This window comes from Paraburkholderia sp. WC7.3g (genome assembly GCF_050436345.1).
GTDB classification, from domain to species: Bacteria; Pseudomonadota; Gammaproteobacteria; order Burkholderiales; family Burkholderiaceae; genus Paraburkholderia; species Paraburkholderia podalyriae.
The window spans coordinates 4120639-4177597 of the sequence record NZ_JBNDMA010000002.1; the positions used below are offsets into that span (position 1 = coordinate 4120639).

At 64.7% G+C, this 56959-nt stretch carries 52 protein-coding genes and 3 pseudogenes (2 of these 55 running past the window's edge); 20 read left to right on the top strand and 35 right to left on the bottom strand.

Translation table 11 applies throughout. The features are described 5' to 3' along the window. Positions 1–83, bottom strand: the 5' end (the start) of a protein-coding gene (gene bamE / locus OKW43_RS30600; RefSeq protein ID WP_429451825.1) for an outer membrane protein assembly factor BamE domain-containing protein. Its footprint begins 769 nt before the window's first position; only the first 83 of its 852 coding nucleotides appear in the window; the start codon lies at positions 81–83; the stop codon falls past the left edge of the window. A 152-nt stretch (positions 84–235) separates the two neighbouring features. Here bamE and fur point away from each other — a divergent pair, with 152 nt between their 5' ends. Next, entirely contained in the window at positions 236–664 is a 429-nt protein-coding gene (gene fur / locus OKW43_RS30605; protein ID WP_027198845.1) for a ferric iron uptake transcriptional regulator, read from the top strand. A gap of 102 nt (positions 665–766) precedes the next feature. On the opposite strand, the gene OKW43_RS30610 is transcribed toward fur, so the two are convergent. The 3 genes from OKW43_RS30610 to OKW43_RS30620 all read right to left on the bottom strand — a co-directional run bounded on the left by OKW43_RS30610 (position 767) and on the right by OKW43_RS30620 (position 3778). Further along, entirely contained in the window at positions 767–1279 is a 513-nt protein-coding gene (locus OKW43_RS30610) for an ureidoglycolate lyase (RefSeq protein WP_429451537.1), read from the bottom strand. A 27-nt stretch (positions 1280–1306) separates the two neighbouring features. Beyond that, the gene (alc, locus tag OKW43_RS30615) at positions 1307–2317 is read right to left on the bottom strand and encodes an allantoicase (protein WP_429451540.1); all 1011 of its coding nucleotides are present in this window, start codon (positions 2315–2317) and stop codon (positions 1307–1309) included. A 132-nt stretch (positions 2318–2449) separates the two neighbouring features. Further along, a complete protein-coding gene (locus tag OKW43_RS30620) occupies positions 2450–3778 on the bottom strand; it encodes a C4-dicarboxylate transporter DctA (RefSeq protein ID WP_187635851.1) in 1329 nt (442 codons plus the stop codon). A 234-nt stretch (positions 3779–4012) separates the two neighbouring features. On the opposite strand from OKW43_RS30620, the gene OKW43_RS30625 reads away from it, so the two are divergent. After that, a complete protein-coding gene (locus tag OKW43_RS30625) occupies positions 4013–4699 on the top strand; it encodes a FadR/GntR family transcriptional regulator (protein ID WP_429451542.1) in 687 nt (228 codons plus the stop codon). A gap of 69 nt (positions 4700–4768) precedes the next feature. On the opposite strand, the gene gap is transcribed toward OKW43_RS30625, so the two are convergent. Together gap and tkt are read right to left on the bottom strand one after the other, a co-directional pair. Continuing rightward, complete coding sequence (gap, locus tag OKW43_RS30630) at positions 4769–5779, bottom strand: type I glyceraldehyde-3-phosphate dehydrogenase (protein WP_187635849.1); 1011 nt, start codon at positions 5777–5779, stop codon at positions 4769–4771. Positions 5780–5889: 110 nt separating this feature from the next. Then, a complete protein-coding gene (tkt, locus tag OKW43_RS30635; protein ID WP_187635848.1) occupies positions 5890–7911 on the bottom strand; it encodes a transketolase in 2022 nt (673 codons plus the stop codon). Positions 7912–8181: 270 nt separating this feature from the next. Here tkt and OKW43_RS30640 point away from each other — a divergent pair, with 270 nt between their 5' ends. After that, positions 8182–8994 carry a polyamine aminopropyltransferase gene (locus tag OKW43_RS30640; protein ID WP_429451546.1) on the top strand — a complete coding sequence of 271 codons (813 nt, stop codon included), beginning with the start codon at positions 8182–8184 and terminating at the stop codon, positions 8992–8994. Between the two features lie 378 nt (positions 8995–9372). Here the strand turns inward: OKW43_RS30640 and OKW43_RS30645 are convergent. The 3 genes and pseudogenes from OKW43_RS30645 to OKW43_RS30655 all read right to left on the bottom strand — a co-directional run. Beyond that, positions 9373–9795: pseudogene (locus OKW43_RS30645) on the bottom strand (transposase); the annotation flags it as partial. Positions 9796–9838: 43 nt separating this feature from the next. Next, complete coding sequence (locus OKW43_RS30650; protein ID WP_429444807.1) at positions 9839–11104, bottom strand: IS256 family transposase; 1266 nt, start codon at positions 11102–11104, stop codon at positions 9839–9841. Between the two features lie 119 nt (positions 11105–11223). Further along, a pseudogene (locus OKW43_RS30655) lies at positions 11224–11964 on the bottom strand (IS110 family transposase); the annotation flags it as partial. Positions 11965–12046: 82 nt separating this feature from the next. Here OKW43_RS30655 and OKW43_RS30660 point away from each other — a divergent pair. The 3 genes and pseudogenes from OKW43_RS30660 to OKW43_RS30670 form a co-directional block, all read left to right on the top strand. Then, positions 12047–12220, top strand: a pseudogene (locus tag OKW43_RS30660) (polyamine aminopropyltransferase); the annotation flags it as partial. A 103-nt stretch (positions 12221–12323) separates the two neighbouring features. Next, entirely contained in the window at positions 12324–12737 is a 414-nt protein-coding gene (locus tag OKW43_RS30665) for a VOC family protein (RefSeq protein ID WP_187636681.1), read from the top strand. A gap of 19 nt (positions 12738–12756) precedes the next feature. Then, positions 12757–13497 carry a 16S rRNA (uracil(1498)-N(3))-methyltransferase gene (locus tag OKW43_RS30670; RefSeq protein WP_187636682.1) on the top strand — a complete coding sequence of 247 codons (741 nt, stop codon included), beginning with the start codon at positions 12757–12759 and terminating at the stop codon, positions 13495–13497. A gap of 128 nt (positions 13498–13625) precedes the next feature. Here the strand turns inward: OKW43_RS30670 and OKW43_RS30675 are convergent, their stop codons facing one another. The 4 genes from OKW43_RS30675 to OKW43_RS30690 form a co-directional block, all read right to left on the bottom strand. Beyond that, complete coding sequence (locus OKW43_RS30675) at positions 13626–14186, bottom strand: barstar family protein (RefSeq protein ID WP_187636683.1); 561 nt, start codon at positions 14184–14186, stop codon at positions 13626–13628. A 16-nt stretch (positions 14187–14202) separates the two neighbouring features. Beyond that, positions 14203–14616, bottom strand: coding sequence for a ribonuclease (locus OKW43_RS30680; protein ID WP_429451549.1), 414 nt, complete (start codon positions 14614–14616; stop codon positions 14203–14205). A gap of 140 nt (positions 14617–14756) precedes the next feature. Beyond that, the gene (ltrA, locus tag OKW43_RS30685) at positions 14757–16457 is read right to left on the bottom strand and encodes a group II intron reverse transcriptase/maturase (RefSeq protein WP_429451551.1); all 1701 of its coding nucleotides are present in this window, start codon (positions 16455–16457) and stop codon (positions 14757–14759) included. Between the two features lie 1459 nt (positions 16458–17916). Next, positions 17917–20256 carry an NADP-dependent malic enzyme gene (locus tag OKW43_RS30690; RefSeq protein WP_187636685.1) on the bottom strand — a complete coding sequence of 780 codons (2340 nt, stop codon included), beginning with the start codon at positions 20254–20256 and terminating at the stop codon, positions 17917–17919. A gap of 140 nt (positions 20257–20396) precedes the next feature. Between OKW43_RS30690 and thiL the strand changes: the two genes are divergently transcribed. The 4 genes from thiL to OKW43_RS30710 all read left to right on the top strand — a co-directional run bounded on the left by thiL (position 20397) and on the right by OKW43_RS30710 (position 23132). Continuing rightward, positions 20397–21398: a thiamine-phosphate kinase gene (gene thiL, locus OKW43_RS30695; protein ID WP_429451554.1), complete on the top strand. Its 1002-nt coding sequence runs from the start codon at positions 20397–20399 to the stop codon at positions 21396–21398. Then, entirely contained in the window at positions 21388–21963 is a 576-nt protein-coding gene (locus OKW43_RS30700) for a phosphatidylglycerophosphatase A family protein (RefSeq protein ID WP_429451557.1), read from the top strand. The genes thiL and OKW43_RS30700 overlap by 11 nt, the downstream gene beginning before the upstream one ends. Positions 21964–22070: 107 nt before the next feature. Then, the gene (locus OKW43_RS30705; protein WP_429451560.1) at positions 22071–22571 is read left to right on the top strand and encodes a CinA family protein; all 501 of its coding nucleotides are present in this window, start codon (positions 22071–22073) and stop codon (positions 22569–22571) included. Between the two features lie 30 nt (positions 22572–22601). Then, on the top strand, positions 22602–23132 hold the full coding sequence (locus OKW43_RS30710) for a cupin domain-containing protein (protein ID WP_429451562.1): 531 nt from the start codon (positions 22602–22604) through the stop codon (positions 23130–23132). Positions 23133–23183: 51 nt separating this feature from the next. Here the strand turns inward: OKW43_RS30710 and pyrF are convergent, their stop codons facing one another. The 16 genes from pyrF to mpl form a co-directional block, all read right to left on the bottom strand. Next, positions 23184–23999 carry an orotidine-5'-phosphate decarboxylase gene (gene pyrF / locus OKW43_RS30715; RefSeq protein ID WP_187636690.1) on the bottom strand — a complete coding sequence of 272 codons (816 nt, stop codon included), beginning with the start codon at positions 23997–23999 and terminating at the stop codon, positions 23184–23186. A 146-nt stretch (positions 24000–24145) separates the two neighbouring features. Then, positions 24146–25207: an aldose 1-epimerase gene (locus tag OKW43_RS30720; protein WP_429451565.1), complete on the bottom strand. Its 1062-nt coding sequence runs from the start codon at positions 25205–25207 to the stop codon at positions 24146–24148. Between the two features lie 220 nt (positions 25208–25427). After that, on the bottom strand, positions 25428–26369 hold the full coding sequence (locus OKW43_RS30725) for an SMP-30/gluconolactonase/LRE family protein (protein WP_429451567.1): 942 nt from the start codon (positions 26367–26369) through the stop codon (positions 25428–25430). After that, positions 26366–27166, bottom strand: coding sequence for an SDR family NAD(P)-dependent oxidoreductase (locus tag OKW43_RS30730; protein WP_187636693.1), 801 nt, complete (start codon positions 27164–27166; stop codon positions 26366–26368). The genes OKW43_RS30725 and OKW43_RS30730 overlap by 4 nt, the downstream gene beginning before the upstream one ends. 42 nt (positions 27167–27208) lie before the next feature. Then, positions 27209–28225, bottom strand: coding sequence for an L-arabinose ABC transporter permease AraH (araH, locus tag OKW43_RS30735; RefSeq protein ID WP_187636694.1), 1017 nt, complete (start codon positions 28223–28225; stop codon positions 27209–27211). Between the two features lie 54 nt (positions 28226–28279). Continuing rightward, positions 28280–29854 carry an L-arabinose ABC transporter ATP-binding protein AraG gene (gene araG / locus OKW43_RS30740; protein WP_429451571.1) on the bottom strand — a complete coding sequence of 525 codons (1575 nt, stop codon included), beginning with the start codon at positions 29852–29854 and terminating at the stop codon, positions 28280–28282. Positions 29855–30006: 152 nt separating this feature from the next. Beyond that, on the bottom strand, positions 30007–31005 hold the full coding sequence (locus tag OKW43_RS30745) for an arabinose ABC transporter substrate-binding protein (RefSeq protein ID WP_027198868.1): 999 nt from the start codon (positions 31003–31005) through the stop codon (positions 30007–30009). 120 nt (positions 31006–31125) lie between these two features. Further along, positions 31126–31914, bottom strand: a complete 789-nt coding sequence (locus tag OKW43_RS30750; protein WP_187636697.1) for an SDR family oxidoreductase — start codon at positions 31912–31914, stop codon at positions 31126–31128. Continuing rightward, on the bottom strand, positions 31911–32591 hold the full coding sequence (locus OKW43_RS30755; protein ID WP_429451575.1) for a 2-dehydro-3-deoxy-6-phosphogalactonate aldolase: 681 nt from the start codon (positions 32589–32591) through the stop codon (positions 31911–31913). The genes OKW43_RS30750 and OKW43_RS30755 overlap by 4 nt, the downstream gene beginning before the upstream one ends. Positions 32592–32636: 45 nt before the next feature. Beyond that, positions 32637–33752: a 2-dehydro-3-deoxygalactonokinase gene (locus OKW43_RS30760; protein WP_429451577.1), complete on the bottom strand. Its 1116-nt coding sequence runs from the start codon at positions 33750–33752 to the stop codon at positions 32637–32639. Continuing rightward, positions 33749–34777: an IclR family transcriptional regulator gene (locus OKW43_RS30765; RefSeq protein ID WP_187636700.1), complete on the bottom strand. Its 1029-nt coding sequence runs from the start codon at positions 34775–34777 to the stop codon at positions 33749–33751. The genes OKW43_RS30760 and OKW43_RS30765 overlap by 4 nt, the downstream gene beginning before the upstream one ends. Before the next feature lie 359 nt (positions 34778–35136). Further along, on the bottom strand, positions 35137–35871 hold the full coding sequence (gene mtgA, locus OKW43_RS30770) for a monofunctional biosynthetic peptidoglycan transglycosylase (RefSeq protein WP_187636701.1): 735 nt from the start codon (positions 35869–35871) through the stop codon (positions 35137–35139). Between the two features lie 25 nt (positions 35872–35896). Continuing rightward, positions 35897–36760 (bottom strand): shikimate dehydrogenase, encoded by an 864-nt coding sequence (gene aroE, locus OKW43_RS30775; RefSeq protein ID WP_429451579.1) that lies wholly within the window; start codon positions 36758–36760, stop codon positions 35897–35899. Beyond that, on the bottom strand, positions 36757–38886 hold the full coding sequence (locus OKW43_RS30780) for a ribonuclease catalytic domain-containing protein (RefSeq protein ID WP_429451581.1): 2130 nt from the start codon (positions 38884–38886) through the stop codon (positions 36757–36759). Before OKW43_RS30780 ends, aroE begins: the two co-directional genes overlap by 4 nt. A gap of 215 nt (positions 38887–39101) precedes the next feature. Further along, positions 39102–39716 (bottom strand): YqiA/YcfP family alpha/beta fold hydrolase, encoded by a 615-nt coding sequence (locus tag OKW43_RS30785; protein WP_429451583.1) that lies wholly within the window; start codon positions 39714–39716, stop codon positions 39102–39104. Next, a complete protein-coding gene (gene mpl / locus OKW43_RS30790; RefSeq protein ID WP_429451585.1) occupies positions 39713–41107 on the bottom strand; it encodes a UDP-N-acetylmuramate:L-alanyl-gamma-D-glutamyl-meso-diaminopimelate ligase in 1395 nt (464 codons plus the stop codon). The genes OKW43_RS30785 and mpl overlap by 4 nt, the downstream gene beginning before the upstream one ends. A gap of 188 nt (positions 41108–41295) precedes the next feature. On the opposite strand from mpl, the gene OKW43_RS30795 reads away from it, so the two are divergent. The 10 genes from OKW43_RS30795 to OKW43_RS30840 all read left to right on the top strand — a co-directional run bounded on the left by OKW43_RS30795 (position 41296) and on the right by OKW43_RS30840 (position 49664). After that, a complete protein-coding gene (locus OKW43_RS30795) occupies positions 41296–41946 on the top strand; it encodes a UDP-N-acetylmuramate--alanine ligase (RefSeq protein WP_187636706.1) in 651 nt (216 codons plus the stop codon). A gap of 19 nt (positions 41947–41965) precedes the next feature. Beyond that, positions 41966–42538 (top strand): TlpA family protein disulfide reductase, encoded by a 573-nt coding sequence (locus tag OKW43_RS30800; RefSeq protein WP_429451588.1) that lies wholly within the window; start codon positions 41966–41968, stop codon positions 42536–42538. A 207-nt stretch (positions 42539–42745) separates the two neighbouring features. Next, positions 42746–43201: a type II 3-dehydroquinate dehydratase gene (gene aroQ, locus OKW43_RS30805; protein WP_175149027.1), complete on the top strand. Its 456-nt coding sequence runs from the start codon at positions 42746–42748 to the stop codon at positions 43199–43201. A gap of 79 nt (positions 43202–43280) precedes the next feature. Beyond that, the gene (accB, locus tag OKW43_RS30810) at positions 43281–43742 is read left to right on the top strand and encodes an acetyl-CoA carboxylase biotin carboxyl carrier protein (protein WP_187636708.1); all 462 of its coding nucleotides are present in this window, start codon (positions 43281–43283) and stop codon (positions 43740–43742) included. A gap of 117 nt (positions 43743–43859) precedes the next feature. Further along, positions 43860–45224, top strand: coding sequence for an acetyl-CoA carboxylase biotin carboxylase subunit (accC, locus tag OKW43_RS30815; RefSeq protein WP_184006568.1), 1365 nt, complete (start codon positions 43860–43862; stop codon positions 45222–45224). Between the two features lie 3 nt (positions 45225–45227). Then, a complete protein-coding gene (gene prmA, locus OKW43_RS30820; RefSeq protein ID WP_429451590.1) occupies positions 45228–46130 on the top strand; it encodes a 50S ribosomal protein L11 methyltransferase in 903 nt (300 codons plus the stop codon). Positions 46131–46177: 47 nt separating this feature from the next. After that, positions 46178–47557, top strand: a complete 1380-nt coding sequence (locus OKW43_RS30825) for a zinc-ribbon and DUF3426 domain-containing protein (protein ID WP_429451828.1) — start codon at positions 46178–46180, stop codon at positions 47555–47557. Between the two features lie 72 nt (positions 47558–47629). Then, positions 47630–48130: a thiol peroxidase gene (gene tpx / locus OKW43_RS30830; RefSeq protein ID WP_429451593.1), complete on the top strand. Its 501-nt coding sequence runs from the start codon at positions 47630–47632 to the stop codon at positions 48128–48130. A 93-nt stretch (positions 48131–48223) separates the two neighbouring features. Next, the gene (locus OKW43_RS30835; RefSeq protein ID WP_429451595.1) at positions 48224–49162 is read left to right on the top strand and encodes a carbohydrate kinase family protein; all 939 of its coding nucleotides are present in this window, start codon (positions 48224–48226) and stop codon (positions 49160–49162) included. Between the two features lie 25 nt (positions 49163–49187). Next, positions 49188–49664 (top strand): hypothetical protein, encoded by a 477-nt coding sequence (locus OKW43_RS30840; RefSeq protein ID WP_187636713.1) that lies wholly within the window; start codon positions 49188–49190, stop codon positions 49662–49664. A 249-nt stretch (positions 49665–49913) separates the two neighbouring features. On the opposite strand, the gene OKW43_RS30845 is transcribed toward OKW43_RS30840, so the two are convergent. The 6 genes from OKW43_RS30845 to OKW43_RS30870 all read right to left on the bottom strand — a co-directional run. Continuing rightward, complete coding sequence (locus OKW43_RS30845) at positions 49914–50573, bottom strand: histone H1-like DNA-binding protein (RefSeq protein WP_429451597.1); 660 nt, start codon at positions 50571–50573, stop codon at positions 49914–49916. A 29-nt stretch (positions 50574–50602) separates the two neighbouring features. Beyond that, the gene (locus OKW43_RS30850) at positions 50603–50920 is read right to left on the bottom strand and encodes a hypothetical protein (RefSeq protein WP_187636715.1); all 318 of its coding nucleotides are present in this window, start codon (positions 50918–50920) and stop codon (positions 50603–50605) included. Positions 50921–51007: 87 nt separating this feature from the next. Next, the gene (locus tag OKW43_RS30855) at positions 51008–52243 is read right to left on the bottom strand and encodes a ribonucleotide-diphosphate reductase subunit beta (RefSeq protein ID WP_429451599.1); all 1236 of its coding nucleotides are present in this window, start codon (positions 52241–52243) and stop codon (positions 51008–51010) included. A gap of 560 nt (positions 52244–52803) precedes the next feature. Beyond that, positions 52804–55806: a ribonucleoside-diphosphate reductase subunit alpha gene (locus tag OKW43_RS30860; RefSeq protein ID WP_429451601.1), complete on the bottom strand. Its 3003-nt coding sequence runs from the start codon at positions 55804–55806 to the stop codon at positions 52804–52806. A 533-nt stretch (positions 55807–56339) separates the two neighbouring features. After that, positions 56340–56936, bottom strand: a complete 597-nt coding sequence (ampD, locus tag OKW43_RS30865) for a 1,6-anhydro-N-acetylmuramyl-L-alanine amidase AmpD (protein WP_429451603.1) — start codon at positions 56934–56936, stop codon at positions 56340–56342. Beyond that, positions 56933–56959, bottom strand: the end of a protein-coding gene (locus OKW43_RS30870) for a PP0621 family protein (RefSeq protein WP_429451605.1). It continues 282 nt past the right edge of the window; 27 of the gene's 309 nt are visible here — the last part of the coding sequence; its start codon lies off the right edge, out of view; the stop codon is at positions 56933–56935. Before OKW43_RS30870 ends, ampD begins: the two co-directional genes overlap by 4 nt.

The following is a 56959-nucleotide window of genomic DNA, read 5'->3' on the forward strand; positions in this document are numbered from 1 at the left end:
GCAACGCGCTGCGTCAGGCTGTCGTACGTGGAACATCCGGCAAGAACCGCGACAGTCGCAACAGCGATCAAGGTACCCCGCATGCGGCTCCCCCGGTAGATCAATTGAGATTTAGAAATCATTTCACTCACCGTGCGGGCCCGCTTGCGGGCCACGCTCATTCCATCGAAAATGACCTGAACGGCAAAACACATTACTATGAGAGCCCAGCATTGTACTCTAGGGATCCCTTGTCATGACCAATCCAACCGATCTCAAGAATATCGGGCTCAAGGCGACCCTTCCGCGCCTCAAAATCCTTGAGATTTTCCAGCATAGCCCGGTGCGTCACCTGACCGCCGAAGACGTATACCGCAACCTGCTGCACGAGGAACTCGATATCGGTCTCGCCACCGTGTATCGCGTGCTGACGCAATTCGAGCAGGCCGGCCTGCTGTCGCGCAGCAATTTCGAATCGGGCAAGGCGGTGTTCGAGCTGAACGAAGGGACGCACCACGACCATCTGGTGTGCCTCGATTGCGGGCTGGTCGAAGAATTTTTCGACCCCGAGATCGAAAGCCGACAGCAGTCCATTGCCAAGGCACGCGGCTTCAAGCTGCAGGAACACGCGCTGGCACTGTATGGGGCGTGCACGAAGGAGAATTGCCCGCATCGCAAGCACTGATGCGTGGCGGGTCGCATCGGAGCATGCGGCCTGGCAAGTCGGAAAAGACCCGGCCGATGAGGATCGTCCGGGTCTTTTTAATTCAGGCGGCCGCACGCACCGCTAGCCGATCAACTCCACGCGCGGCTCGAATGCAAGCCGCCACGGCTCGGCCAACTGCAGTTCGTCGCAATTCGGCGTGTCGCCGCCGCGATCGACGACGATGAAATCGCTGACCTGATCCAGCGCGAGCAGCGGATGGTGCCAGACCCCTTTCGCGTAATTGACGCCCTGCCACGCGTCGGTCCAGAACGCGCGCATCCGTGCGGGATCGAACTCGCCGGCCGGCGCGACCACCACCAGGTAGCGGCCCGCGCGTAATGGAATGAAAGCCTGACTGCCGAGCGGATGCCGCTCCATCATCGTGATCTCGACGGGCAGCGCGCGCGGCTGCGCGCGAAACAGGTTGACGAGCGGCCGGCCGCCCTGCTCCATCACGTCGACGTGCGCCAGGTCGTGATAACGCTCGGTCGTACCGCCGTTGATCGGAAAATGACGCGCGCCCTCGAGTTCGAGCACGTCGCCGAACGGCGCGAACGCCGCGCGCGTCAGGCGTTCCATCTGCAGGCTCTTCATGCGTGCCGCTCCATTACGTTGCTTGTGTTAAACGATCTCGCCCCACAGACGCAGGCGCGACACGCCGCCGTCCGGGAAGATGTTGAAGCGCACGTGCGTGACCGGCCCGAGCGAGCCGATATCGTCCGTGAACGTGTGCACGTGGTCCATCTGCAGCTTCTGTTCGCCGAGCAGCACCGGCCAGAACATCGCCTGCGTGACGAGGGAATCGTCGGTGCCGCCGGTCACAGATGCCGCCTGTAGCGAGCAGCGGTCCGGGAAGTTGCCCTTGAAGTGCGCGGTGTCCACTTCGATCTTGCGGATCACGCCGGGCCGCGCCAGCGCGACGATCGCCCAGTCGTTGCCCGGCTCGCGACGCCGCCGCGTTTCCCAGCCGTCGCCCATGTTCACGCCACGCCCCGGCATCAGCATCTGCGAGGCCGGACCGAAATGCTGGTTGTTCGCGGCGACGAGGTACGCGCCGTTTTCGATCGCGGCGAGGTCGAGCAACGCGCCGCGCTCGACGCGGCCCCAATCGCGCTGCGGCTGGCCGTACACGCGCAGTCGCGCGAGCCCGCCGTCCGGATAAAGATTCACGCGCAGATGGGTGACCGGGCGCGCGTCTTTCACCTCGACGTAATGATGCTGGTTGCCCTGAAGCGTCGTGGCCGGCACCAGCGGCTGCCAGTCGGCGTGGTCGGGCGGCACGTCGGCGTCGCTATGGCAGGCGTCGATCGACGCGGCCGGCGGGAAATTGCCGGTGAAGTGGTTCGTATCGAGATCGACGCCATGCACGACGCCCGGCCGCGCGAGGCGGATCACGCAATAGTCGTGGCCGGTCGTGCGCTTGCGACGCGTTTCCCAGCCGTCCATCCACTTGCCGTGGTCGTCGTATTTGCCGGGGATGAACACCGCCGGCTGCGGCTCGAGCATGCGCTCTTTCGGCGCGAAGAATTCGTCGCTGGCGAACAGCGCTTTCGCGCCGAGGCGCGGATCGGCGAGGTTCATGTAGCGGCGTGTGAAGGCGGGAGCGTTCGGGTCGAGGATCGGATTGGCCATGATGTCGGTCAGTGTCGAAGAGGTCGGAAACAGCCGATGGCGCCACGGCATCCGTCGGCTTGGGAAAAGAGCTCGAGAGCTGTCTGAAACGATGCCGGTTGGTCCAGTCAGACCAGAGCCGGCGCACCGCGATCAGACTGCGGGCGCGTGTTCGGCCGCAGCCGGCTCGACGGGCGTGTCGTCGACGGCGGGCACGTAGCGCAGCGCCGCGTCGCGATTCAGCACGCGATGCGCGCGCGCCTTGTCGAGATCGTTTTCCCACACGGCGACCACCACGGTGGCGACGCAGTTGCCGATCAGGTTGGTCAGCGCACGCGCGATGCCGACGAACCAGTCGACCGGCAGGATCAGCACGAGACCGAGCACCGGGATCGCGGGAATCGCGGAGAGCGTCGCCGCGAGAATCACGATCGCCGAGCCCGGAATGCCGTGCGCACCCTTCGACGTCACCAGCGACACCAGCACGACGACGATCAGGTCATGGATCGACAGCGGCGTGTTGGTCGCCTGCGCGATGAAGAGGACCGCGAGCGTCAGGTAGATCGAGAAACCGTCGAGGTTGAACGAGTAGCCGGTCGGAATCACGAGGCCGACCGTCGAATCCTTGACGCCCATCCATTCGAGCTTGCGCATGATCTGCGGCAGCACGGCGTCGGACGACGCGGTGCCGAGCACGATCGACAGTTCCTCGCGCAGATAGCCGATCAGCTTGAAGATGCTGAAGCCGGCGAGCCGCATCACCGCGCCGAGCACGACCACGACGAACACCGCGCAGCTTGCGTAGAACACCAGCACGAGCATGCCGAGCTGCTTCAATGACTCGACGCCGTAGGTCCCGGTCGTGAACGCGATCGCGCCGAGCACGCCGAGCGGCGCGAGCTTGATGATGAAGCCCATCACGCGGAAGAACACCTGCGCCAGTTCATCGATCAGCCCGCTCACGCGCTGCGCGCGCTTGCCGAGCAGCGACAGCGCCGAGCCGAACAGCACCGAGAACACGAGGATCTGCAGGATGTCGCCGGTCGCGAACGCATTGATCGCCGTCTCGGGGATGATCTTCAGCAGGAAGCCCGCAGTGTCTTTCAGGCTTTTCGCGTGCTCGGTGTAGGTCGCGAGCGACGCCGCATCGAGCGAATTCAGATTCACGTTCATGCCGGCGCCCGGACGCGTCGCGTAAGCGAGCAGCGCGCCGATCAGGAGCGCGATCGTCGTCATCGCCTCGAAGTAGACCACCGCCTTCAGGCCGACGCGGCCGACCTTGCGCAGATCGCCCGCGTGCGCCATGCCGCTCACCACCACGCAGAATACGATCGGCCCGATCACCATCTTGATCAGTTTCAGAAAGCCGTCGCCAAGCGGCCGCAGCGACTGCGCGAAATGCGGAAACACGGCACCGAGCACGATGCCCACGACGAGCGCTATCACGACCCGGCCAAATAGCGAATTGAAGAATTTCAACACGGCTTCCTCCTGCGGATGGTTGTCTCGGTGACTCTGTTCAGACTGGTCCGACCAGCACTGTTATGGCGAATAGTAGGAAGCCGATATACTCCCGTCAAGAACTCGTCGAACAGTGTTTACCCGTTGTTTTTCTCCGCGATTTCGGGTCGGATTTGGGAGTCGGGCGCCGTGCGGCACGTCTTCGACGAGCACGTATTAGAATTGCGGTCAGACCACGCTACCGAGTGAGCCGTCATGAAAAACGTCCCGCACACCGTCACCGACGCGGCCATCGCGACCATCCGCGAACGCATCGAAGCGGGCGTCTATCCGATGGGCAGCCTGCTGCCGGCGCAGCGCCAGCTATCAGATGAACTGTCGATCAGCCGCGCGTCGCTGCGTGAGGCGCTGTCCACGCTCGAGGCGCTCGGCCTGCTCGTGATCCGCCCCGGCAAGGGCGTGTACGTGGAAAGCGCGCAGGCGAAAAACGCGCAGGCGTGGCGCTTCGCCGAACAGTCGTCGCTGCCCGACACCTATCAGATGCGCTATGCGCTCGAAGGCTTCGTCGCGCGCATGGCGGCGCTCGCGGTCAGCAACGATGACCTCGCGTGGCTCGAGGAGAACATCACCGCGATGCAAAGCGCGCTCGCCTGCGAGGAACTCGACGAAGCGGCGCGGTTCGATTACGCGTTCCATATGCGCATCGTCAGCATCGCCGGCAATGCGGCGATCGAGTCGATCCTGCGCAGCAGCGCCGAGATCATGCAGGAAAGCCAGCGCATGCCGTTCTACCGGCGCGAGCGGGTGCTGTCCACGTACACCGAGCATCGCGCGATTCTCGACGCGTTGAAGGCCCGCGATTCGCTCGCCGCAGGCAAGGCAATCGAGACGCACATCGCGAACGCCGCACAGCGCGCCGGCGTCTATTTCCCGACGCCGTAGGCGGTAAAAACCGCAGACAAAAAAAGCCGCTCCGAGGAGCGGCTTTTCATGTAGCGTGAAACCCGAAACTTACTTCGCGTTCGCGAGCGCGACAGCCGTGTCCAGCATGCGGTTCGAAAAGCCCCACTCGTTGTCGTACCAGCTCGACACCTTCACGAGACGGCCCGACACCTTCGTCAGCGTCGCGTCGAACGTCGACGAAGCCGGGTTGTGGTTGAAGTCGATCGACACGAGCGGTGCGTCGTTGTAGCCGAGGATACCCTTCAGCGCGCCTTCCGACGCTTCCTTCATGATCGCGTTGACTTCATCGACCGTCGTATCGCGCGCGGCGATGAAGGACAGGTCGACGACCGACACGTTGATCGTCGGGACGCGGATTGCGTAGCCGTCGAGCTTGCCGTTCAGCTCGGGCAGCACGAGGCCGACCGCCGATGCCGCACCGGTCTTGGTCGGGATCTGGCTATGCGTAGCCGAACGCGCGCGGCGCAGGTCTTCGTGGTACACGTCGGTCAGAACCTGGTCGTTCGTGTACGCGTGGATCGTCGTCATCAGGCCGTTCACGAGACCGATCTTGTCGTTCAGCGGCTTGACCAGCGGTGCGAGGCAGTTGGTCGTGCACGATGCGTTCGAGATGACGGTGTCCGAAGCCTTCAGTACGTTGTGGTTCACGCCGTAGACGACGGTCGCGTCGACGTCCTTGCCGCCCGGCGCCGAGATGATGACCTTCTTCGCGCCGCCCTTGATGTGCGCGCTCGCCTTTTCCTTTGTCGTGAAAAAGCCCGTGCACTCCATCACGACGTCGACACCGAGTTCGCCCCACGGCAGTTCGGCCGGGTTGCGGATCGCCAGAACGCGGATCTTGTCGCCGTTCACGACGAGGTAGTCGCCGTCCACCGACACGTCGCCCGGGAACTTGCCGTGCGCGGTGTCGTACTGCGTCAGGTGGGCGTTGGTCTTAGCATCGCCCAGATCGTTGACGGCGACGATTTCAATATCGTGCTTCTTGCCGTTTTCATAGAAGGCGCGCAGGGTGTTGCGGCCGATCCGGCCGTAGCCGTTGATTGCGACGCGAATCGTCATGATTTATCTCCTGATGGCTAAAAAATCCGTTCATGTTCCGCTGGTCCGACATCCGGTTCGGTGCGCTGCCGCGCAGCCACGAGGGGCGCGACGGCAACGCGACGCAACCATCAGCCGAGCGCGGCCTTGACCGTCGCCACGACGTGCTCGACGGTGAAACCGAAATGCTTGAACAGCACACCTGCCGGGGCCGATTCGCCGAACGTATCGATGCCGACCACGCCGCCTTCCAGACCCACGTACTTGCGCCAGAAATCCGACACGCCCGCTTCGATCGCGACGCGGCGCACACCGTGCGGCAGCACACGCTCGCGGTAGTCGGCGTCCTGCCTGTCGAACACGGTCGTCGACGGAATCGACACGACGCGTGCCGCGATGCCTTCGCGCGCGAGCGGCTCGACGGCCTTCATCGCGAGTTCGACTTCGGAGCCCGTCGCGATCAGGATGATCTTACGCGCGACGATCTCTTCATCCCAATCGCGCAGCACGTAACCGCCCTTGTCGATATTAGCGATCTGCGCGTCGGTGCGTTCGTTGAACGCCAGGTTCTGGCGGCTGAAGATCAGGCACGACGGACCTTCATGCTCGATCGCATGGGTCCAGGCCACTGCGGTTTCGACCGTGTCGGCCGGGCGCCACGTTTGCAGATTCGGGATCAGGCGCAGGCTCGCGACGTGTTCGATCGACTGGTGGGTCGGGCCGTCTTCGCCGAGACCGATCGAGTCGTGCGTGAATACGAAGATCGACGGCGACTTCATCAGCGCGGCAACGCGCAGCGCGTTGCGGCTGTAGTCGGAGAACGTCAGGAACGTGCCGCCGAATGCCTTGAAGCCGCCATGCAGCGCGAGGCCGTTGATCGCGGCGCTCATGCCGAATTCACGCACGCCGTAGTTCACGTAGTTACCGGCGGCACGGCCTTCGGCGTTCACGCGCACGGGCTTCGCGGCCTTCCAGTTGGTCAGGTTCGAGCCGGTCAGGTCGGCAGAGCCGCCGAGCAGTTCGGGCAGCACGGCCGACAGGCCTTCGATGGCCTGCTGCGATGCCTTCCGCGTGGCGACCGTTTCCGCGCGTTCGTTCGCGCCAGCGATGATCGCGTGAGCTTTGTCCTTCCAGTCCGCCGGCAGCTGCTTCGCGCTGCGGCGCTTGAATTCGGCCGCTTCCTGCGGATACTTCGCCGCGTAGGCCACGAACGCCTCGTCCCAGTCCGCTTCGAAGCGCGCACCCGCTTCTTTCGCGTCCCATGCCGCGTAGACTTCCTGCGGAATCACGAACGGCTCCCAGTTCCAGCCGATCGCTTCGCGCGTCGCCGCGATTTCCTTGTCGCCGAGCGGCGCGCCGTGCGAATCGTGCGAGCCCGCCTTGGTCGGCGCGCCTTCACCGATCACGGTCTTGCAGCAGATCAGCGTCGGCTTGTCCGACTGCTTCGCCTGTTTGATCGCTGCGTCGACCGCGTCGACGTCGTGGCCGACCACGTTCGGGATCACGTGCCAGCCATACGCTTCGAAGCGCTTCGGCGTGTCGTCGTGGAACCAGTGCACCACTTCGCCGTCGATCGAGATGCCGTTGTCGTCGTAGAACGCGATCAGCTTGTTCAGCTTCAGCACGCCCGCGAGCGAGCACGCTTCGTGCGAGATGCCTTCCATCAGGCAGCCGTCGCCGACGAACACGTACGTGTGGTGATCGACGATCTTCGCGTCGGGCTTGTTGAATTCGGTGGCGAGCAGCGACTCGGCGAGCGCCATGCCGACCGCGTTCGCGAGACCCTGGCCGAGCGGGCCGGTGGTCGTCTCGACGCCCGGCGTGATGCCGTATTCCGGATGACCCGGCGTCTTCGAATGGAGCTGGCGGAAGTTCTTCAACTCTTCCATCGGCAGATCGTAGCCGGTCAGATGCAGCAGCGAGTACAGCAGCATCGAGCCGTGACCGTTCGACAGCACGAAGCGGTCGCGATCGGCCCATTGCGGGTTCTTCGGGTTATGGCGCAGATGGCGCGACCACAGGGCGACGCCGATTTCGGCCATGCCCATCGGCATGCCGGGGTGGCCGGAGTTCGCCTTTTGAACGGCGTCCATGGACAACGCGCGGATCGCGTTAGCCATCAGGGAGGTGGGTGCGGGAGACGGGGTCGTCATGTCGAGTCCGGAGACAGAGTCAGAAAGCGGTGGCGCGCTTGTGGCCCGGAAGCTCGGCGGTCAGTTCGCTACGGCGCACGATGCGGCGCCAGGAGACGCGAAACGGGCAGAGCAAGCGGACAAGGCTGAAAGCGTTACATTCTAGCAGAAGGTCAACCCCTAGCCGGCCCCAAAGCCGACTGGCCGCGTGGTTCAACGCACACCACCACGCGACGGCATTTACAATTCGAGCAGCTGTTTCCGCCACGCTGCCGATCGAGCCCGTCCGCCGTGAATGCCCCCCTGTTGTTCCAGCCTTGTCCCGACGCCGTCTACGGCTTTCCTCACGCGCGCCTCGTCGAGCGTGTCGAGTCGCGTCATCAGACGATCGAGATCTGGGACACGCCGCAACTTGGCGCCCTGTTCACGCTCGACGGCCGGCCGATGACGTCCGCCGGCGACGAGTTCATCTATCACGAATGCATGGTGCATCCGGCCGCGCTCGCGCATCCGGCAGCGCGCGCGGCGCTGGTGCTCGGCGGTGGCGATGGCGGGGCCGCGAGGCAACTGCTCAGGCATCCGGGCATCGAACGGATCGTCGTCGCGGAACTCGATGCCGAGGTCGTGCGGCTCACACGCGAACATTTGCCACACGTGCATGGCGGCGCGTTCGACGATCCACGCGTCGAGCTCGTGATCGGCGATGCGGCGGATTATGTCGCGGCGGCGGCCGGCGCGACGCACGGTGCGATGCGTGTGCCGGCCGTGCAGTTCGACCTCATCGTATTCGACCTGACGCCACCCGACTCGCCCGCGGCCGGCCTGTACACACCGGCCTTCTACGCGCAGTTAAAGCGCGTGCTGCGCGCCGACGCGCTGCTATCGCTGCATCTCGGCTCGCCGTACTACCACGCGCCGCGCATCGCCGCGCTGCTCGACGATCTGTGCGCCGCGTTCGCACAGGTGCGCACACTGAGCACCTTCGTGCCGCTCTACGGCTCGCTGTGGATGATGGCTTCTATGAGCAGAAAGTTGTCAAGGCCATTTGCGAACTGGCTTACAAAGGATGGGTCAAGTCTCTTTCTCCTCGCTGCAAAGTGGTGACATGCTGGCGTATGGCGGCAAGCGCGAGTGATGGCGCTCGCCGCCATACAAGTCGCATTTTCGCGGCATAGTCCGGCGGATTCCCACCGCCCTCAACTTCAACCATGGCTACAGTCCGGTCAACGTCGTTAGCCTGAAGCCGCTTATCGCGCGCGTAAGACAGCAACGTCTCACCAACTTCTATCCGCTGGCGTATGGCCAGCCTCATCCTTTATGCGCGTTACGCCGGAACCTGTTCCGGGAGCATGCCCCATCTGTTTAATCGGTCGCGTTAGCAACCCGCCATCAACACGGGCATGTTCACGCATGTTCACTTCAAACTCTCGATCGACAGGTATCGTTCCACCCTTGATTGCGTTGTCGCGATACCTTTCGGGCTCAGACTGACTTCAGTTGTGCGCCTTCGGGTATCACGCCGTCCTTCAAGTAGCGCCACAGCGCGATCGCGAGGCGTCGTGCTACTGCGACGATCGCAATGCGCCGCACGCGGCGATTCGGTCCCGTGCCTTGCGTGCGCTGGTTGAACCACTGCGCCAGTGCACTGCCAGGCTGGTAACGGATCCAGCACCACGCCATCTCAATCAGCAGTGCGCGCACGCGACGGTTGCCCTGCCTGCTGATCCCCTGGTCCACCTGGCTCTCGCCACTGTCGTAGGGTTGTGGAACCAGCCCTACGCAGGCCCCAACTTCGCGCCGGTTATGGAAGTCCCGCCAGAACAGCTCGAGCGCTAGACGCGAGCCACCCACCGGGCCAATGCCATTTAGCTGCGTCAGAAGATCGATCCTTTCGCGTGCGGGAGCTAACGTCAAGAGTGGTGTATGGGCAACTTGAAGGCAGGCGCTTTCAGGCGGCGAGTTTCTGCTGAACCCGTTGATCGTCTTTCACCTGTTCGCCGTCCTTGAAGGCAATGCCCTCCAGCAGCAGCTTGATCTGTGCAGGGCCGTTGATACGGCGCCAGGTTTTCTCGGCTTCCTCGATCAGCTTGAATGCCAGGCCCAGGAAGGTCGCTCGCGACACGCAGTTGCGCGTACGCGTGGTGCGGTGGCGCACGGTCGCGAACGTCGACTCGATCGCATTTGTCGTGCGCAGATGCTGCCAGTGTTCCGCCGGGTAATCGTAAAAGGCCAACAGGCTTTCCCGGTCCTTCTTCAACGTTTCGGTGGCTTTCGGATACTTCGCCGCGTAGACCGTCACGAAACGATCGAAGGCGGCGTATGCGTCAGCGCGCGTCGCGGCCATCCAGATCGCCTGCAGGTCTGCTTTGGCTTTGCCTTGCTGCGACTTCGGCAGCGCATTGAGCACGTTGCCCATCTTATGGAACCAGCAGCGCTGGCCTCGCGTCGCAGGAAACACTTCTTCCAGCGCGGCCCAGAAGCCCATCGCGCCGTCGCCGATCGCCAGCAGCGGACCAGCCTGCAGGCCTCTCGATTTCAGGTCGAGCAGCAGTTCCTGCCAGGACGCCTTTGACTCCCGGTACCCATCGCCGATCGCCACGCGCTCCTTGCGCCCATCCGGCCTCACGCCGATGATCACCAGCAGGCACTGGCCGTCCGAATTCTCGCTTCGCAGCCCCGTGTGGATCCCGTCGACCCACCAATACACGTAGTGCGATTTCGACAGATCACGTTGGCTCCAGCTGGCATGTTCGTCGGCCCACTGCGCCTTCAGGCGGCTCACCACATTGGCCGACAGACCCTTGGCATCTTCGCCTAGCAGGACGCTCAGAGCCTCGCTCATGTCGCCTGTCGAGATGCCTTTCAGATACAGCCACGGCAGCGCAGCACTCACGCGTGGCGACTTCCTCACATACGGCGGCACAATCGACGAATTGAACTTCACACCAGATCCTGATCGATCGCGAACCTTCGGGACCTTCACGGCAATTGGCCCAGCCGCTGTCAACACTTCGCGCTCAGGCAGATAGCCGTTGCGCACCACGGCGCGCTGGCCGTGCAAGGTCTTGACGTTCTCGAACCGCTCCAGCAGCGCCGCGAGCTCGGCTTCGATCGCCTGCTGGATCACCTGCCGGGCTCCGTGCCGCACCAGTTCGTCCAGACCCAGACCGGCTCCCGATAGACCAACGACTTCTTTTTCCGTAAACTTGTTCATGGTGGATGGTTTGTTGTTTGCTGGTTTCCGACTTCGACAATCAGATTCTCAGCTGAAACCTCCACCGCCTACAATCTCCCGCCTCAACTCCCCCGTACACCACTTCCGACTTTAGCTCCGCGTGCGGGTGCGGGCAGGCCAGCGTGTTGCGTTTTCTCGAGTGCCGCGAGTTGCTGCACGGCCAGCGCCAGCCGTTCGCACTCGCGCAGCAGCCGCTCCCGCAGCTCGCGCGGCAGTGGCGCACCGTCGTGACACCGCACCTGGTCACGGGCGAGGCGGGCGGCGAAGGCCTTGTGGTCAACCTCATCCCAGCAGCCGAGCGTGACAAGCAGTTTGCGCATCCGGTCACGATGCTGTAGCACCTCTTTCTGCAGTTCCCCTCGGTCGCGCATCAGATGGCGGGACGCTTCGTCCTGCGGTGACGGCACGTGCACCACGTGCATGCGGTCGCGCTCGCCGCGCAGCCACGCGCGCAGGCTGATCACCAGCCTGATTGCATCAAGCCGGTCAGTCTTGGCACGCCGCTTGTGGCGCTCGACCGGAATGCTCGCTGGATCGACCACATGACACTCGATACCGCGTGCCCGTAGCGCCCGATAGATCCAGAACGCGTCCTGGCCGGCTTCATAACTCACGACAAGGTGCACGCCCGCGGGCAGCGACCACTTCAGCTTCTGTTGTTCGATCACTTCCAGCACGGCCTGTAGGCGCGCGGGGGCTTGCGGTTGCGCTACGGTGTACACCGCCGGCTGCTCCCGCTGCCCGTCGTGCAACGCTACCTTCCACTTCGCCGCAGCGAGTTCGAGTGACACCGCCAGCGCCGGTTCCGCAGTACGCGTGTATCCCTGATCTGTACGCATGATGCTCTCCCGTGAGCAAACCTCGGTACGCCGATTTTAGGCGTTAGCCAGTCGACGACCTGGATGCTTCATAGGATCTATCGCCAGCGACACGCTCGACCCCGCCGCGCTGAGCGCCGACGCGCTGGCCGGGCGTCTGGCCGCGCGCGGCATCGATTCGCTGCGCCATTACGAACCAGCCCTGCACGCGGGGCTATTCTGGGCAGCGCGATCGGTGCGCGATAAACTGAGCCCATTGATGAAGTCGTCCATTTGAAGCGTGGACACCGTGTGCGAATCGGTTCGAGCGATGTCCGCATGCCGCGCCCGACCGTAAACTGCAACAGTGGCCTCGCGCCCCACGAGCTCCGGAGAACTCCATGACCGCCCCCCGCCCCGCCGGTGTGCCCTGGCTGACCCCCTATCTAACGGTGCGCGACGCGCGCGCGTCGACGGCTTTCTTTTCGGCGGCGTTCGGCTTCGAAGTGCGCGACAGCGTGCAGGACGACGGGGTCGTCATGCACGTCGAGATGACCTATCAAGGCCAGTTGATCGTGATGTTCGCGCCCGAAGGCGCGTTCGGTTCGACCGCGAAGACGCCGAAAAGCGCAGACACGATCGCGCCGCAATCGTTCTATGTGTATGTCGAAGACGTCGACGCCGTGTATGCTCGCGCGCTCGTGGCCGGCGCCAGGTCGCTGAGCGAACCGCAGGACCAATTCTGGGGCGACCGCTTCGCGCAGGTCGAGGATATCGACGGCTATCGCTGGGCACTTGCCCGCCACCTTTCCTGAATTCGAGAGTCTTTCGTCGATGCCCCGTTTTTTGGTCGATACGCCGCTTTACCCCGACGACGTGATCGCGCTACCCGACGACGTGGTGCGCCACGTGGCCGTGCTGCGCCTACAGCCTGGCGATTCGCTCGTGCTGTTCAACGGCCAGGGCGGCGAATACAGCGCCGAACTCGTCGAGGTCGAACGCCGTTCGGCTCGCGTGAAAATCGGCGAGTTTCGCGCGGTCGAGGTCGAGCCGCCGTATCGGCTGATGCTCGCCCAAGGCATTGCCGGCGGCGACAAGATGGACTGGCTGATCGAGAAGGCGGTCGAACTCGGCGCCTCGGGCTTCGCGCCGCTCACGACCGCTCGCTGCGTCGTGCGGCTCACCGGCGAGCGCGCGCAGCGGCGGCAGCAGCACTGGCAGGGGGTGGTGCGGGCATCGTGCGAGCAGTGTGGGCGTAATCGTCTGCCGGAGGTGATGCCGGTGCGGGAACTAGGCGCGTGGCTTGATACGCTGCCGCGCGAGCCCGCGCCCGACGAGTTGCGCCTGCTGCTGTCGCCGCGCGCGAACATCGGCTTTGCAGCGTTGCCCGACGCGCCGCCGCACGGCGGCGTAACACTGCTGATCGGCCCCGAAGGAGGACTTTCCGCCGACGAGGAAGCCGCCGCCGTCGAACAGGGCTTTACCGCCGTGGGCCTGGGTCCGCGTGTGCTGCGCACGGAAACCGCGGGGATCGCGGTGCTGGCAGCGCTGGCGGCGCGTTGGGGCGGTTGGTAAGCGGGAACTGGCTTGAGCAGCGCGCGCAAAAGCAAAGGCCCGCCAGTTAGCGGGCCTTTGCCGTTTTTACCGCGACGTTCGCTGCCAGATTCGAGCAAAGCGCCTGAAGAAGCGAAGTCTGACGAAGCTCAAGCGAACGAGTAAAACACCCGGAACGCGACCTTGCGCTCGGCCCAGAATTCGGCCGCTTCCCGGAACACGTCGAGCAGCGTCTCGCGCCCTTCCTTGTCGAATTTCTGCGCGATCGGCAGGTGTTCGAGCACGATCACGAAGCCGGGCTGCGCGCCGGCCTTGTGCACGAGGTCGGTCAAGCAATCGTAAAGCGCGTCGTAGTTCTTGCCGAAATGCTTGGGAAACAGGAACGACGTCGCGATCGTCTCGAGCACTTCCTGCTTCGAGGCGGCGTTCGCGCAGTATGCATACAGGAAGTGCTGGCCCAGCTGGTTCGCCTCATCGGCGAGATCCTGCACGCGGAACGCGCGGATCGACTGCACGATATTCGGCCGCACCGTCCTGAAAAGGCTCATGGGCTCCTCGTTCGATGAAACCACCGTGCCAGCCTCGCTTTGATTGTCGCGACCCTGCTCGTCGGCGCGCATCTTCATGACGCGCTGGAATAAATTGCCGTCGCCGGCCGCGAAAAGATCCGTCGCGACTCCGGAATCGTGCGCGTAGATGTTGTCGCTCATGCCATTCATCCCGATGTCATTCAACAATACGATTAAAACTGGTGTAATGGTCGTCCGAATAATAACAATTGTCGGTCCGCTGTAGCGGACCTCCGCAGACGATGCGGCGCGCCCCGCGATTACGCGCGTGAGGCGTGGGGACGGTGTATTCGTGGTAATAACCGCGCCGATGGGCGGGCAGCACCCGTTCGTAGTTGCCGAATACGATGCCGTCCTTCTGATACGGATAAGGCCCGCCGGCGGCAACGAGGTTCAACGTATTGACCGCCTCGCGCGGCAATTGCGCCAGCGCGATAGTGCCTACCTGCGCTTGCGCCTCAGCGGGCGCCGAATACTCTCGCGCTAGCGCCTCGGGCGCGGAACTGGACAACGCGCAGAGCGCGGCAGCACCGATCAGCACGCGTTTCATGCGCAACCAGTTGCGTGCCATGTATCAGGTTTCCCCGCTGTCAGACCACGAGTTTGACGACCATGTAGGGTAGCCCCCTCTCCTTCCGGATCAGGGGCCCCCTAAGAACTGTACGTGCGGCTTTCACAGCATACAGCTCAAGCCTACATACAAAGTTCCGCTCAAAGCGAAACCGGCTTAGTCACAGCAAGTTTACCAGCATGCACCTGCCGGTGGCAGTCGGGGTGAAGCAACACTCGATTAGAAAGCGCATCCGACCCGCCTTCCACCCGGTAACGCAGATGGTGGTCGTGCCAGCCAGTCTCTTCCGTCAAGGCTTGTCCACAGTGCGCACATAGTCCGCTCTGCGACATGTACAACGAAACCCATTGTTTGCGGTAGCGCTTTGAGAGCCACATCCGCTGCTGACGCAGGGTCTCACCGTATTGCTCCCATCTAACATCGAAGGGATTGTATTCACCCGCTATCTTCTTTTGACGCCGGATCGGAGTGCTACTAGGCCGAAACAACTCCAGCATCCAAGTACTGCCATCGTCTTCGACTATTGGTGCGCCGAAGACCCACGTCCGATTGCCTACCGTGTGGAAATACTTCTTTCGCACCCAGAGGGCATTCTTTTGAGGATGTCGACGCCTGCACCACCACCAGAGCTTCCCAAACACGAGATGCTCCATGCGGCTGTACGCCTGCTTGGCCACGACGGGACTGTGATACTGCGCCCAGCCCCGCAACATCGGATTCAACAGAAGAATGAGCCCTTCTTGACTTGCCTCCTTGTTGCGGCTAATCGTTTCCGCCACCTTGCGATAGAACGCTTGCACGTTCTTCTTACTTGGCTTGATGAGCAGTTTTCCCGAGTACTTCCGGAAATTCCACCCCAGGAAATCGAAGCCGTCGTCAATGTGAGCGACCCGCGTCTTCTCCTCGGACAGACGCAAACCCCGGACAGCTAGGAATGCTTCAACCCAAGGCCGAACCACGTTTTCTAGCAATTCTTTCGTATTGCCAGTGATAACGAAGTCGTCCGCGTACCGCACGACATTCACTTTCAGCTTCGAGGCTTTCACAACTCCGTACTGGGCACGTAGGTGCTCCAATAGTTCGCGCTCAAGCCCGTTCAACGTCGCATTGGCCAAAGTCGGGGAGATGATCCCTCCCTGTGGCGTACCGGCATCAGTCGCCTGTAGCTGACCCTTGTAAATTAGGCCAGCCTTCAACCACTTCCGGAGAATCTCCCTGTCCATGGGGACATGGTTCTCCAGCCAGTCGTGGTTGATGTGGTCAAAGCAGCCTTTGATATCCGCCTCCAGTATCCATTGGGCCGAGGCCTTTTTGGCTGTGCAGACAAATATCTGGCTCTCCGCGTCGGCTGTCGAGCGAATGCGTCTAAACCCATATGAGTTCGGATCGCTCGTTGACTCGACAACTGGTTCCAATGCCAGCAGATACAAGGCTTGCATCGCCCTGTCCCGCATGGTCGGAATGCCCAGAGGGCGCTCCTTCCCATTGGCCTTGGGGATAAAGACTCTCCGTAATGGCAGAGGCTTGTATCCGCGCCGCTTCAACCTGCCGATGGCTCCCCACCGACTTTCAGGCGAAACCCATAGTTCGCGATCGACTCCAGCCGTTCGCGCACCCTGGTTCCGCGTAACACGTCGTACCGCATACAGCTTCGCAGACAACGTGCGGGTCAGCAACCGTTGCAAAGCTTTCACCCTGCGCCAGTCACTTTCCCGCGTCGCCTTCGCAATTCGAATCTGCATCCCTCGCACGTTCCGCTCAACTCGACGCCAATCTACGGCGTGCCAGTTGGCCGGCGCGTGGGAAAGCGCAGACCCGGTCTTTCGACCAGATACTTTCATGCTGCTCTCCTACCTGGAAAAGTCCCCAGACAGAAGGCGCATCTCCCCCAGCGGGGCAGATACACCCCGCTGGGGAACGACAAAACTCAATACAGGCGCATGCACCTGTATCTGACCAAGTTTTACAGAGGGTAGTCAGCCGTCTTGCGACGGTAGACCAGACGGAAGTCTGCCCGCTTTCGCGTGGGGTGATGTCCCAACCCCTATCCGGTCCATTACAGCCCGGCGTTCGCTTTTTCCATCCTCCCATACCTGCACAATCAACAGCGTTCCTTGCGGTTCGCCTGCCAACCTTACTGCGCTGGCAACCATACAGGCTTACCACGTTCCCGGCATGTCACACGACTGACTTAGGTCCCACCTATCCCCCGGCGATCTATTGACGACGTAACCCGAACTTTCAGCGGGTTATCCGACCGCATACCATTTTGGTTAGTGCCCAGCAGCGTTTGGCACTGTCCTTATCACGAGGTTTATCAGTGATTCACATACGTTGACCATATCAGTCAGCCTAGCTCCGAATCCCCTGCTGCTGAGGATTACCAGACGAATGCCTCGCAGCACTCATCTGCCCGATACTTCCGAGGGCTTCATTGTCAGAGGAGCTTCAGACCCCACCGTTGCCAGTGACGCCTGTCCTCCTAGGCTACTGCTAGTCGCATAGCAGGTTCTCTGTCTCGACGATCCGCTGTCGAGATCGAACAATGACACACCGAGCTTCATTCGTAGTCCGAGATGGCGCGACCCAACCCCCTCACAGGGTTAGGTAATTGCAAACGACACTCCGCCTGATCAGCGGAGATGAGGCCGCTGACAGGGCGGGACCCGAAGGTTATTCGGGCCAATGCAATGTGTTGACGCACGGGAGAACCCCGTGACATCTCCACCTATAGCAAGTGTGTGAACCACACCCGCTGCACAACAAAACAGCAGATACCGTCCCGGGGGTCCCCACAAACGTCAGCGCTGTGGGTCGATGGGCTCCGCTGGGTCGTGTCGCAAAAGACAGCTTCGTCTGTTGCGGCCACTAGTCGATGTCCCTTAACGATGGACTCTCGGACACGAGGGTGCGTGTCGCACGAAAGTCGTAAGGGTATCGCTAATAGCCTTTGGAATCAACGTTCGACGGACCGACGACACCCGCCGCGCGCCGCGGAGAAGCCGGTGGTCGGGACTTTGACGACTTTTGACAGTATGTTTAGCTCGATCGGGCTAAACTGAGCTCAGCCGTGACCGAACACAGCGCGCAGGCGGTGCAAGCGGCCGCTGGCCGAGGCGTTCGATTCCGGTTGTTAGAGCCTGGAACTACTCAGCCGAAAGGCTGTGTCATTGCCATTTTTCGGGGTGGCGATCCCCAGCTTGCCCCGAGGGCGTGCCGATTGCGGGCACGCCCTTTTTTTCAGGGCACGTCGGTTGGAGAACCGGCGCCGGGCCTGTCGCGGCCCGTAGCAATATGCAGTTAGCGGGTTGCGCTGACGTCCGCAACCAGCAGCGCGGCCATGTTGACGATCCGGCGCACCGTCGCCGACGGCGTCAGCACGTGCACCGGCTGGGCCGCGCCGAGCAGGATCGGGCCGATCGCGATGTTGTTGCCGGCCGCCGTCTTCAGCAGGTTGTACGAGATGTTGGCCGCGTCGATGTTCGGCAGCACCAGCAGGTTCGCGTCGCCTTCGAGCGTCGAATCAGGCAGCACCTCGCGGCGCAGGTTGGCGTCGAGCGCGACATCGCCGTGCATTTCGCCGTCAACTTGCAGCTCCGGTGCACGTTCGCGCAGGATCTCCAGCGTATCGCGCATTTTCTGCGCGGTCGGCGCATTGCTCGAACCGAAGTTCGAATGCGACACGAGCGCAACCTTCGGCTCGATACCGAAACGGCGCACTTCCTCGGCCGCCATGATCGTGATCTCGGCCAGCTCGGCCGGCGTCGGATCGACGTTCACGTGCGTATCGACGAGGAAAATCTGCCGATTCGGCAGCACCAGTCCATTCATCGCCGCGTAGACCTTCGCGCCCGGCTTCTTGCCGATCACCTGGTCGATGAAGTGCAGGTGGCGGTGCGTCGTGCTGACCGTACCGCAGATCATGCCGTCCGCCTCCCCCTTTTTGACCATCATGGAGCCGATGAGCGTGGTGCGGCGGCGCATCTCGAGCTTGGCCATCTGCGTGGTGATGCCCTTGCGCGACATCATCTTCGCGTATTCCTGCCAGAACTCGCGATAACGTTCGTCATGATCGGTATTGACGACCGTGTAGTCCTGCCCCGCGACGAGCCGCAGGCCATAACGCGCGATACGCTGCTCGATCACCGCTGGCCGGCCGATCAGGATCGGCTTGGCGAGCTTTTCGTCGACGACGATCTGGATTGCGCGCAGCACACGTTCTTCTTCGCCTTCCGCGAACACGATGCGCTTCTTTTCCGGCTCGACGCTGCGCGCGAGCTGGAAAATCGGCTTCATCGTCGTGCCGCTGTGGTAGACGAACTGCTGCAGATGCTGCGCGTACGCGTCCATGTCCTCGATCGGACGCTCGGCGACGCCGCAGTCCATCGCGGCCTTCGCCACTGCGGGCGCGACCTTGACGATCAGACGCGGATCGAAGGGCTTGGGAATCAGGTATTCCGGTCCGAACGACAGATCCTGGATGCCGTACGCGGTTGCGACGATATCGCTCTGCTCCTGGCGCGCCAGTTCGGCGATCGCGTTGACCGCGGCGATTTCCATCTCGCGCGTGACCGTCGTCGCGCCGGCGTCGAGCGCGCCGCGGAACAGGAACGGGAACACGAGTACGTTGTTCACCTGGTTCGGGTAGTCGGTGCGGCCCGTGCATAACACCGCGTCCGGACGCACTTCGAGCGCGAGTTCCGGCAGGATTTCCGGCGTCGGATTCGCGAGCGCGAGAATCAGCGGCTTGGCGGCCATCTGCCTGACCATGTCCTGCTTGAGCACGCCACCAGCCGACAGGCCGAGGAAAATGTCCGCGCCGTTGATCACCTCGGCGAGCGAGCGCGCGTCGGTTTCCTGCGCAAAACGCTCCTTGACCGGGTCCATCAGTTCGGTGCGGCCCTTGTAGACCACGCCCGCGAGGTCGGTCACCGTGATGTTTTCGAGCGGCAGGCCGATGTCGACGAGCAGGTCCAGACATGCGAGCGCCGCCGCGCCCGCGCCGGAGGAGACCAGCTTGACTTCCTTGATGTCCTTGCCGACGACCTTCAGGCCGTTGGTGACCGCGGCCGCGACGACGATGGCAGTGCCGTGCTGGTCGTCGTGGAAGACCGGAATCTTCATGCGCTTGCGGCATTCGCGTTCGACGATGAAGCAGTCCGGCGCCTTGATGTCTTCGAGGTTGATGCCGCCGAAGGTCGGCTCGAGCGCGGCGATGACCTCAACCAGCTTGTGCGGATCGGTTTCATTTATCTCGATATCGAACACGTCGATGCCGGCGAACTTCTTGAACAGCACGGCCTTGCCTTCCATGACCGGCTTCGACGCGAGCGGCCCGATGTTGCCGAGACCCAGCACCGCGGTGCCGTTCGTGACGACGCCGACCAGGTTGCTGCGCGCGGTGAAGCGCGCGGCGTTCAGCGGGCTCTCGACGATTTCCTCGCACGCGAACGCGACACCCGGCGAATAAGCCAGCGCGAGGTCGCGCTGGTTGAGCATCTGCTTGGTCGGGGCAATCGCGATCTTGCCGGGAGTCGGGAACTCGTGGTAATCGAGAGCGGCTTCGCGGAGTTTGGTATTGACGGGATTCGACATAAGGCGGGCTTCGCAGTGCAGATTAGAATAGACGTTCGACGGCATTGTAGCCCCAATTGCCTACGCAATTCCTTCAATACGGGTACAACAGCCGCGACTGAAACAGCGTGAAAGCGCGTTGCGCCCCGCGCTCGATCAACCCGCTCCGCGCTACTCGTACCCTCGTTCTTCGCTCATCGTCCGCCATGCTTTCTGAGTTTTCGCTGATCGACCGCTTCTTCGCCCGCCGCGCCGCCGCCGCGCGGCCATCCCGTGCTGAAGACGGCACGCTCGGCATCGGCGACGATTGCGCGTTACTGGCACCGCCTGCCGGCGAGATGCTGGCGATATCGACGGACATGCTCGTCGCAGGGCGTCATTTCTTCGCGGATATCGATCCCGAAGCGCTCGGCCACAAGGCGCTCGCCGTCAATCTGTCGGATCTCGCCGCGATGGGCGCGCAGCCGCAAGCGTTCACACTCGCCTTTTCGCTGCCAAAAGCCGACGAAGCCTGGCTTTCGGGCTTCAGCGAAGGCCTGTTCGCGTTGGCCGAGCGTTACGGTTGCGAGTTGATCGGCGGCGATACGACGGGCGGGCCCCTGAATCTGTGCATTACGGTATTCGGCAGCGTGCCGCCGCAAACGGCGTTGCGGCGTGATGCCGCTCAACCCGGCGACGACATCTGGGTCTCCGGCACGCTAGGCGACGCGCGCGCCGGCCTCGGCGTGCGACGCGGCGAATGGTCCGCCAACGCGAGCGACACCGCGACGTTGCGCCAGGCGCTCGAACGCCCCGAGCCGCGCATCGCGCTCGGCCTCGCGCTGCGCGGCATCGCACATGCGGCGCTCGATGTGTCGGACGGGCTTGCCGGCGATCTGCTGCATATCCTCGAGCGCTCGTCGGTGGGCGCGAGCGTCGACGTCGATGCGGTGCCGCGCTCGGCCGCGCTACGCCGCCTCGCGCCCGACGTACAGCAGCGCTGCACGCTCGCGGGCGGCGACGACTACGAGCTGTGCTTCACCGCGCCCGCCGCCGCCCGCGCCGCGGTCGAGGACGCCGCGCAGAAGGCGTCCGTGCCGGTCACACGCATCGGTACAATAAGCGCACTGGAGGCGGCCACCGACCGCCCGGCCATCGCGTGGCACAACGCCACCGGCGCGCCGCTCACTGTGACGTTCCAAGGTTTCGATCACTTTCATGCAGAATGACCCTTCGCTCGGTCCCGCCGACGACTTCCTCGGCGGCGAGCCACCTCAGGCGCCTGGACCGCGCGCGCCGAAGCCTGTTCAGCCGCGCCGCGCGACCGCGCGCTTCATGCTGTCGCACCCGGTCCATATCCTGTCGCTAGGCTTTGGCAGCGGCCTGTCGCCCGTCGCGCCGGGCACGCTCGGCACGCTGTTCGCGTGGGCCTCGTTCGCGGTGCTGAGCCGCTATCTAACGGTCATCGAGTGGGGCGCGCTGATCGCCGTCGGCTTTCTCGGTGGCATCGCGCTGTGCGGCTTTACCGCGAAGCGGCTCGGCGTCGAGGATCCGTCGACGGTCGTGTGGGACGAAATCGTCGCGTTCTGGCTCGTGCTGCTGATGGTCACGCCTGCCACGCTCACCGGCCAGGTGTGGGCGTTCGTGATCTTCCGCTTCTTCGACATGGTGAAGCCACCACCGATCGGCTACTTCGACCGCCGGCTGAAAGGTGGTTTCGGCATCATGTTCGATGACCTGGTCGCCGCATTCTTTACGTTGCTCGTGATTGCGCTGTGGCGGATGTCGGTTTGAGCACTGCCTGATCACCTTCGAGTGCGTTCGACTCTTTTCGGTCGCCGCCCACCCTTGCCGCTCGCCGCGCCTTACGGCCGGCTTCGTTTTCCGGATTCACTGACGCCATGCCCACCGATTCCGTCGTTCATCAGCTCGCCGTCCGTGTGAGCAACCGTCTGCGCGAGGAGCGCCTGATGCTCGTGACCGCCGAGTCCTGCACGGGCGGCATGGTCGCGACCGCAATCACCGACATCTCCGGCAGCAGCGGCTGGTTCGAGCGCGGCTTCGTCACGTATTCGAATCAGGCGAAGAGCGAAATGATCGGTGTGCCGGCCGACCTGATCGAAAAGCACGGCGCGGTCAGCGAACCGGTCGCACGCGCGATGGCCGAAGGCGCGCTGCGCAACAGCCGCGCGCAGGTGTCGCTGTCGGTCACCGGCGTCGCCGGACCCGGCGGCGGCACGGAAACCAAGCCGGTCGGCATGGTGTCGTTCGGCTGGAGCAACCGGCTGCATACGTCGACGGAAACGAAGAATTTCAGGGGCGACCGCGAGCAGATCCGCGTGCAGGCCGCGGCGCACGCGCTGCGCGGCCTGCTGGCACTGCTCGACGAGCGCGAGCATTGAGCGGCGCTGACCATCACTGAAGAGGCGGCTATGCCGGAACCGCGCGCGATTGCAGATGAACTGATCCGCCGCTTCGATCTGAAGCCACACCCTGAAGGCGGCTTTTTCGCGGAGACCTACCGGTCGGCCGCTCGCGTGCTGCGCGTCGGCGAACCGCGCGAGGCTGACGACACGCGCGCCGCATCGACCGCGATCTACTACCTGCTGTGCGACGGCGCGCATTCGGCTTGGCATCGGATCCGTTCCGACGAAGTGTGGCATTTCTACGCTGGCGAGCCGCTGCTGGTCCACGTGCTGGATGAAAGCGCTGTCGGCGGTGCGCTCGTCACGCACCGGCTCGGCAATCCGCTCACGCATCCCGATACGGTGTGTCAGGCAGTCGTGCCGGCCGGCTTGTGGTTCGCGGCAGAGTGCGCCGATCCGGCGTCGTTTGCGCTGGTCGGCTGCACGGTCGCGCCTGGCTTCGAATTCAGCGAGTTCGAGCTCGCGGATGTGGACGCGCTGAAGGCGCGGCATCCGCGCCATGCGAGGTTGATCGGGCGGCTGCGAGCGGCGGATTGACGCGCCGGGCCGCCCGTCCCGGGATCGCCCGCCGCGGGATCGCCCGGCGGTTCAACGAAACGCGTTGATCCGGTCGCGCGTATCCTTTGCGGCCTGCGCGGCCGCTTGCGCGAAATCGTCGCCCTTGCCTGCGTAGATGATCGCACGCGACGAATTGATCAGCATGCCGGTGCCGTTCGCGATCCGGCCGGCGCTCACGGTGGCCTGCACGTCGCCGCCTTGCGCGCCGATGCCCGGAATCAGCAGCGGCATGTCGCCGACGATCCCGCGCACCACTTCGATTTCCTTCGGAAACGTCGCGCCGACCACGAGCCCGAGCTGGCCGCTCGCATTCCACTTCTGCGCGGCCAATTGCGCGACGACCTGGTACAACGGCCGGCCCCCCGTCTCGAGGAATTGCAGGTCGGAACCGCCCGCGTTCGACGTGCGGCACAACACGATCACGCCCTTGCCTGCGTATTCGAGATACGGCTCGATCGAATCGAAACCCATGTACGGATTGACCGTTACCGCGTCGGCCTGGTAGCGCTCGAACGCCTCGCGTGCGTACTGCTCTGCCGTGCTGCCGATATCGCCGCGCTTCGCGTCGAGAATCACTGGCAGGCCCGGATGGTTCGCATGAATGTGAGCGATCAGCTGCTCGAGCTGGTCCTCCGCGCGATGCGCGGCGAAGTAGGCGATCTGCGGCTTGAACGACGATGCATACGGCGCGGTCGCATCGGCTATCGTGCGGCAAAAATCGAAGATCGCGTCGGCGCGACCCGCGAGCGCGCCCGGGAATCGGCTGGGCTCGGGATCGAGGCCAACGCACAGCAGCGAGTTCGTGCGCTGCCAGGCGTCGTTGAGTGTCTGGATGAAATGGGACATGGTGAGTCTCGCGGCGAGCCGGTAATCGGAGGAGGCGCGTATTTTACCTGTCCCGCGATCGCCGTCCGTCGATCGCGGCCCGCTCGGTCCCGCGCCGCATTTGCGGTAGCCGCGCCCAGCGCCCGTACCGCTGGCGGCGGCTTCGGCTACTGTCTGCGCCGCGCGCCACGCCCGCCCGGCATCGAGCGCAACCCGGTACGCTCGACCGTAAAACGGAACGTACGCGTCAACCGTTCGCCGCGCTTGAGCAGGGTCATGCCGTTTTGGCTCGCGCCACCGGCGAGGTTCATCGCGTTGATCGGATGGTCGACCGGCTCGAAACAGAAGAAGTCTTCGCCGGGCGGCGTGTACAGCACGTAATAGTCGGTGTCGGCGGCGATGTTCAGCGACAGCCGGCGCTTCGGCCACACCACGGCCGCCTGGCCGCTCCAGCCGGTGAACGCGTGATTGACGATCGTCTCCGGCAGCGGATATGCGACGCCGAACTGCCACGCGGGCGGCGCCTGCACATGGCGCACCGGCAGCCAGTCGTCGCCCGACAGCCACAGGCCGCCGGCCGCCGCCGACAGCTCGGTGTCCGCGTCGCGCACGAAGAACGGATGCACGCCGAGTCCGAACGGCAGCGTCTCGCGGCCAGCGTTTTCGATGTCGAGCGCGACGACGAGCGACGGGCCGTCGAGCGTGTAGGTTTGCGTCGCGCGGAACGCGTACGGCTTGCCGTCGTGGCGATCGAGCGCGAGCCGCACGTGCTCGCGCTCCGCTTCGAGCACCTGCCATTGCGCGAGCCAGCCGTCGCCGTGAATCGGTAGCGGCTCGTCGGCGCGGTTGCGCGGCACCTCGACGCGCCGCCCGGCCACGCTGAAATGGCCGCCGCCGATGCGATTCGAGTACGGCAGCAGCGGATAGCAGGCGAGCTGGTTCGGTTGCGTGTCGACACCGACGTGGCGGCAACGCCGGAAGATCGGTGTCAGCGCGCCGTCGTCGCGCCAGTCGAAGCGGGTCACGCCACCGCCGAGCGTCGGCGCGACATCGAGACGCAATTGCGAGTTGGCGAGCGTGATGCACGCGACATCGCCGGCGCTGCCTTCGCCGAGGGCCACCGCCGACGTGCTCGGGCCCGCCAGCACGGGGCTGGCCGCCGCGGCAAGTCGCGAGCGTCGCGTTTGAGAGGTTGTGGATGAGGCTGAAACGAGATTCGCAACAGTCATATCTAGCTCCATCGAGAGGCGTGGGACGTTGCCGTCAGGATTGACGGGTGTGGCGGGCGATAGTTTCTGACGAATTCGCCTCGAGTCCGAACTGCATGCTGCCGATACGTTGCCGGCCGGTCGCGTGCGTGTCGCTCGCAGACCGAAACTGCCACATCGACTTTTGCTTCACCTTCAGGATCGCGGCCCCGGCGCGCGGCCGGGGCTGCGCCATTCTGCGCTACAGCGGCGCGCCCTGGAACAGCGGCTCGGCCACACCGCGCCGCGCGAGCGTCGCAACGAACACGTCGCCCGCGAGCGTATCGGCCGCGCGGGCCGTCGCATCGAGCTCGGCGTAGGCGCTCGTGATGTACAGCGTGTCGAGCGGCGTTTCGGCCTGGGCGCTGCCCGCGGCCGGGCCGAAAGCCGCAGCGCCGATCGCGACGCAGCTCGGCTGCGTGGTCGGCACGTCGATGCGTTCGGTTTCCACGCCATCGGGACCGTAGCGCACCACGCGCGCGCCGCCCCACTGCGCGTTCCACAGGCCGCCGTCGCTGTCGACGGTCGAGCCGTCGGGGATGCCGTTCGCATCGCTCAGGCGAGTGAACAGGCGATCGTTCGCGATGCCGCCGTCCGCGCGATAGTCGCACGCGCGGATTTCACGCGTCGGCGAATCGCAGTAATACATCGTCGCGCCGTCGGGACTGAATGCGATGCTGTTCGAAATCGCCGGTGCTGGCAACGGCAAACGTTCGAGCGACAGATCGTGATTCAACCGATAAAAGCCGGCGACCGCCTGCAGCTTCCCGCTCTCGTCCTTGGTGCCGAACACGAAGCGCCCTTGCCGATCGCAGCGGCCATCGTTCACGCGCGTGTTGATGCCGGGCTCGACTTCGACGATCCGCCGCGTACTGCCGGTCTGCAGATCGAAAAACGCGAGATGCGACGCGAGCCCAACCAGCACGTAGCGCGGATTCGCGCACAGCGCGAAGGTGGCGAGCCGCTCGGGCATGTCGAACGAATCGCTGCGGCCGTCGGCCGGATCGTAGCGCCACAGCCGTGCGCCTTCGATGTCGGTCCAGTAGAAGCGGCCGCTCTTCGCGCACCACGTCGCGCCTTCGCCGAGTTCGCATTGCGCGTCGAGCAGCAGCGTGGCCCGCTGTACGCGCGGCTTGGCGCTCACGCCCAGCCTCCGTCGACGACGATGTCCTGCGCGGTGATCATGCGGCTGTCGTCGGCGGCGAGAAAGAGCGCCATGCGCGCGAGGTCCGCCGGCATCAGCTCGGCGTCGATGCACTGGCCTTCCTTGATCTGGCGGCGGCCGGTATCGTCGAGCCACAGGCGCAACTGCTTGTCGGTCATCACCCAGCCCGGCACCAGCGTGTTGACGCGGATATTGAAGTGGCCCAGGTCGCGCGCGAGCCCGCGCGTGAGCCCCTGCACCGCGGACTTCGACAGCACGTACACCGGATAGCCGCCGTTCTTCAGCATCCAGCTGATCGAGCCGAGGTTGATGATCGAGCCGCTGCGCGCGGCCTTCATGTCCTCCATCACGGCCTGCGCCGCGAAGAACTGATGGCGGATGTTGACCGCGATGCCCGCGTCGAACGACTCGCGCGTCACGTCGCCGATCTGATGGCGCTTGTCGTTCGCCGCGTTGTTGATCAGCACCTGGATTGGACCGAGCGCGGACTTCACGTCGGCGATCGCTTTTTGCAGCGCGTCGATGTTGGTCAGATCGCAGGCGAGAAAGAGCGGTTTGTGCTTCGAATCGCCGAGCTGGTCGGCGAGGGCTTCGCCCGCGCTCGCGTCGATATCGAAGAACGCGACGCGCGCGCCCTGCGCCGCGAAGTGCTCGACGAACGATGCGCCGATGCCGGTCGCGCCGCCCGTGATCAGCACCGTACGGTCGACGAGGCTCGGATAGCGCGCGTACGCGGTGTCAGCGAGACTGGCGTTTGCATTGGCCGGAGACGACATCGTTCGATTCCTTTATGTGCTTGGGGATAAGGTGAAAGCGACTCAATCGCGCGACCCGCGGTTCTTCAACTGGTCGAGCAACACGGCCGCGAGCAGGATCGCGCCGCGCACCAGGTACTGGTAGAACGCGTCGATGTTCAAGAGGTTCATAACGTTCTCGACCGTGCCCATGATCAGCACCCCGATCACGACGCCGGAGATCGTCGCGCGGCCGCCCAGCAGCGACACGCCGCCGAGCACGCACGCGGAGATCACGTTCAGCTCGAAGCCTTCGGCGGCGTTCGGCTGACCCGACGTGATACGCGACGCGAGGATCACGCCGGCGAGCGCGGTGACGGCGCCCTGGATCAGGAAGATGAAGACGCGCGTGCGCTCCACATTGATACCGGCGAGCCGCGATGCTTCCGGATTACCGCCGATCGCTAGCGTATTGCGGCCGTACACGGTCTGGTTCAGCATCACGCCGAACAGGATGAAGCAGATCAGCGTGACCCAGATCGGCAGCGACACGCCGAAGAACGTCAGGCCGCCGAGCGCAATGAACGTATCCGACGACACGCCGACCGCCTGCCCATGCGACACGATGAAGCCGAGGCCACGGACGATTTCCATCGTCGCGAGTGTCGTGATCAGCGCGTTGATGCGCAGATAAGCGATCACCGCGCCGTTGACGAAGCCGATCACCGCGCCCGCCGCGACCGCCGCGACGATCGCGATCAGCGTGCTGTTCGTCGCGTTGAGCACCATCGCGCACAGCACGCCGGCGAACGCGACGGTCGAGCCGACCGACAGGTCGAAGTCGCGCGACGCGAGACAGAACATCATCGTGCACGCGACCATGCCGATCTGCGAGATCGACAGCGCGAGGCCGAGCATGTTCTCGATCGAGAAGAAATGATCGACGGTCAGCGACATCGTGACGAACATCAGGATGAAGATCACGATCAGGCTGTATTCGGTGATCTGCTGCCACCATTTGGCCTTGTCGCTGGTCTGCGGAATCAGCGCGTCGGCCGCGCTCTTGGCGGTCTGCTGCGCGAGGTTTTCTCTGGCTTGCATGTTCAACACTCCTCCCCGTTCCCCACGGGTTGCGGACTCACGTCCGGATCAGGTTCAGGCCGCGCGCGACGCGCTCTGGTTGGCGGCGTCGGCATTCCCATTTGCGTTCGGGTTTGCGTTATCAGGCAGCGCGGTCGAGCTTTGCGGCAGCGCGAGGCTCAGCACCGACTGCTCGGTCGCGTCCTTGCGCGCGAGCTCGCCGGAAATGCGGCCCTGGCGCATCACGACGATCCGGTCGGACACGCCGAGCACTTCGGGCAATTCCGACGAAATCATCACGATCGCGCAGCCGCGCTCCGCAAGCTGATAGATGACGTTATAGATCTCATGCTTCGCGCCGACGTCGATGCCGCGTGTCGGCTCGTCGAGAATCACGACTTTCAGATCGGGCTCGGCGAGCCAGCGTGACAGAATCGCCTTCTGCTGGTTGCCGCCCGACAGGAAGCGGATCTTCTGCCGGCGATGCGGGGTCTTGATCTTCAGCAGCTTGATGAAACGGTCGGCCGTCTGCGCCTCCTTCTTGCGATCGAGAAACACGCCCGCGCGCAGATAGTGACGGCGGCAGCTGATGTTGATGTTCTCCGCGACGCTCGCCATCGCGACGATGCCCTCTTCCTTGCGATCCTCGGGGCACAGCACGATGCCGTGTTTGATCGCCTCGCCCGCGCTGCGCACCTTGATCGGCTTGCCGTCGAGCGTGAGTTCGCCGCACTTTTTATGCTCGGCGCCGTACACCAGATGCATCAGTTCGCTGCGGCCCGCGCCAACGAGTCCGAAGAAGCCGACGATCTCGCCGCGCCGCACCTCGAAGCTCGCCGGCTGGGCGAGCGGATGACCTTCGATCGCCTTCGCCGCGAAGCGCACTTCACCGAGCGGCCGCGCCGAATAGCTGTAGATATCCGAAATTTCGCGCCCGACCATCTCGCTGACGATCGTGTCGCGCGACACGCCTTCGAGCGTGGGATGCGACGCAACCTTGCGACCGTCACGGAAGATCGTGCACGCGTCGCACAGCTGGTAGATCTCGTCCATGCGGTGCGAGATGTAGATCATCGCGCGGTTGTCGGCGCGTAAATCGCGCACCAGCTTGAACAGCACCTCGGTCTCGCGATGCGACAGCGAGCTGGTCGGCTCGTCGAGTGCGATCACGCGCGCGTTGCGCATCAGCGCCTTGCAGATTTCGACCATCTGCCGCTGCGCGATCGACAGCTTGCGCAGCTTCGCGTTCGGATCGAGCGCGACGCCCATCGCTTCGAGCCGTTCGCGCACGAAGCGCTTCGCCTCGCGCTTGTTGACCCAGCCGAGCGCATTGGGCAACTGGCCGAGCAGCAGATTCTCCGCGACCGTGAGGTCGGGCACGTACTGCAGTTCCTGGTGAATCACCGCGATGCCGGCATTGATCGACGCGGCCGCGCTCGGAAAGCGCACCTCTTTGCCGTCGATCATCATGTGGCCCGAATCGGGCTGATACTCGCCGCCGAGAATTTTCAGCAGCGTCGATTTCCCGGCGCCGTTTTCGCCCATCAGGCCGTGCACCTGGCCGACGTTGACGTCGAAGGACACACCGTCGAGCGCACGCACGCCTGGAAAAACCTTGCCGATATTGTCAAAACGTAGCGTCACTGACACTTCGCCTCCTTCTTCATGTTGACCGTACGCGTATCGCGCGCGATCCGTCTGGCTACCGCAGATCTTCTGTCGCCGCCGACGCGCCGTCTCCTGCGATAGGCAGGGAAAGCGACGCGCCGGCGGTGTACTTCATACCACCGCAAGTCTTGCGACTACTTCGACGCGAGGCCCATCTTCTCGCGCACTTCGCCGACGTTGTCGCGCGTCGCCAGCATGCCGGTCGTCAGCGTCAACAGCGGCGGTTCCTTGCCTTGCGTGATCCACGCGTACATCAGTTCCGACGTTTCTTCGCCGTGGCGCTTCGGGCTGATGATCACGGTGCCGTAGAAGCCCGTCGGCTGCGGCTTCTTGAACTCGTTCATCGCGGACTCCGAACCGCCGATGCCGATGCCGATCATGTTGTCGGCCTTGAAGCCACGGCCTTCCGCTGCGCGCACCGCGCCGAGCACGCCTTCGTCGTTCAGCGCGTAAGCGACCCAGTGCTTGAACTGCGGGTTCTTCGTCAGCGCGATGTTGGCGGCGTTGAACGCGTTTTCCGTGTCGGTCTTCGCCTGCGGCGCGGTAATAATGTTCGCTTTCGGGAAGCCCGCTGCGACCAGCGCGTCGGTTGCGCCGGTGGTGCGGTCATGCGCGGTCGGCAACTGCTCGTAGGTCACGTCGATCGCGCCGACGTCCTTCATGTCCCAGCCGCGTTTCTTGATTTCAGCCGCGATGCCGTCGCCGACCTGCTTGCCGATGTTATACGCCGAGATGCCCATGTGCGGCACCGCTTCGATCGGCTTGCCCGCGCCGTCGACGAGGCGGTCGTCGACCGTCATCATCTTCAGCCCGTCAGCCTTCGCCTTCGCGACGATGCCCGGCCCGAGCTTGACGTCGGGCGTGCAGATCACGAAGCCCTGCGCCTTCTGCGCGGCGAGGTTATCGATTGCGCTCATCACCTTCTCGCCCGACGGCGCGCCGATCTTCACGAGCGTGAAGCCCTTCTGCTTGGCCGCCATCTCGGCGAACTTCCATTCGTCCTGGAACCACGGCTCTTCCGGCTGCTTCACGAGGAAGCCGATCTTGACCGAATCGGCGGCCTGTACGACCGGTGCGTTGAAGAGCACACCCGCCGCCGCCGCTGCCAGCGTGAGGAAAATTCTGCGTTTCATAATACGTGTCTCCTGACTAATTGATAACGAGAAGGTAATCGGCCGCGTCTTCTTGTACCGGTATGACACACGCGGCCAGCGCGTCGTCCGGTGTTCTGTGCGTCTCCTGGCGACGCGAATTCAGTCGTGGTAAAGCACCGAGCGCCCGCCATCGACGGTGATGCAGCTCGCGTTGATGAACGGCGCTTCGTCCGACGCGAGGAACACCGCGGTCATCGCCACCTCCTCCGGGCGGCCGATGCGCTTCATCGGCTGCAGATCGAGCGTCGCCTGCTTCGCGGCGGCCGGATCGGGCTGCTCGTTCCACCAGTCGTGCGTCAGCTGCGTCTCGATGTAGCCCGGGGCGATCGCGTTCACGCGCACGTTGCGCGGCGCGTACTCGATGCCGAGCGCGCGCGTCAGGCCAATCACGCCGTGCTTCGCGACCGGGTACGGAAAGCAGCCCGGAATGATCTTGAACGCGTGCGTCGACGCGATGTTCACGATGCTGCCCGCGCCGCGCTCGACCATGCCCGGCAGCACCGCGCGACAGCCGTTCCACACGCCGTCGAGATCGACCGCGAAGCAGCGCCGCCAGTCGGCGTCGGTCATCGTCAGCGGATCGCAGAACACGTTGATGCCCGCGTTGTTGACGAGGATGTCGAGCGCGCCGAATGCGCGTTGCCCTTCGCCGACCGCATGCTGCACCGACGCGGGTTGCGTCACGTCGGTCTGCACCGCGAGCACGCGCGCGCCGGCGCCGGTGCCAACTTCTGACTCGATCTGCGCGGCCGTGCGCTGCGCCAGCTCGAGGTCGAGTTCCGCCAGCACGACCGCCGCGCCCTCGCGCGCGAACGCCAGCGCGATCGCCGCGCCGATGCCGCGCCCAGCGCCCGTCACGAGAGCGGCTTTGCCGGCGAGCCGGTTCATTTCTTCGCGCCCGCGCGGGCGACCCGCAAACCGTTGATGAACGCCTTCGCATGCGACGCGGTCACCGCCGCGCTCTGGCCCGGCTTGTACAGCGCCGAGCCGAGGCCGAAACCGTTCGCGCCGGCGCTGAGGAACGGCCCCATGTTGTCCGGCGTGATGCCGCCGACCGGCACGAGCGGCACCTGCGCGGCGATTACCGCGCGCCACGCTTTGACGACCTGGCAGCCGAGTTGCTCGGCAGGGAACATCTTCAGCACATCCGCGCCGTTCTTCAGCGCGATGAACGCTTCGGTCGGCGTCGCGACGCCGGGCGCGCAGGCAAGGCCCCGCGCCTTCGCGGCGATGACGACTTCGGGATCGCTGTGCGGCATCACGATGAGCTCGCCGCCCGCCGACTTCACGTCGTCGACGAACAGCGGATGCAACACCGTGCCCGCGCCGACGATCGCGTCGGCAGGCAGCACCTTGCGGATCGCCGAGATGCTGTCGAACGGCTGCGGCGAATTGAGCGGCACTTCGACGATGCGGAACCCCGCTTCGTACAGGGCCTGGCCGTGATCGGCCGCATCGGCGGGCGTGACGCCGCGCATAATCGCAATCAGCGGGCAGGCTTCGAACGCGGCGATCAGACCCGCGTGCGGCATATACGGTGCGGGCAGATTGATGTGTGGTTGCATGTCGGTTCCTTGTTTCGTGAGCGTCGTGAGGGGCTCCGCCGCCGGTCAGCCGGCGCGCGCAGCCTGGGCGGATGGCCGCACGAGCCCCGCTTCGACGGCGACGCGCCACAGGCCGCGCTCGGTCGCGTGCCTGACCGGCTCCGCGCGCAGACAGCCGAATTGCGCGAGCGCGAGGCGGTAGCGCTCGCACAGCGCATCGTTGCCGATCAGCCGCAGACTCTGCTGCGCGAGCGAGCTGCCTTGCTGCGCGAGTACCGCTTCCAGGCCGGCGAGTTCGTGTCCGATCAACAGGCCCGACAGATAGTCGGGCTGCGCCTCGCTCGACAGCTCGCCGGTCAAGCCCAGCGTGCGCGTGCTGAATACGGTCGCGAGCACGCCTGCCTGGCCGTTCTCGCGCGCGATGTTCACGCCGCGCAGAAATGCCCCGGTATCCGGACGATCCGGCGTGACCATCGTGCGCCCGAGAATCGTGTGCTCGCGCAGCGCGGCGAACACCTCGCCGGTCATGAACGTATGAAAACGCTCGATGCGCTCTGCCTGCACGACCGCCCATTTCGCATGCGTGCCGGGCAAGCCGATCAGTGAGCGGGCGTTGCTGTCGACGGAGTTCGCGCCTGCGGCGCCATTCGCGTCCGCGCCGAGCGCGCCGAAAATCTGGGTCTCCTCGCCGCGCATCACGTTGGGCAGCTCGCCGCGCTGCAGTACGCCCGGCACGATGTGCAGCGTCGCGCCGCTCGCGGTCTGCACGCGGACGATACCGGCCACCAGTGCATCGGCGTTCGCGGGTGTATCGATATACGGCGCTTCGAGCCAGCCCTGCGCGCTGCCGACCATCCCCGCTGCAATCACCGGCACGCCGCGCGCGTGTTCGAGCCATGCGCCGCAGGCGTCGTCGAACGCGGCGTCGAAGCCGCCGTCGGCCGCGCTACGCGGCAAATTCATGATGCCGGCCGGCGATGCGCGCGTCGCCAACACGCGACCGTGCGCGTCGAACAGATAGGCGCGCAGCGACGTCGTGCCCCAGTCGAGCGCGATCAGCGCGGCGTGCGTGAAATCGACGGCGGCGCTATCGACGGCATCGACCGCGTCCGGCTTCACGCCCGTGTCGGGCGCGGCGGCCGCCTGGTGGTTCGCCAGCGTGGCGGTGCCCGCTTGTTTCATCGCTTGATCCTGCGCGTGGCCGGTTGCGGTGCGCGCCAACCGAGTTCTTCCGATATTGCGCGCGCCTCGCGCTGCACGACCGGAATCAGCTCGTCCATCCGTTCGAGCGGCATATAGGGAATCGTGCTCGCCACCGACAGCGCCGCGACGATCGCGCCCGACGCGTCGCGCACCGGCGCCGCGACGCAGCGGATCGCCGCTTCGTTCTCCTCGAGGTCGAACGTGTAGCCGCCGGCCGCGTAGCTGGTCATGCGCTGCAGGAAGGTCGGCGCGTCGGGGCGGTTGTCCGGCTTGAAGCTGACGCCCGCGAGCGCGCGGCGCGACGCGTCGAACAGCGACTGCCACGCGTCCGGCGCGAGGTCGAGCATCATCGCCTTGCCGATGCCGGTCGACGCGAGCGGCATCCGATGGCCGACGCGCGAGCGCATTTCGAGGCCGCGGGTGCCGGGGATCTTGTCGATGTACAGCACGTCGTCGCCGTCGCGCACGCCGAGGTGGATCGTGTCGAGCGTCTGCTCGGCGAGCGACTCCAGGTGCGGACGCGCGACCGCCGTCAGCGGCATCTGTTCGAGCGCGATCGTGCCGAGCTCGATCAGCTTCGGCCCGAGCAGATAGCCGCCCTGCACCTGGCGCAGATAGCGCGCCTGCACGAGGCTGCTGACGAGCCGGTGCGTGGTGCTGCGGGTCGTGCCGAGCGCGGCGCCGAAGCTGCGCAGATCGCGCACGCCGGCCGCGGCCGCCTCGAGAATCGCGAGGCCGCGCAGCAGCGTCTGCGTGCCGGCCTGCTGCGGCGTGATTTCCAGCAGCGTGACCGGCAGCCCGAGTCCGTCGACGGTCGCCGCGCGCGCCACCGGGCGCGACGCCCTCGCGGTAGCGGACGCACTGGCGGCGACATTGGCGGTGACGGCAGAAGCCTCGCGCGGCGCGGAATTGGGCGCGGGATTCGGCGCGCTGTTCGGCCTGCCGTTCGACCCCTGCGCGGCCTCGGCCGCGCTGGCGGCGTGAGTGGGCATCGCTTTGTTCATGGCGATTCGCTTTCGGATGGTTTCTGCGCTTAGCGCGCGGGGCCGGAGAACAGGGCGGGAATGCGTGCGGCGCCGCGCTCGCGCGGCTGCTGTGGTTGGCTGCCAGACATGGTCGGTCTCGTCTCCGTTTTTTTCTGTCGCGGTTCGGTGTATCGGCGCGCTGGCGCGGCGACTCGCGATGCATGTTGGTTTGGATTGTAGGGCGACTTTTGAGAATCACCAATATGTGAATGTTGAGTCCAGATAATGAGATTTTAGTGGTGATCGAGTGTTTAGCGAACCGTCGCGTCCCTCTCTGCGGACGCAAAAAAGCCCGCGCGAGGCGGGCTTCGGAGCAGGCCAACTTCATCGAGGCTCGTTCAATCCGGCAATTCGGCCGCGCCCATACGCCGCGCGATCACCCGCGCGCGTTGCGCGAGATACGCCGAATTCCTGTGTTCATCGAAATATTTGGGGCGCGGCAACATCACGGCGAGCCGCGCCGACTGCGCGGCCGTGAGCTTGCTCGCCGACGTCTTGAAGTAGTACTGCGCGGCCGCTTCGGCGCCGTACACGCCGTTGCCCCATTCGACCGAGTTCAGATAGATCTCGAAGATGCGCTGCTTGTCCATCAGGGTTTCGAGCATCCACGTGATGATCAGCTCCTGGCCTTTGCGGATATAGCTTTTCTCGCGCGACAGGAACAGGTTGCGCGCAAGCTGCTGCGAGATCGTCGAGCCGCCGCGCACGATCCGGCCCTGCGCCTTGTTGCGCTCCCATGCCTGCAGGATCGCGTCGGTTTCGTAGCCTTTGTTGTTGACGAAGTTGGCGTCCTCGGACGCGATGATCGCGCGCTTCAGATTGCGCGAGATCTGGTCGTAACGCATCCACGTGCGCTGCACCGACAGATCCGGCCGGTCCTGCGACAGACGCCACGCGTCCGAGCGCATGAACGCGGTCGAGCGCGGATTGACGACGTTCCAGATCGCGATCTGCGCGAAGTAGTACGCCTGCGTCGCGAGCCAGGCGATGACCACGACCGCGATCAGCCAGGCGAGCCAGCGCAGCGGGCCGGCCTGGCCGCGCGAACCGCTAGCGCGCCGCGTCGCTGTCATGGTACGTGCTGTCCGCGCGCTGGCGTTACACGGGCGACGGCGCCGCCAGCAGCGCGCGCAATTCGGCGAGCACCGGCGCGCCGTCGGGACGCACGCCGCGCCACACATAGAACGATTCGGCGGCCTGCTCGACCAGCATGCCGAGGCCGTCGGCGCCGCGCGCGCCGAGCTTCGCCGCGTGCTGCATGAAGACGGTCGGATGCGCGCCGTACATCATGTCGTAGGCGAGCGTGCCGTTGCCGAACGCACGGTCATCGCACTCGGGCAACGAGGCGTCGAGGCTGCCTGCGGTCGCGTTGACGATCACGTCGTACTGGCCCGCTTCGATCGCGCGGGCGCTGCCGCCCGTCAGCCGGCAGTGCGCGTCGCGCGCGGCCTGCGCGAACTGGTCGACCAGCGCCTCGGCCTTCTGCGCCGTGCGATTGACGATCGTCAGCGAATGCGGCGCCCGCTCGAGCATCGGCAGCACGACGCCGCGCGCGGCACCGCCCGCGCCGAGCAGCAGGATGCGCGCGCCTTTCAGCCGCACGCCGAGATTCACCTCGATGTCGCGTACGAGGCCGAAGCCATCCGTGTTGTCGCCGTAGATGCCGTCGGCGTCGACACGCAACGTATTCACCGCGCCAGCCGCCGCCGCGCGCGGCGACAGCGTGTTCGCGAACGCATGCGCGTCGAGCTTGAACGGCACCGTCACGTTCAGGCCGCGCCCGCCCGCTTCGATGAACGCGCGCACGTGCGGCACGAACGCGTCGACTGGCGCGAGCAGATGGCCGTAGTCGACCGCCTCGCCGGTTTGCGCGGCGAAGCGGCCGTGGATGAACGGCGACTTGCTGTGCCCGACCGGGTTGCCGACGACTGCGTAGCGGTCGCGCGTGGGGTTGCCGCTCATCGTCCCGGCTCCGTGATGTGTTGATCGTCGGCCGGGTTCGCGGCGTCGTTGCCGTCGCCGCTCGCCGCGGATTCGTCAGCGCCGGGGTTGTCGTTGGGCTTGTCGCCGTCGGCTTCGGCTTCGGCTTCGGCTTCGCTTTCGGCGCTGTCATCGGATGCGTCGAGCAGCGCTTCGTCGCCCTCGTCCTCGCCTTCTTCGGCTTCGGCGCCGCTCGTGACGGTCGGCGCATCGAGCACGTGCAACAGACGCACCGACGCTTCGATCGTCAGCTCATCGATCGACATCACTTCCATCTGCAAACGCGTGCCGCGCGCGTGCACGCCGAGGCCCGGCACGTGCAGCAGCAGCGGAATTTCCTCGAGACGCACGAGATCGCCCTTCACCACCGACGCGACCACCTGCTTGCGGTTTTCCTGCCTGAGCCAACGCAGACACCAGAAGTACTCCATGCGGCGCTGGTGGTCCGCGTACGCGGTGTAGGTGTCGTCGAAGCCTTGCACGACCGCGAACAGATCGGCGTCCTTCGGCTTGAACGGCGCGGCGAGCTTGGCGGTCACGCCATGCTGCACGCACGCGATCAGCTGCCACTGATTCACGAGGTCGACGTAGCGACGCAGCGGCGATGTGCTCCACGCGTATTGCGGGACGCCGAGCCCTTCGTGCGGCGCGGCGTTGGTCTGCATGCGCGTGCGCTTCGGGCCGCTCGGCGCGCCGAACGCGCGCTGTGTGCGATAGATGCCCGGCACGCCGTGATCGTGCAGGAACGCGCCCCACGACGAGTTCGCGAGAATCGCCAGTTCCGCGACGATCGTGTCGAGCGGCGAGCCGCGCCTGCGCGGCGTGATCGTGACGTGCTCGCCGTCGACGTAGAAATTGAAGTCGGTATTGCGCTGCACTTCGCGGCGCAGACCGTAGCCCGCGCGCGCGGCCTGGCGCTTTTCGAACAGCCCCTGTGCGAACGGCCACAGCACGGCGATATCGTCCTTGTGCAGGTACTCGCCGGTGCCTTCGGCAAGCGCTGCTTCGGTGACGATTTCGTCGAGCGTGTTGTGGCGCAGGTTGTTTTTCACGAACACGCGCTCGGCGCGCGTTTCGCTCGCGACGATCTCCTGCGTGTCGCGATTGACGATCACGTACAGCGACAGCGCCGGTCGATACCCGCCTTCGGCGAGCGTGAAGGTTTCGACGACGCTGTCGGGCAGCATCGTGATCTTGTCGCCGGGCATGTAGACCGTCGACAAACGCGCGCGCGCGATCGCGTCGACGTCGTCGCCGCGCTGGATGCCGAGCGCCGGCGCGGCGATGTGCACGCCGATGCGCACGCGGCCGTCGGCCAGATGCTCGACCGAGAACGCGTCGTCGATTTCGGTCGTGGTGATGTCGTCGATCGAAAACGCTTCGACGTCGGCCTGCGGCAGATCGTCGGGCACGATCGCCGCCGCGACGGGCGGGAAGGCAGTGCCGTGCGGGAAGAACTCGGACAGGAACTTCGCCTCGTGCAGCGCGCGCGGCGACGCGATCGCGCCGCATTCGAGCATCAGCCGCGCCTGCGAGATGCCGCGCGCGGCCGCGGCGCCCTCAAGCGCCTTGTATTCGATCGTGTTCTTGTCGGGCTTCGTCAGCAGCGCGAGTCCCTTGCTACCCGCGAACGCTTCCGGCAGACGGCCTTCCTTCAGTTCTTCCTCGTACTGCGCCTGCACGAGCGCCTGCTGACGCTTGCGCTCGAGGCCCGCGAGCGCCATCTTCAGCTGCTCCTGCGGCGCGCGCTGGTACATGCCGCGGCCCTTGCGGCGGAAGTACACCGGCGAGCCGTGCATGCGCAGCACCAGCGCCGCGCGCTCGATCGCGCCGAAGCTCGCGCCGAAGTACTCGGCGCCCAGCGTCGCGAACGGGAATTCGTCGTCCGGCGCGCATTCCCACAGGAAGTCGAGATCGATCTCTTGCGCCAACGCGTCGGCCTGCTGCATCAGTTCGGCGGCGGTGGGCTTGTCGAACTCGATCAGCACGTCCTTCGCGCGCACCTTCGCGCGCCGCCCGCCCGGCAACTCGACCTGAAACGCGTCGCCCTGGCGCGACAGCACGCTGCCGGCCTTGAAACTGCCCGATTCCTCGAAGAAAACGTTCACTCAATACTCTCGTTCTGACTTGCATCTGCCGGCGCGCCCGATGCTCTGTGGCGATCGATCACTGCATGCGCGGCTCGGCAACCTGTTCGTGATAATGAATCCGCGGCGCGCACTGCGCGTGCCAGCGGGTTGGATGCTGCGACCAGCGGTGGCGGTCGGTATGTCTTTCTGACTGACGTCCTTGCAGGGAACGATGCCGCCGCCCTTGCCTGCCGTCAGGCCGCCGCGCGCGGCACCGGCGGCTCGACGTGTGCGACGTCGCAAAAGGCCAGTACGTCGCCGAGATACTGCGCGAACTCGCTAATCGCATGGTCGCTGCCTTCGATCAACGTCGTGCGCGCGCCCGGATAGTGCGCGAGCATTTCGCGGTAGTCGAGCACTTCGTCGCCGGTGGCTGCCATCAAATAATAGCGTTCGGGTCGCGTGATCGACGCGACGCCAAGCGCGCGCAACTCATCCAGATGATGCGGCTCGACGACGATGCTGCCGCCACCGTGCCACAACGGCTGTTCGCCGAGATAGGCGCTCAGATCGCGCTGCGGCACAACCGCCGGGTTCAGCAGCACGGCCCGCCAGCCGTGCTTCTCGGCCAGATGCGTGGCGAAGTAGCCGCCGAGCGAACTGCCGATCACCGTCACCGGCTGCGCATCGCCCTTCGCGCGTGCCTCGGCCACCAACGATTCGGCGAGCGCCACGGTTTCGAACGGGGACACCGGCAGCATCGGGCAGCACCACTCGTCGGCGCGACCCAGCTCGGCGAGACGCGCCGCAAGCAGGCGCGCCTTGAACGAATTGGGCGACGAACGGAAACCGTGCAGATAAAGAATCACGCCGCGCCTCGCGTCGAAAGACCATCGAGCAGCTTCTGATGCACGCCGCCGAAGCCGCCGTTGCTCATCACCAGAATCTGATCGCCGGGGCGCGCCGCGTGGACCACCGCCTTCACGAGCGCGTCGAGATTGTCGAACGCCTGGGCCTTGCCGTCGAGCGGGGCGAGCGCTTCGCCAAGGTTCCAGCCGAGCGCGTCGCGCCCGCTCGGCGCACCGTAGCCGAACACGAGGTCGGCGTCGGCGAGGCTCGCCGGCAGTTGCGCTTTCATCACGCCGAGCCTCATCGTGTTCGAGCGCGGTTCGAGCACGGCGAGAATCCGCGTGTGGTCGCGGCCGACGCGCGCGCGCAGCCCGGCCACCGTCGTCCCGATCGCGGTGGGGTGATGCGCGAAGTCGTCGTACACGGTCACGCCGTCGACGCTGCCGCGCACTTCCATGCGGCGCTTCACGTTGCGAAAGCCTGACAGCGACTTTGCGGCCTGCGTGGGCGGCACGCCGACGTGGCGCGCGGCGGCGATCGCGGCGAGCGCGTTCATGCGGTTATGCTCGCCCTGCACCTGCCAGTCGACCACGCCGACGCGCTCGCCGTTGTGATAGACGGCGAAGCGTTCATCGACGGGCTCGCCCTGTTCCGCCGGTTGAATTTCCCAGCCGCCCTGTACGCCGAAGCGCTCGACCTCGCTCCAGCAGCCGTGCGTCAGCACGCGCTCGAGCGCGTCCTCGCGGCCGTTCGTGACGACGCGCCCGAGGCGTGGCACCGTGCGGATCAGATGATGGAACTGCGTTTCGATCGCGGCGAGATCCGGGAAGATGTCGGCGTGATCGAATTCGAGATTGTTCAGCACCGCTGTTTTCGGGCGGTAATGGACGAACTTCGAGCGTTTGTCGAAGAACGCGGTGTCGTATTCGTCGGCTTCGATCACGAAAAAGCTCGAATCGGTGAGCCGCGCCGACACGCCGAAATTCAGCGGCACGCCGCCGATCAGGAAGCCCGGGTTCAGGCCCGCGTCTTCGAGCAGCCAGGTCAGCATCGAGCTCGTGGTGGTCTTGCCGTGCGTGCCGGCCACAGCCAGCACCCACTTGCCGTTCAGCACGTGCTCGCCGAGCCATTGCGGACCGGACACGTACGGCAGGCCGCGGTCGAGAATCGCTTCCATCAGCGGGTTGCCGCGCGTGACCACGTTGCCGATCACGAACAGATCCGCGTCCAGGCCGTTCAGCTGGCCCGCGTCGTAACCCTCGATCAGACGGATGCCTTGCGCCTCGAGCTGCGTGCTCATCGGCGGATAGACGCCGGCGTCGCAGCCGGTCACCGTGTGGCCCGCATTGCGCGCGAGCACCGCGAGACCGCCCATGAACGTGCCGCAGATGCCGAGGATGTGGATATGCATAAGCTGTCGTGCCGCGGGGGCGTTTCTTGCGAGGGATGGGAGAGCCACAGGACGGCCGGAACGACCGTCTGCAAAGGACGCCTATTGTAACCGACGCGGCGCGCGCTGCCCCCTGCCGGCCGTGCCCGACGCCGCCCCGTGCGGGCCGCCGAACCGCGTCGCCAGGCTCGATCGAGTATCATGCAAAGATGGTCCGCAAATCACATTTCGATCCGCAGCGCGTGCGCGAGGAAATCGCAATCGCGGCGGCACGCCTGGTTGCCGAAGACGGCCTGGATTATGCCAGCGCGAAGCGCAAGGCGGCCCGGCAGGTCGTCGGCGAGACTCGTGTTGCCGGCGAATGGCTGCCGGACAACGATCAGATCGAAGAAGAAATCCGCGAATATCAGGCGCTGTTCCAGAGCGACAGCCAGCCGGCGCTGCTGCGGCGCCTGCGCATGATCGCGGTCGACTGGATGGAGCGGCTCGCGCCGTTCAATCCATATCTGACGGGCGCGGTGCTCGGCGGCACGGCCGGCGAGCATTCGGACGTGCATCTGCAGGTGTTTTGCGACAACCCGAAAGAAGTCGCGATCTACATGCTCAATGCAAACATCCAGTACGACGTGTCGGAAACGCGCCACTTCGCGGGCCGCGGCTACGTGGAGACGCTGAGCTTCCTGTGGCGCCCCGCGGGCGAGCGCAACGCCGAGCCGGTCGGCATCCACGTCGCGCTGTACGAAACCGACGATCTGCGCGGCGCGGTGCGCGCCGACGCGCGCGGCCGCACGGCGCGGGCGAATCTGCAGGCGGTGCAGGCGCTGCTCGACGGCGACGAAGTGCCGTCCTTCACCACTTGATCAGACGGAACGGAGCACGATGAATACGAGACGTATGCTGGTGGGCGTGGTCGTCGCGCTGGCCGCCGCCGGCGGCGGCGTGCTGGCCAATCACTGGCTCAATCGCGGCACCGACGTCGCGTACGCGTCGCAAGCCGACGCACAGACCGGGTCACAGTCCGACACCCGTGCGAACCCCGTCCAGCAGTTGTGGAGCGCACCGGTCACGAACCTCGACGGCAAGCCTCAGTCGCTGAGCCTGCTCAAGGGCCACCCGATCGTCGTCAACTTCTGGGCGTCGTGGTGCGGTCCGTGCGTCGAGGAAATGCCGGCGCTGTCTCAGATCCAGCGCGAGTACGCGAAGAAAGGCATCCAGTTCGTCGGCCTCGGCGTCGACTCGGAACAAAACATCCAGACCTTCCTGCAAAGGGTCAAGGTCGCGTACCCCATCTACGTGACCGGCTTCGGCGGCGCCGACCTCGCGCGCGCGTTCGGTAACAATGCGGGCGGTTTGCCCTTTACCGTCGTGATCGACGCAAAAGGCAACATCCGCTCGACAAAATTGGGCCAGATCGACCCCGCGGCGCTGCGCCGGACGCTCGATACCCTGTAAATTTCCGATTTCTCGCGCTGCGCTTTTTGCCATCCGATTCCGTGCAGAACGCGCAAAAATACGCGGATGATTCCCGAATTTGAGTGAAGTTGTTCCCACGGCCACGCGGCCGCCAGCGCGGCCCGCCGCCGCGTACGCGCACGAAACTAGACAAGTTTCTCTAATCAGCGCTAAAGTGCGCGCAATTCCACGGAAAAAGAAGCGACCATGACGCGACTGCTGGTACTGCACGGACCCAACCTGAATCTTCTCGGCACACGGGAACCCGAGGTCTACGGTCGCGTGACCCTGCCGCAGATCGATCAGGCGCTGGCGGACCGCGCAGCCGACGCAGGCGTCGAACTCGCGTCGTTCCAGAGCAACCACGAAGGCGCGCTGGTCGACCGCATTCAGGCGGCCCGCACCGAGAAAACCGATTTCATTCTGATCAATCCCGCCGCGTACACGCACACGAGCGTGGCCATTCGGGACGCACTGGCCGGTGTCGGCATCCCGTTCGTCGAGATTCATCTGTCGAACGTGCATCGCCGGGAACCGTTCAGGCATCACTCGTATTTCTCCGATCAGGCTGAGGGCGTCATCTGCGGCCTCGGCTGGAAGGGGTATCTGTACGCACTCGAATTCGCGCTCGACCGGCTCGCGGCCGGCTCGTCGCGCGGCTGAATCCAAGCACGTCCAATTTGAGCCGGCTACTGGACGCTTGCACACGCCGGCACACAACGCATTGAAAAGGGGCACCCTGATGGATCTACGTAAACTAAAAACTCTGATCGACCTCGTCTCGGAGTCCGGTATTTCCGAACTCGAAGTGACCGAGGGCGAGGGCAAGGTCCGCATCGTCAAGAATGCGCCGCCAGTTTACGTTCAACCGTCTGCCTACGCACCGCAATTCCAGCAAGCCGCACCGGCAGCTGTCGAGCCGCCGGCCACCGCAGGCGCTCCGGCCATCCCGGCCGCCGCTGCGCCGCAGGGTCACGTCGTGACTTCGCCGATGGTCGGCACGTTCTACCGCGCGCCGTCGCCGGGCGCCGATCCATTCGTCCAGGTCGGCGACACGGTCAAGGAAGGCCAGACCATCTGCATCATCGAAGCGATGAAGCTGCTCAACGAGATCGAGTCGGACAAGTCCGGCGTGGTCAAGGAAATCCTCGTCGAAAACGGCCAGGCGGTCGAGTACGGCCAACCGCTGTTCGTGGTCGGCTAACGCGGCACGCACTATCCGCCGCCCGCGCGCCGCTCATCCCCCGGTGCGCGACCGATCCTCTGCGGCAGCCGGCGTCGTGACCGACCCCGGCGCCCATTGATGAGTCGAAAACCCGCTATGTTTGAAAAAATCCTCATTGCCAATCGTGGCGAGATCGCGCTTCGCATCCAGCGCGCCTGCCGCGAGCTCGGCGTCAAGACGGTCGTCGTCTATTCGGAAGCCGACAAGGAAGCCAAGTACGTGAAGCTCGCCGACGAGGCGGTCTGCATCGGCCCGGCACCGTCGAATCTGAGCTATCTGAACATGCCCGCGCTGATCAGCGCGGCCGAAGTCACCGACGCCGAAGCGATCCACCCCGGCTACGGCTTCCTGTCGGAGAACGCCGACTTCGCCGAGCGCGTCGAGCAGTCCGGCTTTACCTTCATCGGCCCGCGTCCGGAAACGATCCGCATGATGGGTGACAAGGTCACCGCGAAGCAGACCATGATCAAAACCGGCGTGCCTTGCGTGCCGGGTTCGGAAGGCGCCCTGCCCGACGATCCGAAGGAGATCGTGAAGATCGCCCGCCAGATCGGCTATCCGGTCATCATCAAGGCGGCGGGCGGCGGCGGCGGCCGCGGCATGCGCGTGGTCCACACGGAAGCGGCGCTCGTCAACGCGGTCATCATGACCCGCGAGGAAGCCGGCCGCGCGTTCGGCAACCCGCAGGTCTACATGGAGAAATTCCTCGAGAACCCGCGGCACATCGAAATCCAGGTGCTGGCCGACTCGTTCAAGAACGCCGTGTGGCTCGGCGAGCGCGACTGCTCGATGCAACGCCGTCACCAGAAGGTGATCGAGGAAGCGCCGGCACCGGGCATCGCGCGCCGTCTGATCGACCGCATCGGCGATCGTTGCGCTGACGCGTGCAAGAAGATGGGCTATCTCGGCGCGGGCACCTTCGAGTTCCTGTATGAAAACGGCGAGTTCTACTTCATCGAGATGAACACGCGCGTACAGGTCGAGCATCCGGTGACCGAACTGATCACCGGTGTCGACATCGTGCAGGAACAGATCCGCATCGCGGCCGGCGAGAAGCTCACGTTCCGTCAGCGCGACATACAGTTCCGCGGCCATGCGATCGAATGCCGGATCAACGCCGAAGATCCGTTCAAGTTCACGCCGTCGCCGGGACGCCTGACGTCGTGGCACATGCCTGGTGGTCCTGGCATCCGCGTCGATTCGCACGCCTACAATGGTTATTTCGTGCCGCCGAACTACGATTCGATGATCGGCAAGCTGATCGCTTACGGCGCGACGCGCGAACAGGCGATCATGCGGATGCGCATCGCGCTGTCGGAAATGGTGGTCGAAGGTATTCAGACCAACATCCCGCTGCACCGTGAGCTGATGCTCGACGCGAAGTTCGTCGAAGGCGGCACCAGCATCCACTACCTCGAAAACCGGCTGGCCGCGCGTCAGCAGGTCGCGGAAGAAGCGTAAGTCATGAGCTATCGGGAACTGGTTGCCGAACTGGCGCGCGAGCACGCGGAAGAGTTGTCCGACGCGTTGCTCGAGCTGGGCGCACTGTCCGTGTCGGTCGAAGACGCCGACGCGGACACGCCCGACGAGCAGCCGCTGTTCGGCGAGCCCGGTCTCACGCCGGATCGCACGGCGTGGCAGCACTCGCGCGTGATCGCGCTGCTCGCGCCGGAACAGGATCCGGCCGTGTTGCTGAGCGCCGCGGCCAACGAAATCGGACTCGACGCCGCGCCGGCGTATACCGTGCGCGAGGTTGAGGAGCAGGACTGGGTGCGGCTCACGCAGTCGCAGTTCGATCCGATCCAGATCGGCGAGCGCATCTGGGTCGTGCCGTCGTGGCACGATGCGCCGGACCCTGGCGCGCTCGTGCTCGAACTCGATCCGGGCCTCGCGTTCGGCACTGGCAGTCACCCCACTACGCGTCTGTGCATGGAGTGGATCGAGCAGTCGGTCAAGGCTGACCAGTCTGTGCTCGACTACGGCTGCGGCTCGGGCATCCTCGCGATTCTCGCGAAGAAGTGCGGCGCCGATCCGGTGATCGGCATCGACATTGATCCGCAGGCAGTCGAATCGGCGCGTCACAATAGCGAGCGCAATCACGCCGAAGTCACCTATGGCCTTCCCGATGCCTGCCCGGCCGGCGAGTTCGACGTCGTGGTCGCGAACATCCTGTCGAATCCGCTGAAGCTGATGGCGTCGATGCTGTCGTCGAAGGTGAAGGCGGGCGGGCGCATCGCGTTGTCGGGCATTCTCGCGCGTCAGGCCGACGAGGTCGCGCAGGTCTACGCGCGCTGGATCGATATCAGCGTATGGCGCGAACATGAAGGTTGGGTGTGCCTCGCCGGAACGCGCCGCGAAAGCAATTAGAATAAGGCGTATTGTCAACCCAACGGCCTCAGGCTCATCGGCTCGATATGCACCTGGCGACGCGCTGCCCCTTCTGCGAAACTGTCTTCCGTCTGCAACCGGCGCAGCTTGCGCAGCGCCGCGGCCTCGTGCGGTGCGGGCATTGCGAGGAAGTCTTCGACGCGTCGAGCAGTCTGTTCGACGTCTCCGAAGGCGGCGATTTTTCCACGGCCAAACCGGTTGCCGCCGCTGCGGCGATCGAGGCGCTGTCCGGTGTGCGGCAGCAGCGGCCGGACTTCAGCAACGACGCGTGGGGCCCGCAGGCGCCGGCTTCTGACCAGGTCTCCACCAGCATTGCCGGCAGCACGCTCGACAGCCGTTTGCGCGACCACGCGAGCAGCGTGCCGCTCGCGACGCTACCGCCTGGCAACGAGCACGCACCCGTCACATCAGGCACTCCGCGCCAGCCGACCGAACCGCAATTGCGCGCCGGCGTTTTCACGGCGCCGCTACCCGAGGACGACGAGCCGACGCTGGCCGACGCGCCGCTCGATCCGTTTGCCTATCCGTCTGACGACGCGCTTGATGAACCGCCCGTCGTCGCGCCCACCACTCCTCCTGCCCCACCGCGAGTCGAAGACGAAGCGCCGCGCGTCTGGCACAAGATCGAGCGCCCCGAGCCGTCCACGCTCGACGAACCGGCGTTGCGCGAACCAGCAAGCCTGCATCGCATACCCGACAACGAGCCGCGCTTCGGACCGGTCGGTGCGGGGCCGGCCAGCTTCGGCGCCGCCGCAGGCCCGGGCGCCGCGCGTGGTTCTGGCGCCGGCGGTCCCGGCGGTCCGCGGCCGCCGAACGGTCCTTCGCCCGCTGCATCGAGCGGTGAGCCGTTCTCGGTCAACCCTCCCGTCGGCGACGGCGCTGATCCGTTCCCGGTCGTGCGAGAAACCCGCCCCGCGGACGCCGGGCGCGTCGGCTGGATCGTGGCCGGCGTGGTGCTCGCCACGCTGCTCGTCATCGCACTGCTCGCGCAACTCGCGTGGTGGCAACGCGAGACCGTGATGATCAACCTGCCGCGCTCGCAGATCCTGTACGCGCAGGTCTGCGCGCGTCTCGGCTGTCAGCTGACGCCGCCGCACGACATCGAAGGCCTGCTGGTCGAGCCTTCCGACCTGCGGCAGATCGACGGCCCGCACAAGCTCGAACTGAAGATGCCGCTGCACAACCGCCTGAACATCGCGCTCGCCTACCCCGCGATCGAACTCACGCTGCTCGACGATCAGAACAACGTCGCCGTGCGGCGCGTGCTGTGGCCGCAGGATTACGTGCCCCCCCGCACCGTAATCGCGTCCGGCCTGCCCGCGCACGCGACGCAAACGATGATCGTGCACCTCGACACCGGCACGGCGATCGCCTCCAATTTTCGCGTACAGATTTTTTATCCGTAGCGTACCCTCGCGCGCCCGCTCCCGAGCGGGCGCATCATTGTCATCACTGACACCTTTTTCGGAGCACAACACATGAGTCAAGTCACGCTGGGTGGCAACCCGATCGAAGTAAGCGGCACGTTCCCGTCGATCGGCCAGCAGGCCGCCGCGTTCTCGCTGGTCGGCCGAGACCTGAAGCCGCTGACGCTCGCCGACTTCGCCGGCAAGCGCAAGGTGCTCAACATCGTCCCGAGCCTCGACACGCCGACCTGCGCGACGTCGACGCGCAAGTTCAACGAAGCCGCCGCGAAGCTCAGCAACACGGCCGTCATCGTCGTCTCGGGCGACCTGCCGTTCGCGGCGTCGCGCTTCTGCACGACCGAGGGCATCGAGAACGTGGTGACCGCATCGACGTTCCGCGGCCACGAGTTCGCGCAAGCGTACGGCGTCGACATGACGAGCGGTCCGCTGACCGGCTTGACCGCGCGCGCGGTCGTCGTGATCGACGAAAACGACAAGGTCGTGCACGCCGAGCTGGTCGGCGAAATCAAGAACGAGCCGAACTACGACGCAGCGCTCGCCGCGCTGAAGTAAGCCCTCTCGCGCACGAACGACAGCACCACGCCTCGCGCGGCGCTGTCGCTGCGTCGCGTGTCTTCCCACCGCTTTGATACAGGAATGCTCGCCTTGGCTACGCTCATCTGCGGCTCGCTCGCGTACGACAACATCATGACCTTCGAAGGCCGCTTTCGGGAGCACATCCTGCCCGAGCAGGTCCACATCCTGAACGTGAGCTTTCTCGTGCCGACCATGCGTCGCGAGTTCGGCGGCTGCGCGGGCAACATCGCCTATGCGCTGAATCTGCTCGGCGGCGACGCGCGCATCATGGGCGCGATCGGCGCCGTCGACGCGCAGCTCTATCTGGACCGCCTCGCGCAGCTCGGCCTGTCGACGCAAAGCGTGCTCGTCGTGCCCGACACCTATTCCGCGCAGGCGATGATCACGACCGACCTCGAGAATAACCAGATCACCGCGTTCCATCCGGGCGCGATGATGCAGTCGCATCTGAACCGCGCTGACGAAGTGGAAGGCCTGACGCTCGGCATCGTCGCCCCGGACGGCTACGACGGCATGGTTCAGCACGCCGAACAGCTTGCCGCCGCGGGCGTGCCGTTCATCTTCGATCCCGGCCAGGGTTTGCCGCTGTTCGACGGCGAGACGCTGCGGCGCATCATTGAACTTGCTACCTATGTTGCGGTCAACGATTACGAAGCCAGGCTGGTGAGCAACAAGACCGGTTGGTCGATCGAACAGATCGCCAGCAACGTCGACGCGCTGATCATCACGCTCGGCGAGAAGGGTGCACAGATTCATCACGGCGGCGGTATCGAAGAGATTCCAGCGGTCACGGCGAAACAGGTGCTCGATCCCACCGGTTGCGGCGACGCGTTTCGCGGCGGCCTGCTCTACGGTATCGAGAAGGGCCTCGGCTGGGCCACGACCGGCCGTCTCGCCAGCCTGATGGGCGCTCTGAAGATCGAGCATCAAGGCCCGCAAAACTACGCGCCCAGCCGGGCGGAAATCAACGAGCGGTTCAAGCAGGCCTTCGGATACGACCTGCACTGATATCGCGTGCTATGGGAGTTTGGGAATGAGAACACCGAGTCGCCTGATCGTCGCCAGCCTGATCGCCGGTTCGCTGGCCATGTCGGGGTGTGCGGTCAACAGCAGCTCTCCCGACGTTTTCACCGCTTCGCAGGCGCAACGTGAACAGACGGTTCGCATGGCTACGGTGGATAGCGTGCGCGCGGTGCGGATCAGTGCGAACAACGGTCAGCCGAGCGGGGTCGGCGCGCTCGGTGGCGCGGCGCTCGGCGCGCTCGCCGGCAGTACGATCGGCGGCGGACGTGGCTCGGTCGCGACGGGTATCGTCGGCGGCATCGGTGGTGCGGTCGCCGGCAATGCAGTCGAAAACCGCGTCGCGATGCGCGACGGTATTGAAATCACCGTGCGGCTCGACAACGGCGATATGCGCGCCATCACCCAAACTGCGACCGGCGAGATCTTCCGCGCCGGTGATCGCGTGAGGCTGCTGTCCAGCGGCGGCGTCACGCGCGTCACGCACTAAGCGCAGCTTCCCTCTCTCGAGCGACCGCGCGTAGTTCGGCGCCGCGACGACGACTTCACACGCATGCGCCCTCGCGGGTTCATGCGTGTTTTCTCTTTTTGGGACGACGGGCAAAAAAAACCCGCCACCGGCACACCGGTAACGGGACGTTGACCGGGTGGCGCTCGCACGAACTCGAGCACGACCCGGTCATCCGACACATCGTGCGACGTGTCGACCTACTGCTACTGCTACTGCTATTGCTACTGCTTACGGACGGCTGCCCGTCGGGAACGGCCATGCCGCTGCCGGGTTCAGCGCGGTCTTCACCGTCGCCGCCGGTGCGCTCGAGACAGCAGGCGCAGCGGGAGCAGGCGCGGCCTTCTTGGCGACAGCCTTCTTCGCAGGCGCAGCCTTCTTCGCAGGCGCAGCCTTCTTCGCAGGCGCGGCGGCCTTCTTCGCGGCAGCCTTCTTGGCAGGTGCGGCTTTCTTGGCTGCAGCCTTTTTCGCAGGCGCCGCCGTCTTGGCAGCGGCCTTCTTCGCCGGTGCTGCCTTCTTCGCCGCGGCCTTCTTCGCCGGTGCCGCCTTCTTCGCTGCGACCTTCTTCACCGCGGCTTTCTTCGCCGGTGCTGCCTTCTTCGCCGCGACTTTCTTCGCCGCAACCTTCTTCGCCGCGACCTTCTTCGCCGCGACCTTCTTCACTGCGGCTTTCTTCGCCGGCGCTGCCTTCTTCGCCGCGACCTTCTTGGCTGCAACCTTCTTGGCTGCAACCTTCTTGGCTGCAACCTTCTTGGCTGCGACCTTCTTCACTGCGACCTTCTTCGCGGCGACCTTCTTGGCCGGAGCAGCCTTCTTGGCCGGAGCAGCCTTCTTGGCTACGGTCTTCTTTGCTGCGGACTTCTTGGCCGCGGCTTTCTTTGCAGTTGCCATCATTTTCTCCTTCAGGTTTTCAGATGAGGTCAGTTCAAACTACACCCTTCGTCAAAACCCGCTTCCCGCGGACGCTTCTCAGGGCGCGCGCTACGAAGCGGGCTATTCATCGGCGTACGCAGGTGCGGCGCGCTTACGCTAATGAATGCGGTAAGGCGCGCCGTGCCCCAAGGCACCGCGCGCCAAATCTGGTCGACGTCGCAAGGCGACGCCGGCAATTGCTTGATCGGGCCGCCGGCAACGACGCCAACGGCTTTTTCCGGGGGGAAGTTTGCCCATCCCACTGAAGGGTCCGCAAAGTGCCTGTCATGTTTGTGGGCCGTCAAGGCACCGGGCACGCTTTGCATCAGGCCGTTCTGCTCCTAACCCGGGGCGCCGCGGCCACAGGCGGCGGCATCCCCATCAATGAATACATCTGCGACGCGAATCCCGGCTTACTCCCAGGACAGCGCACCGCCAGTCTGATATTCGATCACTCGCGTCTCGAAGAAATTGCGTTCCTTCTTCAGGTCGATCATCTCGCTCATCCACGGGAACGGGTTTTCCTCGTTCGGGTACAGCGGATCGAGACCGATCTGCTGGCAACGGCGGTTGCAGATGAAGCGCAGATAGCTCTTGAACATCGACGCGTTGAGGCCGAGCACGCCGCGCGGCATCGTATCTTCGGCGTAGCGGTATTCGAGCTCGACCGCCTGCTGGAAGATCGCGCGAATTTCGGCGCGAAACTCAGCCGTCCACAGGTGCGGGTTTTCGAGTTTGATCTGGTTGATCAGGTCGATGCCGAAGTTGCAGTGCATCGACTCGTCGCGCAGGATGTACTGGTACTGCTCCGCCGCGCCGGTCATCTTGTTCTGGCGGCCGAGCGCCAGGATTTGCGTAAAGCCGACGTAGAAGAACAGGCCTTCCATCACACAGGCGAACACGATCAGCGAGCGCAGCAGCGTCTGGTCTGCTTCGAGCGTACCGGTCTTGAAGGCCGGGTCGGTCAGCACGTGGATGTACGGAATCAGAAATTCGTCTTTCGCGCGGATCGACGGGACCTCGTGATACGCGTTGAAGATTTCGCCCTCGTCGAGACCCAGCGACTCGACGATGTACTGGTAAGCGTGCGTATGGATCGCCTCTTCGAACGCCTGGCGCAGCAGGAACTGGCGGCATTCGGGCGCCGTGATGTGGCGGTAGGTGCCCAGCACGATGTTGTTGGCGGCGAGCGAGTCGGCCGTCACGAAGAAGCCCAGGTTGCGCTTGACGACGCGGCGCTCGTCTTCGGTCAGCCCGTTCGGGTCTTTCCACAGGGCGATGTCGCGCGACATGTTCACTTCCTGCGGCATCCAGTGGTTGGCGCAACCCGCCAGATACTTTTCCCAGGCCCACTTGTACTTGAACGGCACCAGTTGATTGACGTCAGTCTGGCCGTTGATGATGCGCTTGTCGGCGACATTGACGCGCGCTTCCGAAGCAGCCGCCGCGTTGTCAGCCGCATTGCCAACATGAGCGACGGGAGCGACAGCGATGTCGTTCGCGAAGACTTCTTGAGCGGAGGGAGCATGCGGAGCGGAGCGCGTTCCGATTTGCGAATCCACAGCCGACCCCGCAGCGTTGCGCAACACGTTCGGTTGCGTCGCGCTCGAGGGAGTTACGGCAGCGATCTCGTCATCCCAGTTGAGCATAAATGTCACCATCAATTTAGAACGGTTTGTACCATCTTTTCACGAGCGATAAAAGAGTTCACTCGCGAAAATTCCTGTTTTCGATTCGCGTTGCTACGTTCATACAACACTTTGTTCGACATGCTGTGCGTGAGGCGTCGAGTGACGCGTGATGAACGCGTGTTGAACAGGTGTTGCCGAGGTCCTTCGCGAACTCGAAGAGCAACGTTTCGACACGACGTTTCGTTGCTCTATCTATATGTATTGCGCAGTGCGTTCGCGGCATCGGTTGACTGATCGGTGCCGCGCGAGCCGCTCATCGCGAGAGTCGGCGGTGAGCCGCGTTGACCATCTTGCGTCAGCGTTGGCGGGTGAAGTGCGATGTCATGTCGAGCGATCGTCTGGTGTTGCCAACTGCTGTGTTGCTTCGCTGCATCGATGAGCGGTGAGACTTCGATACGGCTCACCGCTCATCGACCTGCTTCTACTTCATCGACGACGCTGTGGCTCGCCGTCTGCGGGATAGCTCCTACGACCCTCGCGTGCAATCAGCAAGCATCGCTCCCGCTGCTTGCCTCTCTTTACTGGCAAGCCTCGCACTCGTCGAAGCCCGGATCGCCCGGACGCATCATGCAGACCGGACCCTCCGCTTCGGGTGCCGCTTCGACCGCGACCGCGGCAGTCGCTGCGACCGCTGCAGCAGCCTGGAAGCCGCCGCCCACACCACCCGCTGCGCCGCCGTCCATGCCGAAGCCGCCTGCCGCGCCACCCGAGCCGTCATGACCCGAGCTCACCGCGTTCAGCGCGCCGTGCGCGACCGTCGACTTCTCGACGTGCGTCGCCGCCATCGTGCGCAGGTAATAGGTGGTCTTCAGACCGCGCAGCCATGCGAGCTTGTAGATCTCGTCGAGCTTCTTGCCCGATGCGCCCGCCATGTAGATGTTCAGCGACTGCGCCTGGTCGATCCACTTCTGACGACGCGAGGCCGACTCGACGAGCCATACCGGATCGACTTCGAACGCGGTCGCGTAGATCGCGCGCAGATCGGCCGGGATGCGGTCGATGCGCGACAGCGTGCCGTCGAAGTACTTCAGGTCGGCGACCATCACTTCGTCCCACAGGCCGCGTGCCTTCAGGTCGCGCACCAGGTAGTCGTTGACCACCGTGAACTCGCCCGACAGGTTCGACTTCACGTACAGGTTCTGATAGGTCGGCTCGATGCACGCCGACACGCCGATGATGTTCGAGATCGTCGCGGTCGGCGCGATCGCGACGCAGTTCGAGTTGCGCATGCCGTAGGTCGAGATGCGCGAGCGCAGCGCGGGCCAGTCCATCGACTCGCTCGAATCGACCTCGACATAACCGCCGCGCGCTTCGGCGAGCAGCGCCACCGAATCCTGCGGGAGGATGCCGCGATCCCACAGCGAGCCGCGGTAGCTCGAGTAGCGGCCGCGCTGTTCGGCGAGCTCGGTCGACGCGTAGTACGCGTAGTAGCAAACCGCTTCCATCGAGCGATCGGCGAACTCGACCGCTTCCTGCGACGCGTACGGCGTGCGCAGCACGTGCAGGCAGTCCTGGAAGCCCATGATGCCGAGGCCGACCGGACGGTGCTTCAGGTTCGAGTTACGCGCCTTGGCGACCGCGTAGTAGTTGATGTCGATCACGTTGTCGAGCATGCGCATCGCGACGCTGATCGTGCGCTTCAGCTTGTCGTGGTCGAGCGCGAGCGTGCCGTCGGCCTGTTCCTTCAGGTGCGCGACGAGGTTCACCGAGCCGAGGTTACAGACGGCGATTTCGGCGTCGCTGGTGTTCAGCGTGATTTCCGTGCACAGGTTCGACGAATGGACGACGCCGACGTGCTGCTGCGGCGAGCGCACGTTGCACGGATCCTTGAACGTGATCCACGGATGGCCGGTTTCGAACAGCATGCCAAGCATCTTGCGCCACAGCTGCGCCGCCGGGATCTTCTTGAACAGCTTGATCTCGCCGCGCGCGACCTTGGCTTCGTAAGCCGTGTAAGCCGCTTCGAATTCGGCGCCGAACTTGTCGTGCAGATCCGGGCAGGTGGACGGCGAGAACAGCGTCCAGTCGCCGCCTTCCATCACGCGCTTCATGAACAGATCGGGAATCCAGTTCGCGGTGTTCATGTCGTGCGTGCGACGACGGTCGTCGCCGGTGTTCTTGCGCAGCTCGAGGAATTCCTCGATGTCGAGGTGCCACGATTCGAGGTACGCGCACACCGCGCCCTTGCGCTTGCCGCCCTGGTTGACGGCGACCGCCGTGTCGTTGACGACCTTCAGGAACGGCACGACGCCCTGCGACTTGCCGTTGGTGCCCTTGATGTGCGAGCCGAGCGCGCGCACACGGGTCCAGTCGTTGCCGAGGCCGCCGGCGAACTTCGACAGCAGCGCGTTTTCCTTCAGTGCTTCGTAGATGCCGTCGAGGTCGTCGTCGACCGTGGTCAGGTAGCACGACGACAGCTGCGAGCGGCGCGTGCCCGAGTTGAACAGCGTCGGCGTCGAGCTCATGAAGTCGAAGCTCGACAGCACGTTGTAGAACTCGACCGCGCGCGCTTCGCGGTCGATCTCGTTCAGCGACAGACCCATCGCGACACGCATAAAGAATGCCTGCGGCATCTCGATACGCACGTTGTCGTGATGCAGGAAGTAGCGGTCGTACAGCGTCTGCAGACCAAGGTAGCCGAACTGAAGGTCGCGGTCCGCGTCGAGCGCGGCGCCGAGGCGCTTCAGGTCGAACTGCAGCAGCTTGTCGTCGAGCAGCTCGGCTTGCACGCCGCGCTTGATGAACTGCGGGAAGTACTCGGCATAGCGCTCGCCCATTTCGGCTTGCGTGACTTCCTCTTCGAGGATTTCACGGCGGATCGTGTGCAGCAGGATACGCGCGGTGACCTGACTGTAGGCCGGGTCCTTTTCGATCATCGTGCGGGCAGCGAGGATGGCCGAGTCGTACACCTGGCTCATCGGCACGCCGTCGTACAGGTTCTTCACCGTTTCCGCGACGATCGGCTCGGCGCTCACCGCGTCGCCGAGGTTCGCGCACGCGGATTCGATGATGCCCTGCAGCGCAGCCATATCCAGCGGACGCGTGATGCCGTTGTCGGTCACGGTCAGACCGGGCGTGTTGGCCGCGTCCGCATGCTCGTCATGCGCGCGCACCTGGTTGCGCTTCTCGCGATACAGCACGTACGCACGCGCGACGTTGTGTTCGCCGCCGCGCATCAGCGCGAGTTCGACCTGATCCTGAATGTCTTCGATATGGAACGTGCCGCCGTTCGGACGGCTGCGCACCAGCGCGCGCACCACGTTCTGCGTGAGTTGCTCGACCAGTTCACGCACACGCGCCGACGCCGCGCCCTGACCACCATTGACGGCGAGGAACGCCTTCGTCACGGCGATCGCGATTTTCGACGGCTCGAACGACACCACGCTGCCGTTGCGGCGGATCACCTTGTAGTCGGCGTAGTTCGCTTGCGGCGCGAGCGCCTGCGCGCCTTGAGTCTGGCCGAACGCCTGGCCAGTCGGTGAGCCCTCATACCGGGTCGTCACGTTGTCGGTGGTTTGCATGTGCAAAGCTCCTGGTCTTGGAAATGGCGGCGGGTGCCGCGGATTAAATCGAACGCCGCGCCGCCGCGTGCGCGAGCGATGAGGTGCAGGAAGGCCGGCTACGCCGGTTGGCGGGATGCAACTGCGAGGAAGCCTGGTTCGATTTGATGGCGGTCTTCATCGGGTGGGTCGCGATCACTGGCTGGTCCTTTCCTGAATGCTTGTGGATGCGGCCGGAGATCCCCTACCGGCTGCGCCCCAGGAATTTTTTTCGCTGCCTGGAATGCTTGCGGCGCCATGCTCGAGGAGCGGGGCACCGCGGACATATCCACTCTTATTCACTCGGTTATGCACATGGTTATTCACAGCACAACACAAGATATAGTGCGAAACTCAGTTGTCGGCACCAAGTATAGTGGAGATTCAAGACAGGTCAAATCGTTTTATTTGCGTCGCCCGTCTTGACTTTTGCCTCGTGCGGCGCGCAGAAGCTCCCCGCAGAAGCAGGCTGCGCCTCGTTCTCTATGGATCACGCAAGATCGTGCGAAGGGGGATTACCGCGTTTCGAAAAACTTGAGATAGGGGAAATACCGACCGTCGAGCGAGGTGTCGCGCTGCAGTCGCGGCCACTCGAAATGTGGACCGGGATCGGTCTTGCGGCCGGGCGCGATGTCGGAGTGACCGGCAAGCGCGTCGATCGGATAGCGCGCCTTCAGTGCGCTCACGAGCGCGGCGAGCGTGCGGTATTGCGCCGCTTCGAAGGCGGTGGTGTCGCGGCCTTCGAGCTCGATGCCGATCGAGAAATCATTGCAGTGCTCGCGGCCGAAAAAATTCGACGGCCCGGCGTGCCACGCGCGCTCGTTGCACGACACGAACTGCTCGAGTGCGCCGTCGCGATGAACCACGAAATGCGCGGACACGCGCACGCCGCGCAGATGCGTGTCGTAGTACGGGTGGGCGTCGCAGTCGAGTGTGTTCTGGAACAGCTCGGCAATCGCGGTGCCGCCGAACTCGTTCGGCGGCAGGCTAATGTTGTGGACGACGATCAGCGTCGGCACCGCGCCTTGCGGCCGCGCTTCGAAATTCGGCGAGGGGAGCTTGCGTGCGGCGGCAACCCAACCGTCGGCATCGACGGTGAACGCGCCGCTCATCGGGCGTCGCGACCGCTCGGACG

Excerpts from the sequence above, each read along its gene's own strand:
- fur (WP_027198845.1), top strand. The coding sequence starts at position 236 with ATGACCAATCCAACCGATCTCAAGAATATCGGGCTCAAGGCGACCCTT.
- OKW43_RS30610 (WP_429451537.1), bottom strand. The coding sequence starts at position 1,279 with ATGAAGAGCCTGCAGATGGAACGCCTGACGCGCGCGGCGTTCGCGCCG.
- alc (WP_429451540.1), bottom strand. The coding sequence starts at position 2,317 with ATGGCCAATCCGATCCTCGACCCGAACGCTCCCGCCTTCACACGCCGC.
- OKW43_RS30625 (WP_429451542.1), top strand. The coding sequence starts at position 4,013 with ATGAAAAACGTCCCGCACACCGTCACCGACGCGGCCATCGCGACCATC.
- gap (WP_187635849.1), bottom strand. The coding sequence starts at position 5,779 with ATGACGATTCGCGTCGCAATCAACGGCTACGGCCGGATCGGCCGCAAC.
- tkt (WP_187635848.1), bottom strand. The coding sequence starts at position 7,911 with ATGACGACCCCGTCTCCCGCACCCACCTCCCTGATGGCTAACGCGATC.
- OKW43_RS30650 (WP_429444807.1), bottom strand. The coding sequence starts at position 11,104 with ATGAACAAGTTTACGGAAAAAGAAGTCGTTGGTCTATCGGGAGCCGGT.
- OKW43_RS30665 (WP_187636681.1), top strand. The coding sequence starts at position 12,324 with ATGACCGCCCCCCGCCCCGCCGGTGTGCCCTGGCTGACCCCCTATCTA.
- OKW43_RS30670 (WP_187636682.1), top strand. The coding sequence starts at position 12,757 with ATGCCCCGTTTTTTGGTCGATACGCCGCTTTACCCCGACGACGTGATC.
- OKW43_RS30675 (WP_187636683.1), bottom strand. The coding sequence starts at position 14,186 with ATGAGCGACAACATCTACGCGCACGATTCCGGAGTCGCGACGGATCTT.
- OKW43_RS30680 (WP_429451549.1), bottom strand. The coding sequence starts at position 14,616 with ATGGCACGCAACTGGTTGCGCATGAAACGCGTGCTGATCGGTGCTGCC.
- ltrA (WP_429451551.1), bottom strand. The coding sequence starts at position 16,457 with ATGAAAGTATCTGGTCGAAAGACCGGGTCTGCGCTTTCCCACGCGCCG.
- OKW43_RS30690 (WP_187636685.1), bottom strand. The coding sequence starts at position 20,256 with ATGCCGTCGAACGTCTATTCTAATCTGCACTGCGAAGCCCGCCTTATG.
- thiL (WP_429451554.1), top strand. The coding sequence starts at position 20,397 with ATGCTTTCTGAGTTTTCGCTGATCGACCGCTTCTTCGCCCGCCGCGCC.
- OKW43_RS30700 (WP_429451557.1), top strand. The coding sequence starts at position 21,388 with ATGCAGAATGACCCTTCGCTCGGTCCCGCCGACGACTTCCTCGGCGGC.
- OKW43_RS30705 (WP_429451560.1), top strand. The coding sequence starts at position 22,071 with ATGCCCACCGATTCCGTCGTTCATCAGCTCGCCGTCCGTGTGAGCAAC.
- OKW43_RS30710 (WP_429451562.1), top strand. The coding sequence starts at position 22,602 with ATGCCGGAACCGCGCGCGATTGCAGATGAACTGATCCGCCGCTTCGAT.
- pyrF (WP_187636690.1), bottom strand. The coding sequence starts at position 23,999 with ATGTCCCATTTCATCCAGACACTCAACGACGCCTGGCAGCGCACGAAC.
- OKW43_RS30720 (WP_429451565.1), bottom strand. The coding sequence starts at position 25,207 with ATGACTGTTGCGAATCTCGTTTCAGCCTCATCCACAACCTCTCAAACG.
- OKW43_RS30730 (WP_187636693.1), bottom strand. The coding sequence starts at position 27,166 with ATGTCGTCTCCGGCCAATGCAAACGCCAGTCTCGCTGACACCGCGTAC.
- araH (WP_187636694.1), bottom strand. The coding sequence starts at position 28,225 with ATGCAAGCCAGAGAAAACCTCGCGCAGCAGACCGCCAAGAGCGCGGCC.
- OKW43_RS30745 (WP_027198868.1), bottom strand. The coding sequence starts at position 31,005 with ATGAAACGCAGAATTTTCCTCACGCTGGCAGCGGCGGCGGCGGGTGTG.
- OKW43_RS30750 (WP_187636697.1), bottom strand. The coding sequence starts at position 31,914 with ATGAACCGGCTCGCCGGCAAAGCCGCTCTCGTGACGGGCGCTGGGCGC.
- OKW43_RS30755 (WP_429451575.1), bottom strand. The coding sequence starts at position 32,591 with ATGCAACCACACATCAATCTGCCCGCACCGTATATGCCGCACGCGGGT.
- OKW43_RS30760 (WP_429451577.1), bottom strand. The coding sequence starts at position 33,752 with ATGAAACAAGCGGGCACCGCCACGCTGGCGAACCACCAGGCGGCCGCC.
- OKW43_RS30765 (WP_187636700.1), bottom strand. The coding sequence starts at position 34,777 with ATGAACAAAGCGATGCCCACTCACGCCGCCAGCGCGGCCGAGGCCGCG.
- mtgA (WP_187636701.1), bottom strand. The coding sequence starts at position 35,871 with ATGACAGCGACGCGGCGCGCTAGCGGTTCGCGCGGCCAGGCCGGCCCG.
- aroE (WP_429451579.1), bottom strand. The coding sequence starts at position 36,760 with ATGAGCGGCAACCCCACGCGCGACCGCTACGCAGTCGTCGGCAACCCG.
- mpl (WP_429451585.1), bottom strand. The coding sequence starts at position 41,107 with ATGCATATCCACATCCTCGGCATCTGCGGCACGTTCATGGGCGGTCTC.
- OKW43_RS30795 (WP_187636706.1), top strand. The coding sequence starts at position 41,296 with ATGGTCCGCAAATCACATTTCGATCCGCAGCGCGTGCGCGAGGAAATC.
- OKW43_RS30800 (WP_429451588.1), top strand. The coding sequence starts at position 41,966 with ATGAATACGAGACGTATGCTGGTGGGCGTGGTCGTCGCGCTGGCCGCC.
- aroQ (WP_175149027.1), top strand. The coding sequence starts at position 42,746 with ATGACGCGACTGCTGGTACTGCACGGACCCAACCTGAATCTTCTCGGC.
- accB (WP_187636708.1), top strand. The coding sequence starts at position 43,281 with ATGGATCTACGTAAACTAAAAACTCTGATCGACCTCGTCTCGGAGTCC.
- accC (WP_184006568.1), top strand. The coding sequence starts at position 43,860 with ATGTTTGAAAAAATCCTCATTGCCAATCGTGGCGAGATCGCGCTTCGC.
- prmA (WP_429451590.1), top strand. The coding sequence starts at position 45,228 with ATGAGCTATCGGGAACTGGTTGCCGAACTGGCGCGCGAGCACGCGGAA.
- OKW43_RS30825 (WP_429451828.1), top strand. The coding sequence starts at position 46,178 with ATGCACCTGGCGACGCGCTGCCCCTTCTGCGAAACTGTCTTCCGTCTG.
- tpx (WP_429451593.1), top strand. The coding sequence starts at position 47,630 with ATGAGTCAAGTCACGCTGGGTGGCAACCCGATCGAAGTAAGCGGCACG.
- OKW43_RS30840 (WP_187636713.1), top strand. The coding sequence starts at position 49,188 with ATGAGAACACCGAGTCGCCTGATCGTCGCCAGCCTGATCGCCGGTTCG.
- OKW43_RS30845 (WP_429451597.1), bottom strand. The coding sequence starts at position 50,573 with ATGGCAACTGCAAAGAAAGCCGCGGCCAAGAAGTCCGCAGCAAAGAAG.
- OKW43_RS30850 (WP_187636715.1), bottom strand. The coding sequence starts at position 50,920 with ATGCAAAGCGTGCCCGGTGCCTTGACGGCCCACAAACATGACAGGCAC.
- OKW43_RS30855 (WP_429451599.1), bottom strand. The coding sequence starts at position 52,243 with ATGCTCAACTGGGATGACGAGATCGCTGCCGTAACTCCCTCGAGCGCG.
- OKW43_RS30860 (WP_429451601.1), bottom strand. The coding sequence starts at position 55,806 with ATGCAAACCACCGACAACGTGACGACCCGGTATGAGGGCTCACCGACT.
- ampD (WP_429451603.1), bottom strand. The coding sequence starts at position 56,936 with ATGAGCGGCGCGTTCACCGTCGATGCCGACGGTTGGGTTGCCGCCGCA.